The 57,671-nt window shown below is 67.5% G+C and carries 43 protein-coding genes (1 of these 43 running past the window's edge); 24 read left to right on the forward strand and 19 right to left on the reverse strand.

The genetic code is table 11. The annotated features are described in order from the left end of the window. Positions 1-146: 146 nt before the first annotated feature. Together CAG31_RS14515 and gspH are read right to left on the reverse strand one after the other, a co-directional pair. Positions 147-755: a prepilin-type N-terminal cleavage/methylation domain-containing protein gene (locus CAG31_RS14515; protein WP_085582234.1), complete on the reverse strand. Its 609-nt coding sequence runs from the start codon at positions 753-755 to the stop codon at positions 147-149. Further along, positions 752-1,204: a type II secretion system minor pseudopilin GspH gene (gene gspH, locus CAG31_RS14520; RefSeq protein ID WP_085582236.1), complete on the reverse strand. Its 453-nt coding sequence runs from the start codon at positions 1,202-1,204 to the stop codon at positions 752-754. The genes CAG31_RS14515 and gspH overlap by 4 nt, the downstream gene beginning before the upstream one ends. A 131-nt stretch (positions 1,205-1,335) precedes the next feature. Here gspH and CAG31_RS14525 point away from each other — a divergent pair, with 131 nt between their 5' ends. Further along, a complete protein-coding gene (locus tag CAG31_RS14525; protein ID WP_085582238.1) occupies positions 1,336-1,767 on the forward strand; it encodes a type II secretion system protein N in 432 nt (143 codons plus the stop codon). Between the two features lie 44 nt (positions 1,768-1,811). Here CAG31_RS14525 and gspI read toward each other — a convergent pair whose 3' ends face one another. Next, a complete protein-coding gene (gspI, locus tag CAG31_RS14530; protein ID WP_085582240.1) occupies positions 1,812-2,189 on the reverse strand; it encodes a type II secretion system minor pseudopilin GspI in 378 nt (125 codons plus the stop codon). 146 nt (positions 2,190-2,335) lie between these two features. Between gspI and gspG the strand changes: the two genes are divergently transcribed. The 9 genes from gspG (at position 2,336) to CAG31_RS14575 (ending at position 24,755) form a co-directional block, all read left to right on the forward strand. Continuing rightward, a complete protein-coding gene (gene gspG, locus CAG31_RS14535; protein ID WP_085582242.1) occupies positions 2,336-2,794 on the forward strand; it encodes a type II secretion system major pseudopilin GspG in 459 nt (152 codons plus the stop codon). Positions 2,795-2,802: 8 nt separating this feature from the next. After that, positions 2,803-3,756 carry a type II secretion system minor pseudopilin GspK gene (gene gspK / locus CAG31_RS14540; RefSeq protein ID WP_085582244.1) on the forward strand — a complete coding sequence of 318 codons (954 nt, stop codon included), beginning with the start codon at positions 2,803-2,805 and terminating at the stop codon, positions 3,754-3,756. Beyond that, the gene (gene gspL / locus CAG31_RS14545; RefSeq protein ID WP_085582246.1) at positions 3,753-4,910 is read left to right on the forward strand and encodes a type II secretion system protein GspL; all 1,158 of its coding nucleotides are present in this window, start codon (positions 3,753-3,755) and stop codon (positions 4,908-4,910) included. Before gspK ends, gspL begins: the two co-directional genes overlap by 4 nt. Then, positions 4,903-5,451: a type II secretion system protein GspM gene (gspM, locus tag CAG31_RS14550; protein WP_085582248.1), complete on the forward strand. Its 549-nt coding sequence runs from the start codon at positions 4,903-4,905 to the stop codon at positions 5,449-5,451. The genes gspL and gspM overlap by 8 nt, the downstream gene beginning before the upstream one ends. Further along, positions 5,448-7,826: a type II secretion system secretin GspD gene (gene gspD, locus CAG31_RS14555; RefSeq protein ID WP_085582250.1), complete on the forward strand. Its 2,379-nt coding sequence runs from the start codon at positions 5,448-5,450 to the stop codon at positions 7,824-7,826. The genes gspM and gspD overlap by 4 nt, the downstream gene beginning before the upstream one ends. Beyond that, the gene (gene gspE / locus CAG31_RS14560) at positions 7,823-9,229 is read left to right on the forward strand and encodes a type II secretion system ATPase GspE (RefSeq protein ID WP_085582252.1); all 1,407 of its coding nucleotides are present in this window, start codon (positions 7,823-7,825) and stop codon (positions 9,227-9,229) included. The genes gspD and gspE overlap by 4 nt, the downstream gene beginning before the upstream one ends. Beyond that, positions 9,229-10,440 carry a type II secretion system inner membrane protein GspF gene (gspF, locus tag CAG31_RS14565; protein WP_085582254.1) on the forward strand — a complete coding sequence of 404 codons (1,212 nt, stop codon included), beginning with the start codon at positions 9,229-9,231 and terminating at the stop codon, positions 10,438-10,440. The genes gspE and gspF overlap by 1 nt, the downstream gene beginning before the upstream one ends. A gap of 505 nt (positions 10,441-10,945) precedes the next feature. Continuing rightward, positions 10,946-12,049 carry a substrate-binding domain-containing protein gene (locus tag CAG31_RS14570; RefSeq protein ID WP_085582256.1) on the forward strand — a complete coding sequence of 368 codons (1,104 nt, stop codon included), beginning with the start codon at positions 10,946-10,948 and terminating at the stop codon, positions 12,047-12,049. A 205-nt stretch (positions 12,050-12,254) separates the two neighbouring features. Beyond that, entirely contained in the window at positions 12,255-24,755 is a 12,501-nt protein-coding gene (locus tag CAG31_RS14575) for a filamentous hemagglutinin family protein (protein WP_085582258.1), read from the forward strand. Between the two features lie 48 nt (positions 24,756-24,803). Here the strand turns inward: CAG31_RS14575 and CAG31_RS14580 are convergent, their stop codons facing one another. Next, the gene (locus tag CAG31_RS14580; RefSeq protein ID WP_085582260.1) at positions 24,804-25,679 is read right to left on the reverse strand and encodes a LysR substrate-binding domain-containing protein; all 876 of its coding nucleotides are present in this window, start codon (positions 25,677-25,679) and stop codon (positions 24,804-24,806) included. Between the two features lie 138 nt (positions 25,680-25,817). Between CAG31_RS14580 and CAG31_RS14585 the strand changes: the two genes are divergently transcribed. From CAG31_RS14585 to CAG31_RS14600, 4 genes are read left to right on the forward strand one after another with little or no spacing between them, the layout of a single operon-like run. Then, positions 25,818-26,870: an agmatine/peptidylarginine deiminase gene (locus CAG31_RS14585; RefSeq protein ID WP_085582262.1), complete on the forward strand. Its 1,053-nt coding sequence runs from the start codon at positions 25,818-25,820 to the stop codon at positions 26,868-26,870. A 3-nt stretch (positions 26,871-26,873) separates the two neighbouring features. Then, positions 26,874-27,782 (forward strand): N-carbamoylputrescine amidase, encoded by a 909-nt coding sequence (gene aguB / locus CAG31_RS14590; RefSeq protein ID WP_085582264.1) that lies wholly within the window; start codon positions 26,874-26,876, stop codon positions 27,780-27,782. A 1-nt stretch (position 27,783) separates the two neighbouring features. Then, entirely contained in the window at positions 27,784-28,887 is a 1,104-nt protein-coding gene (locus CAG31_RS14595) for an extracellular solute-binding protein (protein ID WP_085582266.1), read from the forward strand. A 23-nt stretch (positions 28,888-28,910) separates the two neighbouring features. Further along, positions 28,911-30,029: an agmatine/peptidylarginine deiminase gene (locus CAG31_RS14600; protein WP_085582268.1), complete on the forward strand. Its 1,119-nt coding sequence runs from the start codon at positions 28,911-28,913 to the stop codon at positions 30,027-30,029. A gap of 6 nt (positions 30,030-30,035) precedes the next feature. Here the strand turns inward: CAG31_RS14600 and CAG31_RS14605 are convergent, their stop codons facing one another. The 3 genes from CAG31_RS14605 to CAG31_RS14615 form a co-directional block, all read right to left on the reverse strand. Then, positions 30,036-30,698 (reverse strand): glutathione S-transferase family protein, encoded by a 663-nt coding sequence (locus CAG31_RS14605; RefSeq protein WP_085582270.1) that lies wholly within the window; start codon positions 30,696-30,698, stop codon positions 30,036-30,038. 45 nt (positions 30,699-30,743) lie between these two features. Next, positions 30,744-32,045, reverse strand: coding sequence for an OmpP1/FadL family transporter (locus CAG31_RS14610; protein ID WP_085582272.1), 1,302 nt, complete (start codon positions 32,043-32,045; stop codon positions 30,744-30,746). Positions 32,046-32,249: 204 nt separating this feature from the next. Further along, a complete protein-coding gene (locus tag CAG31_RS14615) occupies positions 32,250-32,744 on the reverse strand; it encodes a PaaI family thioesterase (protein WP_085582274.1) in 495 nt (164 codons plus the stop codon). A gap of 299 nt (positions 32,745-33,043) precedes the next feature. Here CAG31_RS14615 and CAG31_RS14620 point away from each other — a divergent pair, with 299 nt between their 5' ends. Further along, entirely contained in the window at positions 33,044-33,979 is a 936-nt protein-coding gene (locus tag CAG31_RS14620; RefSeq protein ID WP_085582276.1) for a phosphatase, read from the forward strand. 97 nt (positions 33,980-34,076) lie between these two features. Further along, positions 34,077-34,766, forward strand: coding sequence for an alpha/beta hydrolase (locus tag CAG31_RS14625; RefSeq protein WP_085582277.1), 690 nt, complete (start codon positions 34,077-34,079; stop codon positions 34,764-34,766). A gap of 28 nt (positions 34,767-34,794) precedes the next feature. Here the strand turns inward: CAG31_RS14625 and CAG31_RS14630 are convergent, their stop codons facing one another. The 4 genes from CAG31_RS14630 to CAG31_RS14645 form a co-directional block, all read right to left on the reverse strand. Continuing rightward, complete coding sequence (locus CAG31_RS14630) at positions 34,795-35,208, reverse strand: nuclear transport factor 2 family protein (protein ID WP_085582279.1); 414 nt, start codon at positions 35,206-35,208, stop codon at positions 34,795-34,797. Then, positions 35,198-35,569, reverse strand: coding sequence for a Rid family hydrolase (locus CAG31_RS14635; protein ID WP_085582281.1), 372 nt, complete (start codon positions 35,567-35,569; stop codon positions 35,198-35,200). Before CAG31_RS14635 ends, CAG31_RS14630 begins: the two co-directional genes overlap by 11 nt. Before the next feature lie 62 nt (positions 35,570-35,631). After that, complete coding sequence (gene gstA / locus CAG31_RS14640; RefSeq protein WP_085582283.1) at positions 35,632-36,243, reverse strand: glutathione transferase GstA; 612 nt, start codon at positions 36,241-36,243, stop codon at positions 35,632-35,634. A 154-nt stretch (positions 36,244-36,397) separates the two neighbouring features. Next, complete coding sequence (locus CAG31_RS14645; protein WP_170930036.1) at positions 36,398-37,324, reverse strand: LysR family transcriptional regulator; 927 nt, start codon at positions 37,322-37,324, stop codon at positions 36,398-36,400. 101 nt (positions 37,325-37,425) lie between these two features. Here CAG31_RS14645 and CAG31_RS14650 point away from each other — a divergent pair, with 101 nt between their 5' ends. Beyond that, positions 37,426-38,799, forward strand: coding sequence for an MFS transporter (locus CAG31_RS14650; protein ID WP_139831408.1), 1,374 nt, complete (start codon positions 37,426-37,428; stop codon positions 38,797-38,799). A 142-nt stretch (positions 38,800-38,941) separates the two neighbouring features. Here CAG31_RS14650 and CAG31_RS14655 read toward each other — a convergent pair whose 3' ends face one another. The 6 genes from CAG31_RS14655 to CAG31_RS14680 all read right to left on the reverse strand — a co-directional run bounded on the left by CAG31_RS14655 (position 38,942) and on the right by CAG31_RS14680 (position 44,727). Next, entirely contained in the window at positions 38,942-39,508 is a 567-nt protein-coding gene (locus CAG31_RS14655) for a UbiX family flavin prenyltransferase (protein ID WP_085582287.1), read from the reverse strand. Then, positions 39,501-41,003: a UbiD family decarboxylase gene (locus CAG31_RS14660; protein ID WP_218189836.1), complete on the reverse strand. Its 1,503-nt coding sequence runs from the start codon at positions 41,001-41,003 to the stop codon at positions 39,501-39,503. Before CAG31_RS14660 ends, CAG31_RS14655 begins: the two co-directional genes overlap by 8 nt. A gap of 63 nt (positions 41,004-41,066) precedes the next feature. Then, the gene (locus tag CAG31_RS14665) at positions 41,067-41,489 is read right to left on the reverse strand and encodes a DoxX family protein (protein WP_085582291.1); all 423 of its coding nucleotides are present in this window, start codon (positions 41,487-41,489) and stop codon (positions 41,067-41,069) included. 15 nt (positions 41,490-41,504) lie between these two features. Next, positions 41,505-42,539, reverse strand: a complete 1,035-nt coding sequence (locus CAG31_RS14670) for a hydroxyacid dehydrogenase (protein ID WP_085582293.1) — start codon at positions 42,537-42,539, stop codon at positions 41,505-41,507. Beyond that, on the reverse strand, positions 42,536-43,408 hold the full coding sequence (locus CAG31_RS14675; RefSeq protein ID WP_170930035.1) for a TauD/TfdA family dioxygenase: 873 nt from the start codon (positions 43,406-43,408) through the stop codon (positions 42,536-42,538). The genes CAG31_RS14670 and CAG31_RS14675 overlap by 4 nt, the downstream gene beginning before the upstream one ends. 26 nt (positions 43,409-43,434) lie before the next feature. Then, the gene (locus tag CAG31_RS14680) at positions 43,435-44,727 is read right to left on the reverse strand and encodes an aminotransferase class I/II-fold pyridoxal phosphate-dependent enzyme (RefSeq protein ID WP_218189701.1); all 1,293 of its coding nucleotides are present in this window, start codon (positions 44,725-44,727) and stop codon (positions 43,435-43,437) included. 141 nt (positions 44,728-44,868) lie between these two features. Here CAG31_RS14680 and CAG31_RS14685 point away from each other — a divergent pair, with 141 nt between their 5' ends. Next, the gene (locus CAG31_RS14685; RefSeq protein ID WP_085582299.1) at positions 44,869-45,789 is read left to right on the forward strand and encodes a transcriptional regulator GcvA; all 921 of its coding nucleotides are present in this window, start codon (positions 44,869-44,871) and stop codon (positions 45,787-45,789) included. A gap of 137 nt (positions 45,790-45,926) precedes the next feature. Next, positions 45,927-46,346 carry a cupin domain-containing protein gene (locus tag CAG31_RS14690; RefSeq protein ID WP_085582301.1) on the forward strand — a complete coding sequence of 140 codons (420 nt, stop codon included), beginning with the start codon at positions 45,927-45,929 and terminating at the stop codon, positions 46,344-46,346. 63 nt (positions 46,347-46,409) lie between these two features. Here CAG31_RS14690 and CAG31_RS14695 read toward each other — a convergent pair whose 3' ends face one another. Both CAG31_RS14695 and CAG31_RS14700 read right to left on the reverse strand, forming a co-directional pair. Continuing rightward, the gene (locus tag CAG31_RS14695; RefSeq protein WP_085582303.1) at positions 46,410-46,829 is read right to left on the reverse strand and encodes an organic hydroperoxide resistance protein; all 420 of its coding nucleotides are present in this window, start codon (positions 46,827-46,829) and stop codon (positions 46,410-46,412) included. Between the two features lie 183 nt (positions 46,830-47,012). Then, positions 47,013-47,282: a hypothetical protein gene (locus CAG31_RS14700; protein ID WP_085582306.1), complete on the reverse strand. Its 270-nt coding sequence runs from the start codon at positions 47,280-47,282 to the stop codon at positions 47,013-47,015. A gap of 428 nt (positions 47,283-47,710) precedes the next feature. Here CAG31_RS14700 and CAG31_RS14705 point away from each other — a divergent pair, with 428 nt between their 5' ends. The 5 genes from CAG31_RS14705 to CAG31_RS28855 all read left to right on the forward strand — a co-directional run. Further along, the gene (locus tag CAG31_RS14705) at positions 47,711-48,844 is read left to right on the forward strand and encodes an EAL domain-containing protein (protein ID WP_256575594.1); all 1,134 of its coding nucleotides are present in this window, start codon (positions 47,711-47,713) and stop codon (positions 48,842-48,844) included. A 150-nt stretch (positions 48,845-48,994) separates the two neighbouring features. Further along, the gene (locus tag CAG31_RS14710) at positions 48,995-49,621 is read left to right on the forward strand and encodes a response regulator transcription factor (protein WP_085582310.1); all 627 of its coding nucleotides are present in this window, start codon (positions 48,995-48,997) and stop codon (positions 49,619-49,621) included. Next, complete coding sequence (locus CAG31_RS14715) at positions 49,622-53,281, forward strand: transporter substrate-binding domain-containing protein (RefSeq protein ID WP_085582312.1); 3,660 nt, start codon at positions 49,622-49,624, stop codon at positions 53,279-53,281. Between the two features lie 134 nt (positions 53,282-53,415). After that, positions 53,416-54,618, forward strand: a complete 1,203-nt coding sequence (locus CAG31_RS14720) for an EAL domain-containing protein (RefSeq protein ID WP_085582314.1) — start codon at positions 53,416-53,418, stop codon at positions 54,616-54,618. 354 nt (positions 54,619-54,972) lie between these two features. Then, a protein-coding gene (locus tag CAG31_RS28855) for a YadA-like family protein (RefSeq protein ID WP_176244810.1) crosses the window boundary here: on the forward strand, positions 54,973-57,671 show its 5' portion. It continues 4,114 nt past the right edge of the window; 2,699 of the gene's 6,813 nt are visible here — the first part of the coding sequence; the start codon lies at positions 54,973-54,975; its stop codon lies off the right edge, out of view.

The following is a 57,671-nucleotide window of genomic DNA, read 5'->3' on the forward strand; positions in this document are numbered from 1 at the left end:
GAGGAAGGGGCGAAATCTCCCACGGTCTGTACTGCGTCAACAGTCAGAATCCAGCCTAGTCCCTCCTCCTCCCTTCAAGTACCAGCATACAAGCCAGCCAGCCTGCTGGCGATGGCGCCGGTCGAGGCACCGCAGGATCAGGGCGATCACAGCAGCGGGCCGATGACCTGGCGGTAGCGTTCGGGGCCTTGCGGGGTCTGGCGGGTCAGGCGCAGTTCCAGGCCCGGCGGATCTTCCTTGCGGTTGCCGCTCAGTGGGCGCCAGCCCTTGTCCGGATCCCAGACCCGCACCTGCGCTTCGCTGACATCCGTGAGCACCGCCACCCCAGAGGTCGGCGCCGGCAGCGGATAGCGGCTGCGGGCCGGGGCGGCGGCGCGGTACAGGGTGTCGCCCTTGAGCCACCAGCGCACCCGTTGCAGGGCGCCGGGCCGGTCGGCGGCGGTGCGGATGATGTCCAGCCGAAAGCCTTGGCTGTCGCTGCCGCGCACGGTGAGGGCGGGCGGGGCGGTGTCGGGTTCGTCGTCTTCGCCGGCACGTTTCGGTTCGCTGAGCTCGATTCCGGCACGCAGCTCAACGTCGCGCTGCAACTGGTTCAACGCCCGCAGCAGGCTGTCGTTCTGCTCACCACTGGCCTGCAAATGGCTGTCTGCGCGCGTGACACTGTCCAGCCCCTTCCAGGCAATCAGACTGACCACCGCCATCAGCAGGATCGCCACCATCACTTCGATCAGGGTGAAACCCTGTTGGCGCTTCATTGCACGCTGATCCGGCCGGCGGCATCGCGCATCACGCTCAGGCGGTTGAGCCCGTCGGACAGGGTCAATTGCAGCGGCGGGTTGATCCATTCGGCGTTGAGCACCACTTTCTGCTTCGGTTCCACCCGCACATCGAGCTTCGGGCTCTGCCAAGGGCGCGGGCGCAGTTGCGCATCCCGCTCGAAATGGTCGAACCCCTGGCCGCTGTCGCTGCGCCGGCTGAAGCGGAAGCCCTTGGCGTCGCTCAGCCAGGCGATCGGCCGGCCGTCGGCGCGGGCCTCGGCTTGGGCCACCTGGAGCAACTGCGCCACGCGCTCGGCGTCCTTGCGCAGCAGTTGCAGCGGGTCGGGGCGGATGCTCAGGCTGATCGCCGCGCTGGCGATGCCGATGATCACCAGCACCACCATCAACTCGATCAGGGTGAAGCCCTGTTGCGTGAACCGGTTCATGCCCTGCGCACTCCTTCGCGTCGACCTGTTCTGAAAAGCCATCGTGCCCGGCCAACATGTAAGGCGTGTGAAATAAAACCGTGAGAATTGCCGGGTAGTCTGACGGTCGGGATTGAAAGGAGATTGAACCCATGAACTTTACCGCACGCGTTTCCCCGCCGCAGATGGCACAGGCCCTGGCGCTGCTGGCGGCGCTGGTGGGCGTGGCGACATGGTCGTCGCTGCTGCTGACACCCGCCGAATCACACACCCCGGCCGCCGCCCCGCAACTGCTCGCCGCCCGCAGCGACAGCCCGGCGCTGCAATGGTTTGCCGACCGCACGGCGCCGGTGCAGATCAAGGTCAGCGGCGTGATGGCCGGCAGCCGCGGTGCGGTGGCGATCCTCAGCCTCAACGACGGACCGCCGCAGAGCTTCCTGCAAGGCGAGCGCATCAGTGCCGGGGTGAAACTGCTGGCGGTGGAAGGCGATGCGGTGGTGATCGAGCAGGGCGGCGAGCCGCAGCGGCTGGCCGTGGACAAACTGCCGCAAGGCCCGGACCTGCCTCGGCTGACCCGTCCCTGAAAAACAACCCTGTGGTGAGGGCGACTCGTCTTCACAAGGCAGGATCAGGGCTGCGGACGGCTCAACAGCGTCTCGACCCGCGCCAGCGGCGGCGCATCTTGGCTGCGGTCGAACACCTGCACGCCGACCTTCAGCAGTCGTCCGTTCTCGGCGCTGCCGATCATTTGCTCGCAGCGCAACGGCAGGCGCCCCTGGTCGCACTCCACGGCTTTCATCCCCATCGGCAACCGACTCTCCAACTGCAGCTCGGCCATGCGCCCCTGCGCCGCAATCATCGCAATCGAGCGGTCGCGCAGCAGGCCGCTGCTCTGCGTCATCAGCCCCGCCACGCGCACGGCGGCGGACATGGCCACGGCGATGATCGCCAGGGCCACCAGCACTTCGATCAGGGTGAATCCGGCTTCTTTGGACGGGGCGCGCATCGGGTTCTCGGGCGGTCGGGCAGCCCTTGACGCTAACCCCCGCGCTTGACCGCTTGAAGACTGAAACTCCCGAGGATTCACAACATCTCTGACATATCTTCTTGCAACACTGCGCGTCGAATCGAATCTAGCCAGGGAATGACGAGATGGATATCGCGCAGCGCAAACAGCCTCAACAACCGCCACGGATGCCTCGCCGGCAGCAGGGCTTCACCCTGATCGAGATCATGGTCGTGGTGGTGATCCTCGGGATTCTGGCGGCGATGGTGGTGCCCAAGGTGTTGGACCGGCCGGATCAGGCCCGGGCCACGGCGGCCAAGCAGGATATCGGCGGGCTGATGCAGGCCCTCAAGCTGTACCGGCTCGACCACGGCAGCTACCCGACCATGAACCAGGGCCTGAAGGTGCTGGTGGAGCGTCCCGCCGACGCCAAGAACAGCAACTGGCGCTCGTACCTGGAGCGTTTGCCCAACGACCCGTGGGGCCGCCCGTACCAGTACCTCAACCCCGGCGCCAACGGCGAGATCGACATCTTCTCCCTCGGCGCCGACGGCCAGCCGGACGGCGAGGGCGTGAACGCCGACATCGGCTCCTGGCAACTGTAGGGCCGGCCATGGAAAGCCCATCGAACCAGCGGGGCATGGCGATCATCAGCGCGCTGCTGATCGCGGCGGTGGTGGCGGTGATCGCCGCCGGCATGCTCACCCGCCAGAGCGTCTCGACCCGTGCGCTGGAAGCCGAGCAACTGCGGGTGCAGGGACGCTGGCTGCTGAACGGCGGCCTGGAACTGAGCCGCCAATTGCTCTGGGACGCCCGTCAGCGCGACCCGCTGACCCGGCTCGATCAGCCCTGGGCACAGGTGCTCAACGCCCACGGTTTCGAAGGGCGGCTGGAGGACGAGCAGGGCAAGTTCAACCTGCGCACGCTGGTGGCCAACGAACGGATCGATGACGGCCAGGTCGAGGCGTTCCAGCGCCTGTGCGCACTGATCGGCCTCAGCGACGCGCTGGCCCGGCGCATCACCTTGCGGGTCATCGATTCCTACCCACGGCTGCTGAACCCGGCCCTGGCGGACAAGGCCTTGGCGAAGAATGGTTTCGACAGCGGCCGCGGCACGTCGCCCGGCGCGGCACGCAAACCGCAGCCGCCGACCCTGCCGATGCTGCGCACGCTTGAAGACCTGCGCAGCGTCGAGGGCGTCGACGACGCCGTCCTGCGCAAGCTGATGCCTTACCTCACGGTGATCCCGGCCAACACCTGGGTCAACGGCAACACCGCCACCGCGCCGGTGCTGGTGGCGTATGTGCCCGGGCTGTCGCTGGAGCGGGCGCAGGCGCTGATCAATGAGCGCGACGCCGGCCGCTGGTTCATCAACCGCGGAGACTTCGTCAACCGCCTGCGCCTGCCGCAACTGGAGATGACCAGCGTCAAGGTCGGCATCACCAGCGACTGGTTCCGCCTGCGCGGCCAGGCCCGCCGCGAGCAGCGTCGGGTCAGCGTCGAAGCGCTGCTGCACCGAAGCCAAGACCGTCTGCCGCAGGTGATCTGGTCGAGGGTGGGCGTATGACGCCGGTGCGCGTGGGCCTGCCGCCGCTGGCGCAGTTGAGCCTGGACAGCGAGCTTGCGTGCGTGTGGCTCGACCGTCAGGGGCAGGTGGTCCGGCAGCAGGTGCAGCGTCTTGGGCAATTGCCGGCCAAGACTCCGCTGGTGTGCTTCCTGCACCCGGCGGACAGCCTCTTGGCCAGTCTCGATTTGCCGCCGTTGCCGACCGCCAAGGTGACCGCCGCCGTCCAGTGCGCGGCCCAGACCTTGATGCTCGGCGACGTCGCCGCCATGCACGTGGCCCACGGTCCGCGGGATGACGCCGGGCAGGTGGCGGTGGCGTGGCTGGCGCGGCAGGAACTGCAACAGCTCGCGCGGTTGCTGCGCCAGACCGGGCTGCACCTCAAGGGCCTGTACCCGGCGGCCTACGGTTTGCCGGTCATGGCCGGCGGGGTCGGTTGCGTGTTCGAGGGGCATCTGCTGCTGCGCGACAGCCTGCACACGGCGCGAATCCAACCGCTGCTCGATGACGGGGAGCAGGCGGAGCCCGGCGTGGCGCTGCACTGGATCGGCGACGACGCCCCGCAAGGTGCACAGTCGTTGCCGTCCGACCAACGCTGGGCCGGACCGCTGCCGGCCTGGGGGCTGCATGCCGGCCTCCAGCAGCCGGTGGACCGGCGCGGCTGGGGACGGGCGCTGGGCTTTGGCGCACTGGCGCTGGCGGTGTGGGTGACGGGCCTGAACCTGTACGCCGCCCGCGAAGCCGCGCAGGGCCAACAGCTCAAGGCGCAGATGATGCAGCGGGTGAAACAGGCCTTTCCCGAATTGCCGGTGATCCTCAATCCGCTGCAACAGGCCCGCCAGCAATTGGCGGCGCGTCAGCAGGGGGCGGCGGACGATCCGGGGCAGGCCTTCAGCCGGCTGGTGCTGCAAGCGGGCAACGGCATGCCGTTCATGGCCGGCAGCGTGCAGCGCCTGACGTTCGTCGACGGCGCCCTGCAATTGAGCCTGCTGGACGACGCCCGGGCCGGCAGCGACAAGGGTTGGCAGGACACGCTGGCCCAGGCCGGGATCAGCGTCAGCCATGACGCGGACGGCTGGACGTTGCGTCCGGCCGGCGAGGCCCTCTCCACGGCAGGCGACGACGACGGCGACAACAGCGGAGCGGAAGATGAATAAGGTGACATTGGCCAATGGCCGCGCCGCCTGGCAGCGCGTCGCCCGGCAGGTGCAGGCCCGCTGGCAGCCGCTGGCCCAGCGGGAGAAACGCATGGTGATCGGCATGGCCACCGCGGTGACGGCCCTGCTGGTGTGGGTCGCGCTGATCCAGCCGCCGTTGAAGAAGATCGCCGACTGGCAGGCCGAAACGCCGAAGCTGCGGGCCCAGGTCGAAGCCCTGGAGGTGCTGTTGCGCGAAGTCAGCGCGCCGGCCCCCGGACAAGACCTCGAATCTTCGCTGCAGCACGGGTTGCAGGCCGCCGGGCTGGCGGGTCATTTCCGCTTGCAGGCGGTGCCGTCCGGCGGCTGGCAACTGACCTTCGACGCGGCCCCGGCGGACGCCGTGCTCGACTGGCTGCTGAGCCGCCCGCAACAGTTTTCGCTGCACGTGGTCGAGGCCCGTCTGCAACGCGCAGAGGCCGCCGCGACCGATGACACCGCCGGCACTCTGTCAGGCACCGTACGCATGGATCAGGCGCTGGGCGCTAAGGAAGCTTCATGAAGGGGTCAGGTTTCAACCCGGCGCGCAAGGCGCTGCCGATGCTGTTGGTGGCGTTGGGCGCGTGCAGCAACACCGTCCCGCAGAATCAGCCGCCGTTGCTGGTGGACAGCGAACTCGGCCGGCCCTTGGCCAACACCCAGCGCAGTGGCGACGCGGTGCTGGACCGTGAGCGGATGCAGGCCCAGGTCAGGCCAGCGCCCAAGCAACTGCACAACATCACCGCACGCGCCCGCAGCGGCGGGGCGGTGCAGGGGCCTGTCGCGGCGGCCAATCCGTTGGGCGACCAACCGGTGACCCTGAACTTCGTCGAGGCCGACATCCAGGCCGTGGTGCGGGCGCTGTCCCGTTCCACCGGCCAGCAGTTCCTGGTCGATCCGCGGGTCAAGGGCAACCTCACGCTGGTCTCCGAAGGCCAGGTGCCGGCCCGCCAGGCCTACGAGATGCTGCTGGCGGCGCTGCGCATGCAGGGCTTCAGCGTGGTGGACGTCGGCGGCGTCGCCCAGGTGGTGCCGGAGGCCGACGCCAAGCTGCTCGGCGGGCCGATCTACAGCGCCGACAAACCGGCCGGCAACGGCATGCTCACCCGCACGTTCCGCCTGCAGTACGAGAACGCGGTGAACCTGATTCCGGTGCTGCGTCCGATCGTGTCGCCGAACAACCCGATCAACGCCTATCCCGGCAACAACACGGTGGTGGTCACCGACTACGCCGAGAACCTCAACCGCGTGGCGCAGCTGATCGCCGGCATCGACACCCCGAGCGCCATCGACACCGACGTGGTGCAGATCCAGAACGGCATCGCCGCCGACATCGCGCCGATGGTCGCCGACCTGCTGGACGCGCCGGGCAACGACCCCACGCAGAAGATCGCGGTGATCGGCGACCCGCGCTCCAACACCATCATCATCCGCGCCGGCAGCCCCGAGCGCACGGAGCTGGCGCGCAACCTGATCTACAAGCTCGACAACGCCCAGAGCAACCCGAGCAACCTGCACGTGGTGTACCTGCGCAACGCCCAGGCCGGCAAGCTCGCCCAGGCCCTTCGCGGCCTGCTCACGGGTGAGAGCGACAGCGGCACCGGCGACGGCGCCCGCTCGGTGCTCAGCGCCATGGGCAGCACGAGCAACGGCGGCGGGCAGAACGGCCAGAACGGCACGCAGACCTCCACCGGCAACACCACCAACGGCAGCGGTTCCGGCAACGGCGGCAGCTATGCCCAAGGCAGCAGCGCCGGCAGCGGCACCGCCGGCGGTCAGGCCAGCGAACAGAACGTCGCCTTCAGCGCCGGCGGCGTGACCATCCAGGCCGACGCCACCACCAACACCTTGCTGATCTCCGCGCCGGAGCCGCTGTACCGCAACCTGCGCGAAGTCATCGACCTGCTCGACCAGCGCCGCGCCCAAGTGGTGATCGAAAGCCTGATCGTCGAGGTCGGCGAGGACGACGCCAGCGAATTCGGCGTGCAGTGGCAGAGCGGCAACCTCGGCGGCAAGGGCGTGATCGGCGGCGCCAACCTCGGCGGGTCCGGGCTCAAGCTCAACGGCAAGACCAGCCTCGACGTGCTGCCCCAGGGGCTGAACGTGGGCTACGTCAACGGCACCGTCGACATTCCCGGCATCGGCAAGGTCCTCGACCTCAAGGTGCTGGCCCGGGCGCTGAAGAGCAAGGGCGGCACCAACGTGCTGTCCACGCCGAACCTGCTGACCCTGGACAACGAGGCAGCGAGCATCTTCGTCGGCCAGACCATCCCCTTCGTCAGCGGCAGCTACGTCACCGGCGGCGGGGGCACCAGCAACAACCCGTTCCAGACCGTGACCCGCGAAGAGGTGGGCCTGAAGCTCAATGTGCGGCCGCAGATCTCCGAGGGCGGCACGGTCAAGCTCGACATCTACCAGGAGGTCAGCAGCATCGACGAACGTGCTTCGGCGGCGGCCACCTCGGCGGGGATCGTCACCAGCAAGCGTGCCATCGACACCAGCATCCTGCTCGACGACGGTCAGATCATGGTGCTCGGCGGCCTGCTCCAGGACGGCTACAGCCAGAGCAACGAAGCGGTGCCGTGGCTGGGCAGCCTGCCGGGGATCGGCGCGCTGTTTCGCAACGAACGCCGCTCGATCAACAAGACCAACCTGATGGTGTTCCTGCGCCCGTACATCATCCGCGACAGCGCGGCGGGGCGCAGCATCACCCTCAACCGCTACGACTTCATGCGCCGTGCCCAGGGCGGCCTGCAACCGGAGCGCAGCTGGGCGATGCCGGACATGCAGGCGCCGCAGTTGCCCAACGCCGCCCAGGGCGTGCCGGCGGTGGCGCCGTCCTCCGGGCCGCGGGCGACGATCAAGGCCGTTCCGCTGGAAGCGAGTCCGCGGTCATGAGCGCATTGCCCTACGCCTGGGCCAAGGCCCAGCGCATCTTGCTGCGCGACGGCGTGCTGACGGTGTGCCCGTCGACGCCGGGCTGGTCGATCAGCGAGGTGCGCCGCCAGTTCGGCGCGGCGCGGCTGGAGCGGGTGCGCGACGACGAGCTCGACGGCCTGCTCGCCAGCGCCTACGCCGACACCGGCAGTGCGGCGGCGGTGGTCGGCGCGGCGGAGAGCGAGGTCGACCTCGACCGCCTGATGCAGGACATCCCCGAGATCACCGACCTGCTCGACACCCAGGACGGCGCGCCGGTGATCCGCATGATCAACGCCTTGCTCACCCAGGCGGCCCGGGACGAGGCCAGCGACATCCACATCGAGCCGTTCGAGACCCATTCGGTGGTGCGCTACCGGGTCGACGGCACCCTGCGCGACGTGGTCTCGCCGCGCAAGGCCCTGCACGGCGCGCTGGTGTCGCGGATCAAGATCATGGCCCAGCTCGACATCGCCGAAAAACGCCTGCCCCAGGACGGCCGCATCACGTTGCGCGTGGCCGGGCGGCCCATCGACATTCGGGTGTCCACCGTGCCCACCGGCCACGGCGAGCGGGTGGTGATGCGCCTGCTCGACAAGCAGGCCGGTCGCCTGCACCTGGAGACCCTGGGCATGGACGCCCAAGTGCTGGCCCGCCTCGACGGCCTGATCCGCCAGCCCCACGGCATCGTGCTGGTCACCGGGCCCACCGGCAGCGGCAAGACCACCAGCCTGTACGCCGCGCTGGCCCGGCTGGACGCCAGCACCAGCAACATCCTCACCGTGGAGGACCCGGTGGAGTACGACTTGCCGGGCATCAGCCAGATCCAGGTCAACGCCAAGATCGACATGACCTTCGCCCTGGCGCTGCGGGCGATCCTGCGGCAAGACCCGGACATCATCATGATCGGCGAGATTCGCGACCTGGAGACCGCGCAGATCGCCGTGCAGGCTTCGCTGACCGGCCACCTGGTGCTGGCGACCCTGCACACCAACGACGCGGTGTCGGCGGTCAACCGCCTGATCGACATGGGCGTGGAACCGTTCCTGCTGGCGTCGTCGATGCTCGGCGTGCTCGCGCAGCGGCTGGTGCGGCGCCTGTGCGGCCACTGCAAGCAGCCGGATCCGGCCGCACCGGGCACCTGGCGCCCGGTGGGCTGCGCGGCGTGCAACCACACCGGTTACAGCGGCCGCACCGGTATCCATGAACTGTTCTGCATCGATGACGACATCCGCACCTTGATCCACCAAGGGGCAGGGGAGCAGGCCTTGCGCGCCTCGGCGCAGAAGGCCGGGATGCTCAGCCTGCGCGAGGACGGCGAGCGCTGGATCCGCAGCGGCGCCACCGCGCCCGAGGAAATCCTGCGCGTGACACGGGACGCCTGATGAACCGCTACCGCTTTGAGGCCGCCGACGCCGGCGGCAAGATCGAAACCGGGCACCTGGAGGCCGACAGCCAGAGCGCCGCGTTCGGCCTGCTGCGCAGCCGGGGCCTGACCGCGCTGTCGGTGCAGAAGGAAAACACCGCCGCCGGCCAGGGCGCCGGCGGCCTGTTCAGCCCGAAGCTGTCGGACAACGACCTGGCCTGGGCCACCCGGCAACTGGCGAGCCTGCTCGGCGCCAGCCTGCCGCTGGAAGCCGCCCTGAGCGCCACGGTGGAGCAGGCCGAGAAAAAGCACATCGCCCACACCCTCGGCGCCGTGCGCGCCGACGTGCGCAGCGGCATGCGCCTGGCCGAAGCGCTGGCGGCCCGGCCCCGGGACTTTCCGGAGATCTACCGGGCGCTGATCGCGGCGGGGGAGGAGTCCGGCGACCTGGCCCAGGTCATGGAGCGCCTGGCCGACTACATCGAGGAGCGCAACAACCTGCGCGGCAAGATCCTCACCGCGTTCATCTACCCGGGCGTGGTCGGGCTGGTGTCGATCGGCATCGTGATCTTCCTGCTCAGCTACGTGGTGCCGCAGGTGGTCAGCGCGTTTTCCCAGGCCCGCCAGGACCTGCCGGGGCTGACGTTGGCAATGCTCACCGCCAGCGATTTCATCCGCGCCTGGGGCTGGCTGTGCGCGGGGCTGCTGGGCGGTGCCTTCTGGAGCTGGCGCCTGTACTTGCGCAACCCGGCGGCGCGGCTGAGCTGGCACCACCGGGTGTTGCGGCTGCCGTTGTTCGGGCGGTTCGTGCTGGGGCTGAACACGGCGCGGTTCGCCTCGACCCTGGCGATCCTCGGCGGGGCCGGGGTGCCGTTGCTGCGGGCACTGGACGCGGCGCGCCAGACCCTGTCCAACGACCGCCTGAGCCTGAGCGTCAACGAGGCCACCGCCAAGGTGCGCGAAGGCGCCAACCTGGCGGCGGCGCTGAAGGCGGAGAACGTGTTCCCGCCGGTGCTGATCCACCTGATCGCCAGCGGCGAGAAGACCGGCGCGCTGCCGCCGATGCTGGAGCGGGCGGCGCAGACCCTTTCCCGGGACATCGAACGCCGGGCCATGGGCATGACCGCGCTGCTGGAGCCGCTGATGATCGTGGTGATGGGCGGGGTGGTGCTGGTGATCGTCATGGCGGTGCTGTTGCCGATCATCGAGATCAATCAGTTGGTGCAATAAGGCTGTGCCTTTGAGGTTGCCTGAACCGGCCTCTTCGCGGGCAAGCCCGCTCCCACAGTGATTGAGGTTGTCCGCAGCATCTGTGCTCACCGCAGAAACCTGTGGGAGCAGGCTTGCCCCGGACGACGATCCGACGAAGAGGTCCGCCCGATCAGTTAAGTTCTAAAATTTTTTCACCGCCTGATTCGTCACCCGAGTCCCGCGCCGGCCATCCTCGGGTTCTCCTTTCTGTCATCTGCAACGGCCGTTCAACGGCTCTGGCCGATCTTGCGCAAAACCCCGTCCCAGACAGCCGAAACGGCCGCGCAAACACCCGAGGAAAAACCGCCGGAAAGCGTCTTCGGCTCCCGAGGTTTTTTCCTTTATCTGTCACCGGAACCTGCGAATTTCTCCCTGCGACTTAACCACGGGCCACGTCAGCGACGGTCAGCGGTGAGTCCGACCCGCGTCATGCAAGTCACCTGAAAACCTGTGTACCCAACCTACGTTGAAAAGGAGATTCTTCATGTTCAAGCGCACTCTGATCGCCGCCTCACTGACTGTCGCCGCCCTGGCTTCCGCCCAGGCCATGGCCGTAACCGGTGGTGGCGCCTCACTGCCTGCCGCTCTGTACAAAGGCTCTGCCAACAGCATCCTGCCTGCCAACTTCAGCTATGCCGTGACCGGCAGCGGCGTGGGCAAAAGCGCTTTCCTGACCAACACCGCCTCGCAGTTCGGCACCACCGGCACCGTGCACTTCGCCGGCAGCGACTCGATCCTCAGCGCCACTGAAATCAGCACCTACAACACCAACTTCGGCGCTTCGTACGGCCCGCTGATCCAACTGCCTTCCGTGGCCACCTCGGTTGCCATCCCCTACAAGAAGGCCGGCCAGACCGCCCTCAACCTGACCAGCGCCCAACTGTGCGACGCACTGTCCGGCACCGCCACCACCTGGGGCACCCTGCTGGGCACCGCCGACACCACCCCGATCCGCGTCGTTTACCGTAACGTCTCCAGCGGCACCACCGAGATCCTCAGCCGTCACCTGAACTCGATCTGCCCGACCAAGTTCGCGGTCAACTCGACCTTCACCAGCGCCCGTCTGCCAGCCGGTTCGACCCTGCCTTCGAACTGGGTGGGCGTAGCCAACACCGCTGACGTCGCCACCGCCGTCAACGCTGTGGACGGCTCCATCGGCTACGTCGGCCCGGACGGCGTGAACGCCGCCAGCAACGCCGTGGTCGCCCGCGTCAACGGCGTACAGCCGACCACCGCCAACGTCTCGCTGGCCCTGGGTTCGGCCGCACTGCCGACCACGCCTTCGAACCCTGCCCAGTGGGTGCCGGTCGTGCCTAACCCATCGAGCGGCTACCCGATCGTGGCCTACACCAACTTCGTCTTCGGCCAGTGCTACAAGGACGCTTCCGTGGCCAACGATGTGCGCAGCTTCCTGACCACCCACTACAGCAACCCAGGCAACAACGCCGCCACCGTGGCCCACAGCTTCACGCCGGTTCCGACCAACTGGAAAGCCGCTGTGACCGCCAACTTCATCACCAACACCTCCGGCAACAACCTGGACATCAACAACGCCAGCGTCTGCAACGGCGTAGGCCGTCCTCTGTAAGCGCAGCACCCGGTGCAAGAAATGGCGGCAGCCCTCGGGCTGCCGCCGTTTTTTTTTGGCCGGCCTACTCCTCGTTCATGAAGTTTGTGTGACATCCGTTCGGTCGCGGCGTCCGCCAACCGCCTAGGTGGTAACGGCAGGGGCGTGTGACCTGCGGTCTCTTGTGCCAGACAAATGCGCCAGACAAAAAAAGGATTTCGCAGTGATGCCCGCTCGCCCGTCCCGTCGCCGTAACGTTGCCCCGTCCCTCCCGCACGCCGCTGCGCAGCCGACCCTGTGGCTGCTCAAGCCGTTGGCGCACGCCGTCGCGCTGTGCCTGGTGGCGGGCAGCGCCGAAGCGGCGACCGCGTTCAGCTCCGGCTGGTTCGCGGCCAAGGGCGCCGCGCAGCAGAACGCCGCCGTACGGGGCAGCGTCGGCGGGTTGCCGGGCATGACGCCGCCGCTGGCCCAGCAGCAGCGGGCCAACCAGCAGTTGCAGCGCTCGCTGCAGACCCTCAACAACACCGTCGCCGCCATCGCCGCGCAGCAGGCCGTCCAGGCCGCCGGCCGCGCGGCGGCGCTGGGGTCGGTGCAATGGGTGCCGGACGGGCTCGGCGAAGGCGGGCTGAAGGTCGACAACAGCCTGGCCCAAGGTTGGCAGAACGCCAAAGGCCCGCAGCAGTCCCAGGCCGACGGCAAGACCACGGTGAAGATCGAGCAGACCGCCGACAAGGCGATCCTCAATTGGGAAACCTTCAACGTCGGCCGCAACACCACGGTGGAGTTCGCCCAGCAGGCGGACTGGGCGGTGCTCAACCGCATCAACGACCCGGCGGCGCGGCCGAGCCAGATCCAGGGCGCGATCAAGGGCGACGGCACGGTGATGCTGATCAACCGCAACGGCGTGGTGTTCAGCGGCTCAAGCCAGGTCAACGTGCGCAACCTGGTGGCCGCCGCCGCGACGATCAGCGACAGCCAGTTCCGCGACCGTGGCCTGTACGTCGACAGCAGCGGCAGTCAGGCGACCTTCACCGACGCCGCCGGCAAGGTGCTGGTGGAGCGGGGCGCGTCCCTGGAGACCCACGCGCCGGCCACGTCCACCGCTGCCGGCGGCTACGTGCTGCTGCTCGGCAACGAAGTGCAGAACGACGGCCGCATCGCCACCGCCAAGGGCCAGACCGTGCTCGGCGCCGGCGACCGCTTCTACATCCGCAAGGGCGCGGGCACCGAAGGCAACGTGTTCTCCACCACGTTCGGCAACGAAGTCACCCCGGGCTTCAAGGCCGGCGCCAGCGCGGGCAAGGTCAGCAACAACGGCCTGATCCAGGCGGCCACCGGCGACATCACCCTGACCGGCCACGAGGTGGTCCAGAACGGCGTGGCGGTGGCCAGCACCTCGATGGCCACCCGGGGCACGATCCACTTGCTCAACCCGGCGGCCGACGCCGCCGGCAGCGTCACCCTCGGCCAGGGCAGCGCCACGGCGATCCTGCTCGACGGCAGCGACCTCACCGCCCTGGACAGCCAGCACCAGGCCGCGCTGACCGGGGTCAACGCCAACAACCGGATCCGCAGCGACCAGTCGCGCATCGACATCCAGAGCGGCGGCAGCGTCGAGTTCCAAAGCGCTTCGGTCACCCTCGCCACCGGTGGGCAGGTCGCGGTGACGGCCCAGGGCCGCAGCGTGGTGCGCGACGGTGCGCTGATCGACGTGTCCGGGGCCGTCGGCGTGAAGGTGGCGATGGCGTCCAACAGCATCAAGATCAACGTCCAGGGCAACGAGCAGCGCGATGCCTCGGTCAACCGCGAAAAAGGCGCGCTCAACAGCAACGACGTCTGGGTCGACGTGCGTGAGCTGGTGTACGTGCCGGCCGGCACCAACGGCTACGCCACCGACCGCTGGTACACCGCCGGCGGCTTGCTGGAGGTCGGCGGCTACCTCGGCACCCGCGGCCACGGCATCGGCGAATGGATGGCCCAGGGCGGCACCGTGAGCTTCGCCGGCAACGACGTGGTCACCGAGCGGGGCTCGCTGATCAACCTGTCCGGCGGCACCCTCGACGTGCAGAGCGGCGAGATCCGCCAGAGCTGGCTGCGCGGCGCGGACGGGCGCCTGTACGAGGTCTCGCGGGCGCCGGGAGACCTGCTCTACACCGGGCTGTACAAGGGCTACGAAGACCGCAGCGAGCGCTGGGGCCAGACCAGCGTCTACTACAACCCGCTGATCGCACCGACCCAGCGTTTCGAGTCGGGCTACACCGTCGGCCGCGACGCCGGACAACTGGTGATCGGCACCCGCAGCGCGGTGCTGGGCGGCCAATTGCTGGGCGAAACCTTCCAGGGCGAGCGCCAGACCCAGGCCCCGCGCGCGGCGCTGGACGGCTACGAGCAGAGCCAGACCGCACTGGCCCGGCGCGCGCAGCTGATCGTCGGCAGCTACGACCCGGCCTACGTGGCGGCGGCCGGCGGCCTGCTGTACGGCCTCAATCCATTGATGGACCGGGTGACGGTCGGCAAGGCCGACGGCACCGATGCCCCGACGGATCTCGTCGGCAGCATGCCGGCCGCACGCAGCGGTTCGCTGACGCTGGACGCCGACACCCTCAACGGCTGGCGGCTGGGTGCGCTGAAGGTCGCGGCCAAGGAGCGGATCGACGTCAACCGTGCGCTGAGCGTCGACGCCGGCGGCGACATCACCCTGTACGGGCCGCAGGTGCACGTCGGCGCCGACCTCACCGCCCGGGGCGGCAGCCTGCACTTGGGCAACGTGCTCAACCAGCTCAACACCGACAAGCGTGCGGACACCCGGATCAATGCCCCGGCCGGCCAGCCGACCGTGGTGGACATCGCCCAGAATGTGCGCCTGGACACCCGTGGGCTGTGGAGCAACCTGCGCAGCGACCCCGACGACTCCGCCAGCCTGGCGTACCTCAACGGCGGTTCGGTGTCGATCCGCAGCAGCGGCGACATCCGGGTCGCCGCCGGCAGCCTGCTGGACGTGTCGTCTGGCGGCGCGGTGCTGGCCAACGGCAAGACCCGGGGCGGCAAGGGCGGCGACGTGACGCTGGAGTCCAGCGCCATTTCCGCCCCCGGCGATTCCCGGCTGATTTTCGACGGCGACGTGCGCGGCTACGGCGTCACCGGCGGCGGCAGCCTGACGGTGCAGGCCGGCAGGATCACGGTCGGTCAGAGCGCTGAAACGCCGGCAGCCGACACCCTGCACCTGACCCCGGCGCTGTTCGGCAAAGGTTTCTCCGCCTACAGCCTGATCGGCCTGAACGGGTTGACCGTGGCCGACGGCACGACCCTCGACGTGACGATGCCGGTGTACCGGTTCGCCGATGCGGCGGCCGACCGCCCCAGCGGCGTCGACCCGGACACGGCGATGCAGGTGTGGACGCCGACCCTGTTCCAGGAAAGCCCGACCCAGGGCCGCCTGACCCAGCGCGCCGGGGCCAGCCTGTCGTTGCAGGCCGGGGCCAGCCTGCGCAACCTGATCGATCCGGCCAACAGCCCGTTGCTGCTGGGGCAGGGGTCACGGATCAGCGTCGACCCGGGCCAGCGCATCAGCCTGCGCGGGCCGGGGCAGATCACCGTCGACGGCGAGCTCAACGCCTGGGGCGGCACCCTCGATATTCGTCAGCAGCAGTTTGCGGCCATCGACCCTGCGACCTCCGACCAGACCGCCGACCCGAAAGCGCACCAGCGTTCGATCCTCATCGGCGAACACGCTGTGCTCGACGTGGCGGGCCGGGCCGATACGGCGGTGGACGCCCTCGGCCGGGTGTACGGGCAAGTCGGGCGCGGCGGCAGCATCATCGTCGGCGGCGAGATCGACGCGAAGAAGGCCACGGCCACCTCCGCCGACGCCTTTGTGATCGTGCGCGAGGGCGCGCGGCTGGAGGCGTCCGGTACCGAAGCGACGCTGGACATCGCCGGGCAGGGGCCGACCCGGGTCGCCAGCGACGGCGGGCGCATCGCGTTCAGTTCTTACAACGGCCTGTCCCTGGAGGGGCGCCTGCACGCGGCGGCCGGCGGCGTCGGGGCGGCGGGCGGTCAGTTGGAGGTGGTGCTGGACTCGCCGCTGTACCAGGACAGCGCCGGCAACGAAGTGCGCAAGCCCCGGGAAATGGTCATCGGCCAGACCGCACAGCCGACGGACGCTTCGGCGCCGTTGAGCTACGGCCAGGCGCGGCTGAGCGCCGACCGTCTGATGGCGGGCGGCTTCGACAGCCTGAGCCTGATGAGCAACGGCTTTCTGTCCTTCGACGGCGATGTCGACCTGCGCATGGGCCAGCGCCTGAGCCTGTATGCCGGTGTGCTGTCGCTGAGCGAGCAAGGCAAGGACACCGCGCAGGTCAGCCTGGCGGCGCCGTACCTGCGCCTGTCCGGCATCGGCCAGTACTTCACCAACGTCGGCGTCATCCGGCCGCTGATCCAGAACACCGCGTCCTCGCAATTGCCGGTGTCGCTGTCGGCGGCGCAGCTGCGGGCCAGCGCGGACCTGCTGGACGTGGCCAACAGCCTGTCGTTCGGTGCCAGCGGTTCGATCCTGCAGCACGGCGCCCCGGCGGTGTCCTCCGAGCGCCGGGGCTTCGACCGGGTCTCGCTGGAGAGCCGCGGCGACCTGCGTTTCCTCGCGCCGACCGACAGCAAGGCCAAGACCCAACTGTGGACGCCGGGGGACCTGGATCTCCGTGCGGCGCAGATCTACCCGGCCAGTGGCGTCACCGCCGACGTGCGTGTCGGCTTCACGCGTGCCGGCGCAGACGCAGGCCCCGGCCGCACGCTGAGCATTGGCGCAGCAGGCGCCGCGCCCCAGGCCTTGCCTTACTCGGTGTTCGGCCAACTGAACCTGTTCGCCGGGTACATCGAGCAGGGCGGTGTCTTGCGGGCGCCGTTGGGGATGATCACCCTGGGCGACGACCTGCTGACCCAGACCCGCGAAGTGCGCCTGTTGCCCGGCAGCGTGACGTCGGTCAGCGGCGCCGGGCTGGTGATGCCGTACGGCGGCACCACCGACGGGATCGACTACCGCTACAACGGCAAACCGGTGGTGCTCAACGGCATCAGCGGCGACACGGCCGGGGTGACGCTGCGCTCGCAGTACGTCGATGTGCAGAACGGCGCGCAGATCGACCTGTCCGGCGGCGGCGACCTGCGCGGCGCCGGTTTCGTGTCCGGGCGCGGCGGCTCCACCGATGCGCGGTTCAACCCGCTGGTGCGCAACGCCGCCGACGGCACGTTCAGCCTGCCGGGGCTGGCGGCCAACCCGGTGTACGCGATCGTGCCGGGCAACCAGAGCACCTACGCGCCGATGCTCGCGGAGGCGGGCGCGTCGGATCCGCGGATCGGCCAGCAGATCACGATCGGCGCCGGCGTGCCGGGCCTGGCGGCGGGCACGTACACCTTGCTGCCCTCGACCTTCGCCCTGTTGCCCGGCGCGTTCCGGGTCGAGGTCAACGGCCAGGCCACGACGGCGGCCGGCGGTGCGCTGGCGATGCGCAACGGGTCGTGGACGGCGTCGGGCCTGCTGTCGGTGGCCAACACCGGGCTGCGCGACAGCGTGGCCAGCCAGGTGATCCTGACCTCGGCGGACGTGGTGCGCCGCTATTCGCAGTACAACGAAACCGGGCTCGCCGCGTTCATCCGCAGCGACGCCGCCCGGCGCGGCGTGCCACGGGCGCTGACCCCGGCGGACGCCAAGTCGCTCAACCTGTTCCTCACCAACGGCGGGCGCCACGACATCGCCCTGGACTTCAACGGCCAGGTGCTGTCCGGCGCGGCGGCGGGCGGCATGGCCGGTTCGGCGGTGGTGCGCGGCAGCAGCCTGGCGGACATCGAGATCCTCGGCGCCGGGCACTCGCGCAGCGAGGGCTTCACCGGGGTCTCGCTGTACGCCGACACCCTCAACCGGCTCGGCGCCGGTCGCCTGGCCATCGGCGCGACGCCCACGGTGGACTACGTCACGGCGGGCAACATCGTCGATTTCAAGGGCAACACCCGCAGCGTCACCCTGCGCGAAGGCGCGATGCTGTCGGCGCCGGAAGTCATGCTGTGGAGCAACGCGGGCAGCGGCGCCATCACCGTGGAAGCGGGGGCCGGCATCAACACCCTCAGCCGGGGCGGCGTGCCCTACGACTCCGCCAGCGGTTACGTCTACCAGCCGGGGGCCGCGAGCCTGCTGGTGGTGTCCAACGGCTGGAACAACGTGCTGGCGCCGGCAGCGGGCAACGGCATCACGTCCTCCGGCAGCATCCGCATCGGCACCTGCGCCACGGCGGCTTGTGCCGAACCGGCGCTGCTGTATTCCCAGGGCAGCATCACCGCCGCCACCGACAAGCAGTTCGAGCTGGGCGATTCGGTGCGCTTCGGCACCCGCCAACTGTCGCTGGCGGTGGGCGCGGTGAACGCCGGCAGCGCCGAGGCGCTCGCGCAGGCCGGCGCCAAGGTGCCCACCGGCCTGACCCTCAACCAGCAGGTGCTCGACCGCCTGCTGCGCGGCGACACGCAATTCGGCGCGCCGGCCCTGGAAACCCTGAACCTGACCACCCGCGACGCGTTCAACTTCTACGGCAGCGTCACCCTCGACACGCTCGACCCCGTGACCGGCCAGAGCAAACTCAAGAACTTCATGCTGTCCACCCCGGCGGTCTACGGCCTGGGCGAGGCGGGCGATGTCGCGACCCTGCGCACCGCCAACCTGATCTGGAACGGCGCGACCCAGGCCCCCGGCGCGGTGGTCGCCGGCGGCGCGGGCACCGGCCGCGGCACCCTGGACATCCAGGCGCAGCGCATCGAGTTCGGCTACGGCGCCTATGCCCAGCCCAATGGCCTGGCGCAGAACGACCGCTTGGCACTGGGGTTCGCCAACGTCAACCTGAGCGCCAGCGAGCGCATCACCGCCAACCACAAGGGCAGCCTGTCGGTGTACCAGGCCCAGGGCGCCTACGACCCGGTCAAGGGCTACGCCTACAGCGGCGGCAACCTGAACCTGAGCACGCCGCTGCTGACCGGCGAGGCGGCGTCGGTCAACCGGCTCAAGGCCGGCGAACGCCTCACCCTCAGCGGCGGCGGTGGCTCGGCGCGCGCCGATGCGCTGGGCGCGGAGCTGACCCTGGACGCCCGCGACGTGGTGCTCGACAGCCGCATCGCCCTGGCCAGCGGCAAGCTGACGGTCAAGGCCGAACGGGATCTGACCCTGGCGGCCGGCGCATTGCTGGACGTGGCCGGGCGCACGCTGCCGTTCAACGACGTGAACAAATACAGCTGGGGCGGCGACGTGGTGCTGCACAGCGCCAACGGTTCGATCCGCCAGGCGACCGGCTCGCGCATCGACCTGTCGGCGCATAACAACCAGGCCGGCACCCTCAGCGCGGTGGCCCTGGGGGCGGACGCGGGGATGGTCGATCTGCAGGGGCAGATCCTCGGCGCCGCCAGCGGGCGCTACGATGCCGGCGGCACGTGGGTGCCGTACAAGGCGGGCGGGGTGGACATCCGCGCCCAGCGCCTGGGCGGTGACCTCAACGAGCAGTTCGCCGCGCTCAACGGGCGCCTGAACGCCGGGCAGGTGTTCGGCAGCCGCAGCTTCCAGCTCAAGCAGGGCAACCTTTTGATCGGCGACGGGCTCAAGGCCGGCGAGGTGAGCGTGTCGGTGGACAACGGCAGCCTGACAGTCGCCGGGCTGATCGACGCCAGCGGCGAGCGGGTCGGCAGCATCCGCCTGGCCGCCAAGCAGGGCCTGACCCTGGCCGGCAACGGGGTGCTCGATGCTCATGGCCGAGTGCTGCGGGTCGACAGCTACGGGCAGATCATCGACGCGCCGAACCGGGCGACGGTCGAACTCAACGCCGGCGAGGGGCAACTGACCCTGGCTTCGGGGGCGCGGATCGATCTGCGCCACGGCACCGACGCCGTGGCCGGCACCTTGCCGGGCCAGCATGACGGCCGGTTGCGCGGCACCCTGGAGCTGTACGCGCCGCGCCTGGGCGCCGACGACATCGCCATCGACGCCAGCGGGGCGCTGGACATCCAGGGCGCGCGCTCCATCGGGCTCAACGCCGTGCGGCGCTACACCGATGCCGCCGACGGCAGCGATCCGGCGGCCAGCGGCCGTCCTTACCAGGTGATCGATCAGGCCTACCTGAACCGGATCCACGTCGACAGCAGCGCGTTCATCGATGCCGCGCTGGCCAACGGCGACCTGCTGCAACGCAAGCTCGCGGGCCTGCGCAGCAGCGCCTACAGCGACGCGTTGCACCTGCGCCCAGGCGTCGAGATCGCCAGCAAGACCGCCGACGGCGATCTGGTGGTGCAGGGCGACATCGACCTGTCGGGCTACCGCTACGCCAGCCTCAATCCGCACACGCAGAAGACCTCGGTGTACGGCTCCGGCGAGGCGGGCAGCCTGGCGATCCGCGCCGGCGGCAACCTCGATGTGTACGGCAGCCTCAACGACGGCTTTGCGCCGCCGCCGGAAACCGTGGACGACGCCGGCTGGAAACTGCTGCCGGGCATCCAGCCGTTCGGCGGCGACCTGATCGTGCCCGGCAGCGGCGTGACCCTGGCCGAAGGCACGCTGTTCCCGGCGGGCGCCACCCTCAACTACGACGTGCCGCTGCAGGCCGCGACCCTGGCCGCCGGCACGCTGCTGCCGACCCAGGGCACCCTGGCGGCGCCTTACACCTTCGCCGCCGGCACGGTGCTGGCCGGCGCCGTGCACGACGGCTCGGGCAATCTGCTGTACGCCGCCGGCACCTTGCTGGGCGACAGCGTGACCGTGCCGGCCGGCACCCGTCTGGGCGCCGGCATCCGCCTCAACGGCAACACGGCGCTGCTGGGCCTGACCTGGCCCAAGGGCGTGCCGCTGCCGGGCAGCGTCGAAGGCGATGCGCAGACCGTGAAGGGCGTGCGCCTGAGCGGCTCGCTGGCATTGCTGCGCGGCTCGCTGATCCCGTCCATGACCGACGTGGCGCTGGCCGAAGGCACCACGTTCATCGAACTGCGGCCGTTGAGCGGCAGCGCCCAGGGCCGCAACTGGGCGGTGGCCAGCCTGCTACCGTCGGGCAGCGCGTCGTGGTCGATGCGGGTGGTGGCCGGCGCCGACCTGGACGCCGCCGACACCCGCGCGGTCAAGCCGGTGGCCAGCGACGGCCACCTGCGCCTGGCCGACACCCATTACGGGATGAAAATCACCGAGAAGCCGCCGACGCTGGTGTGGGGCGACGGCAACCTGGGCGGCTTCACGCCGGGGGATCCGGTGCCGGACGACCTCAAGGACTGGTGCGACTGGGCACCCAACTCCTGCGTGCCGGCGCCGCGCTGGCGCTGGGCGCCGGGCAACTGGATGGGCATGCCGGACAACTCGCCGATGACCGACGACGACGTCCTGGCCTGGTGCGGTTCGTTCCCGGAACTGTGCGTGGAAAACAAGCCGGGCGTCACCGTGAAGACCCGCACCCAGATGTTCAGCGTGCTGCGCACCGGCACCGGCGATCTGGACGTGCTGGCGGCCGGCGACCTGAGCATGGCGTCGCCGTTCGGCGTGTACACCGCCGGCACCCAGTCGGCCGACGTCGATCCGCGCTTCAACCAGCCGCGCGGGCGCCTGTCGGACAACGGCTCGGTGCTGGGCAGCGCCGACGCCGACAACGAGAAGTGGGTCGACGGCGGCCGCGACAGCCTGTACCAGGCCTGGTATCCGCAGCTGGGCGGCAACCTCACGATCAATGCCGGCGGTTCGGTGTCCGGTGATGTGCTCGGCCGTCGCGGCTATTCGCAGAACATGGACACCCGCGAGCAGGTGCCGAGCGTAGCCGTCGGCAACTGGCTGTGGCGCCAGGGCACCGGCAACGCGGACGTGCCGACCGCGTGGTGGATCAACTTCGGCAGCTACGCGACCCAGCCGCTGCCGGACCAGAGCGTCGACACCGGCGCCTATCTGGTCGGCTTCACCGGTTTCGGCACCCTGGGCGGCGGCAACATCAGCCTGCGCGCCGGCGCCGACGGCGGCCAGCTCAAGGCGTTGGGCGGCAGCGGCAACACCAACCTGTACCCGCGCGGGCAAGGGCTGGTGGTGGCGGTGGGCAGCACCGGGCGGGTGGGCAGCGACGGCCGCCTGCAACTGACCGGCGGCGGCGACATGGACATCCGCATCGGCGGCGCGCTCAACCCGTCGCTCGCCGCACGGGCAGGGCAGAGCGGCACCGCCGCCCCGCAGCATGACCTGCAGGGCGCGCTGATCAACCTGCGCGGCGCCGCGCAACTGAGCGGCGGCGCGGTGGGCGGGATCAACCTGCAGTACGGTTCCGCGCCGTTCCAGCAGGATCCGCGCGAGACCCGTCCGTTCGATCTGTTCACCTCGACCCTGGGCAGCGCGTCCGGCGGCCTGGTACTGGTCCCCGGCGACTCCGGCATGCGCATCAACACCCGCGGCGACCTGGTGCTCGGCGGCGCGGCCGATCCGGGCCGGGTGCGCCTGCAGAACTCCACGCCGTTCACCACGGCGGACGGCACCGTGCACGCCGGCGGCGGCCTGAGCGGGTTCTCGCTGTGGACAGACCACACCGCCATCGACCTGTTCTCGGCCGGCGGCAACCTGACGCCGAGCACGCAAATGGCGGAGATCGTCGCCAGCTCGTCGCTGCCGGTGGAGGGCAGCAACAGCTCGCCGACCGACGGGCGCTTCGTGTATCCGTCGGTTCTGCGGGCGGTGGCCGGGCAGGGCTCGATCTACGCAGGTCCCTCGGCGGCCTACGGTGCGGTGGGCGGGGTGTATCCGCTCAAGGGCTATTCGCTGCTGCTGGCGCCTTCGAACGCCGGCCAGTTGGAGCTGTTGGCGGGGGATTCGATCTACGCCGGCGGCTATGCGATCAACCGCTCCGGCGCCAGCCTGTCGTCCGTCGCCACGCCGTTCGCCCCGGCGTTCAACGGCTTCGGCGACAACGTCAGCGCCACGCCGGTGATGACCAACCGGGGCAGCGACGGCGTGGCCGCGAACAAGAACGTGCGTTACCCGCTGTTCGCATTCGGCGCCGACACCTATGCGGCTACCGGCGCGGTGCAGGCCCCGGCGCGCTTCTATGCGCTGACCGGGGATCTTGTGGGCGTGCGCAGCGGCGAGACCCTGAGCTTCGACCTGTCCAGGCGCACCTGGTATGAGGCGGCGGGGCCGGTGTGGATGCTGGCGGGCCGCGACATCGTGGCGTCCGGCACCAACCTCGGCCAGCCGACCGCCGTGCCGAGCGATGGCCTGGGACGCGGCACCGAAAGCATCACGTCCACCGGCAACCTGTTCATCCACGGCGATGCGCGGGACGTGTCGCGGGTCTCGGCCGGGCGCGACATTCTCTACAGCAGCTTCGACATCGCCGGCCCAGGCACCCTGGAGGTCAACGCCGGGCGCAACATCCTGATGGAAGACCGCGCCGCGATCACCAGCCTCGGGCCGGTGGCGGCCGGCGACAACCGTCCGGGCGCCAGCGTGGTGGTGCAGGCCGGGGCCGGGGCGCAGGGGCCGGACTACGCGCGGTTCGTCGCCCGCTACCTGGACCGGCAGAACCTGGCCGACCCGAACGTGCCGCTCAGCGCGCAGCCGGGCAAGGTGGCCAAGACGTACCTGGGCGAACTGAACAGCTGGCTCAGCCTGCGTTACGGCTTCAGCGGCGGCGAAGCGCAGGCCCAGGCCTTCTTCGCGGCGTTGCCGGCGGTCGAGCAGTCGATCTTCGCCCGCCAGGTGTACTTCGCCGAACTGCGGGCGGGGGGACGTGAGTACAACGACGCCGACGGCCCGCGCAAGGGCAGTTACCTGCGCGGCCGCAACGCCATCGCGGCGTTGTTCCCGAGCACCGACGTGGCCGGCAACCCGATCCGCTACGACGGCGACATCACCTTGTTCGGCGGCGCCGGGGTCAAGACCCTGTTCGGCGGCGGCATCCAGATGCTCACGCCGGGCGGCGGCCAGGTGTTCGGCATCGAAGGCGCGGCGCCGCCGTCCACCGCCGGCATCGTCACCCAGGGCCAGGGCGACATCCAGCTCTACGCCAAAGGCAGCATCCTGCTCGGCCAGAGCCGGATCATGACCACCTTCGGCGGCTCCATCGTCGGCTGGTCGGCCGAAGGCGACATCAACGCCGGCCGGGGCTCGAAGACCACCGTGGTCTACACGCCGCCCAAGCGGGTCTACGACACGTGGGGCAACGTCAGCCTGTCGCCGTCGGTGCCGAGCACAGGCGCAGGGATCGCGACCCTCAACCCCATCGCCGAGGTGGCGCCGGGGGACATCGACCTGATCGCGCCGCTGGGCACCATCGATGCCGGCGAGGCGGGGATCCGGGTGTCGGGCAACGTCAACATCGCCGCCCTGACCGTGGTCAACGCCGCCAACATCGCGGTGCAGGGCAAGGCCAGCGGCGTGCCGGTGGTGGCGTCGGTCAACACCGGGGCGATCACCTCGGCCAGTTCGGCGGCCTCGTCGGCGACCCAAGCGGCCGAAGACGTGGCGCGCCAGCAGCAGGCCGCGGCGCGGCAGAACCAGGCGTCGGTGTTCACCGTGCAGGTGCTGGGCTTCGGCTCCGAGCAATTGGCGCCGACCCGGGAAGGCGCCAGCCGCGCGCCGGCGCCGGGCTACAACCCGGACAGCCCGGTGCAGGTGCTGGGCGCCGGAGTGCTCGACGACCACGCCCGGCAGCAATTGACCGAAGAAGAGCAGCGCCAGCTGACGCTCTAGGACTCTCGTGGCAACACGCTTCGGGCGGCCGTTTGGCCGCCCTTTTTTTTACGCCGGCGCAGGCTCGGGTTCGGCCAGTTGCGCCAGCAGCCATTCGGTGAAGCTGCGGGCCAGGGGATAGCTTTCGCTGTCGCGGTGGGTGAGCAGGGCCCAGTTCGGTCCGCGGATGGTGTCCTCCACCAAGGGCTGCAACAGCCCGTTGGCCTGGGCCTGGCGGCTGAGCAGACGGCTGACCAGGGCGATGCCGAGGCCGCCGCACGCGGCGTCCAGCAGCAGGCCGGGATCGGAAAAGTTCAGCCCCTGGGCCTGCTGGCCGACGTCGATGCCGGACTCCACCGCCCAGTGGCTCCAGTCCATCTCCCGCTCGCCGTGCAGGGTGGTGCGCTGCGCCGGCGGCACGTCCAAAAGGCTCGGGTGGCAGGCCGGGAACAGGCGGTCGGCGTGCAGCACCCGGAAGCTGCACTCGGCCTGGGCGCTGATGTCGTCGCGCACCGCCAGGTCGATGGTCTGGGTGGTCATGTCCGGCACTTCGTCGGTGCTGAAGATCCACAGGTCCACCTGCGGATGGCGCCGGCGGAAATCCCCCAGGCGCGGCAGCAGCCAGTGCCGGGCGAAGGCCGGCGTGGTGTTGAGCACCAGTTGGTTGGGCTTCTGGTACTGCCCCAGACGGCGGATGCCCATCGCCAGTTGCTGGAGCATCGCCTGGGTGGTGCTGAGCAGGTCGTGGCCGGCGTCGGTCAGGCTGACGCTGCGCCCGGCGCGGAAGAACAGTGGCTGCTCCAGGTACGCCTCCAGGCTGCGGATCTGCTGGCTGATGGCCGACTGGGTGAGGCTCAGCTCGTCGGCCGCCTTGTGGAAACTGCCCAGCCGGGCGGCCGCTTCGAAGCCACGCAGAGCGCTGAGCGGTGGCCAGTGTTTGAGCATGATCGATAAGTTCCTCTAATCAGTTGTCCGCTAAATCCATCGTTTGTTTGCCCTTGAAGGCGCCATTAGCATTCACGCCATCACCGCCAAGGCTGTTTTTCACTGAACACAATGGCTTAACACAAAGGGCTTTTTACCATGCAACTGAACAAACACAACAACAGCGGTTGGACGATGCCGGCGGAGTGGGTGCCCCACGCGGCGACGTGGATGGTCTGGCCGCACAACCAGGCGCTGTGGGAGTCGGGCTGGCGCGTGACGCTGGCCCAGGTGCAGGAGGATTTCGCTGGGGTGGCCAACGCCATCGCCCGCTTCGAGCCGGTGAAGATGGTGGTCGATCCTTCCGCAGTCGCCAGCGCCCAGGCCCTGTGCGGGCCGAACATCGAACTGATCCCGCTGGCGGTCAACGACAGCTGGTGCCGCGACTCCGGCCCGAGCTTCGTCTGCCACCCGCAGCACGGGTTGGCCGGGGTGAGCTGGCGGTTCAACGCCTGGGGCGGCAAGTCGGCCCACGACCTGGACGAAAGCCTGGCCCGGCGCGTGCTCAACCATCTGGGCGGCGAGTGCTTCGGCACGCCGCTGAGCAACGAGGGCGGCGCGATCCATGTGGACGGCGAGGGCACGTTGATCACCACCGAATCGGTGCTGCTCAACCCCAACCGCAACCCCGGCGTGAGCAAGGCCGAGATGGAAGAGATCTTCGCCCGTCTGCTGGGCGTGACCAAAACCATCTGGCTGCCGGGGGATCCGGACTACGTGACCGGCGACATGACCGACGGCCACGTGGATGGCGTGTGCGCCTTCGCCCGGCCTGGCGTTCTGCTGGTGGACGCGACCCATGACCACAGCTCGGTCTACGCCGAAGTGGCGCGGGAGAACCGCCGTGCGCTGGAGCTGGCCACCGACGCGAAGGGCCGCAAGTTCGAGCTGATCGAACTGTTCGAAGCCAGCGAAGCCGTGGATCCCGAGGCCGAAGTGTTCTGCGCTTCGTACACCAACTTCTACCTCGCCAACGGCGCGGTGATCATGCCGGCCTACGGCATCGCGGCCGACGATGTGGCGGCGCAGACCCTGGCCCGGGCGTTCCCCGGCCGCGAAGTGGTGCCGGTGCGCATCAACCGTCTGGCCCACGGCGGCGGCGGGGTGCACTGCATCACCCAGCAGCAGCCGGCCTGGCCGTTGGAGGGTTGAGCCATGACGACGCTGACGATCGCCGCCACGCAAATGCCGTGCAGCTGGGACCTCGCCGCCAACCTTGACCGCGCCGAACGCCTGGTGCGCGAGGCGGCGGCCCAGGGGGCGCAGGTCATCCTGCTGCAGGAGCTGTTCGCCACGCCGTACTTCTGCATCGAACAGCGCCATGAGCACATGGCGCTGGCCGAGGAGTACCGCGACAGCCGCGTCCTTGCGCGGTTCGCCGCCCTGGCCCGGGAGCTGGGCGTGGTGCTGCCGCTGAGCTGGTACGAGAAGGCCGGCAACGCGTACTTCAATTCCCTGAGCGTGGCCGATGCCGACGGGCGCTTGCTGGGCGTGTACCGCAAGACCCACATCCCCAACGCCATCGGCTATCAGGAGAAGGAATACTTCAGCCCCGGCGACACCGGTTTCCGGGTCTGGGACACCGCGTTCGGCCGCCTCGGCGTGGGCATCTGCTGGGACCAGTGGTTCCCGGAGACCGCCCGCAGCCTGGCTCTGATGGGGGCCGAGGTGCTGCTGTTCCCGACCGCCATCGGCTCGGAGCCCGGCTGCGCGGACCTGGATTCGCGCGACCACTGGCAGATGACCATGCGCGGCCACGCCGCCGCCAACCTGCTGCCGGTGGTGGCCTCCAACCGGGTGGGCCGGGAAACCGCGACCACCGATGCGGACCTGCAAATGAGCTTTTACGGCTCGTCGTTCATCAGCGACCACAAGGGCAAGCTGCTGGCCGAGGCCGACCGCGACAGCACCGGCGTGCTGGTGCAGACGCTGGATCTTGCGGCCATGCGCGAAGAGCGCTTGAGCTGGGGGATCTACCGCGACCGCCGTCCGGAGATGTACGGCGCGTTGCTCAGCCAGGACGGCCGTCACCTTCACGCACGCTGGAATCCTCAAGGAGTCTGATATGCCTGCACTCACCCAATGGTTGCCCGCCGCGCTGTGCCTGACGTTGGCCTGCGCGCTGCCGGCGGCCCACGCCGAAGACAAGACCCTGCGCCTGTACAACTGGGCCGACTATTTCGCCGAAGACACCCTGAGCCGGTTCACCGCCGAGACCGGGATCAAGGTGATCTACGATGTGATGGACGGCAGCGAAACCCTGGAGGCCAAGATGCTGGCCGGCGGCAGCGGCTACGACCTGATCTTCCCCGGCGACACCGTGGCCGAGCGCCTGATGCGCGCCGGCAGCCTGCTGCCGCTGGATCCGTCGAAAATCACCGCGATGGGGGACGTCGAGCCCGGCCTGCAGAAACTGCGCAGCCGCTACGAGCATTCGAACAAGGCTACGGTGCCCTACACCTGGGGCACCATCGGCCTGACCTACAACGAGCAGCAGATCCGGCAGCGCATGCCCGATGCGCCGGTCAACAGCCTGGACATGCTGTTCAAGCCGGAGCTGGCCGGCAAGTTCGCCGACTGCGGGATCTCGATGATCGACTCGCCCGACGAGGTGCTGGCGGTGGTGCTCAACTACCTGGGCCGCGATCCGCGCAGCGCCAAACGCGAAGACCTGGCGGCGGCCAGCGATCTGTTGCTCAAGCTGCGGCCGCACATCCGCAAGTTCCAGTCGCAGCCGGTGACCGACCTGGTCAACGGCAACCTGTGCCTGTCGCTGGGCTACAGCGGCGACATGACCCAGGCCCAGCGCACCGCCGACACCGCCGGCAAGGCCAACACCTTCCAGTACCGCGTGCCCCGCGAAGGCACCACGGTGTGGATGGACACCATGGCCATCCCGGTGGACGCCAAGCACCCGGAGTACGCCTACGCGTTCATCAATTTCGTGATGCGTCCGGAGAACATGGCCGCCATCAGCAATTTCACCGGCTACCCGACTTCCAACGCCAAGGCTCGGCCCAGTGTGGACGCGGCGATGCGCAACAACCCGGACATCTACCTCGACGACGCGACCTACGCCCGTCTGATCCCGGGCAAGGACATCCCCCAGGCCGACATGCGCGCCCGCATGCGTACCTGGACCAAATTCAAGACCGCCACCGCTCCGTAACTCCATTCATCAGGAACAGCCCCATGCCGACTCGTCGCGAGTTCATCAAACAGGTTTCCGTCGTCGCCGGTGCCGGCGTCGCCTTGGCCGGTCTCGGCCTGCCGTCCTCCGTTGTGCTGGCCGCCGCCGACGGCCGCTGGTTCATGCCCGACGAAGGCGAGCGGCACGAACGGGCCTTCATCGCCTTCGGCGCCCAGGACGCGATCTGGGAAGACTTCACCGAGGACGTGCAAGAGGCCCTCGGCCGCATCGCCCGCACCATCGCCCGCTACGAACCGCTGACGGTCTATTGCCGCCCGGGCGAACGCAGCCTGGCCGAGGAGTTCTGCGGCACCTCCAACGTCACCTACGTGACGGCGGCCCTGGACGACATCTGGATGCGCGACATCAGCGCCAACTTCGTCGTCGACGACAAGAACGGACTGGGCGCCGTGGACTTCAACTTCAGCGGCTGGGGCAACAAGCAGCAGCACGCCAAGGACGCGAAGATCGCCCGGCGGGTCGCCGACGAGGCCCAGGCGACCTACATCCGCAGCGAACTGGTGGGCGAGGGCGGCGGTATCGAGGTGGACGGCCACGGCACCGCGATCATGACGGAGAGCTGCTGGGTCAACGCCAACCGCAACCCCGGCTGGAGCCGCGCCGAGGTCGAGGCGGAACTGAAGGCGCGCCTGGGGCTGCGCAAGATCATCTGGCTGCCGGGCATCAAGGGCAAGGACATCACCGATGCCCACGTCGATTTCTATGCGCGCTTCGTCAAGCCCGGCGTGGTGATCGCCAACCTCGACACCGACCCGCAGTCGTACGACCACAAGGTTACCCTGGCGCACCTGGAGATCCTCAAGAAGGCCACCGATGCCGACGGCCGGCCGCTGCAGATCCACACCATGTCGCCGCCGCTCAACCCGCGCAGCAGCAAGTTCAATAAGGGCAACCCGGACTTCGCCGCCGGTTACATCAACTATTTCGTGATCAACGGCGCGGTCATCGCCCCGGAATTCGGCGACAAGGCGGCCGACAAGCAGGCCCTGGACCTGCTCAGGCAGCTGTATCCGGAGCGCGAGGTGGTGCAGCTCAACATCGACGCCATCGCCGCCGGGGGCGGCGGCATCCACTGCGTGACCAGTCACCAGCCGGCCTGACCCGTGTCAGCGAAAGCGCGGGGGTATCGCCTCGGCGAACGGATAGAAGTCGAACCATGGTTTGGCTTCTTCCAGCACCTGGCGCACGGAGGGGCGCTGCACCAGCCGCTCGAAGTAGTCGCCGAGCCGGCGGTGCTGCGCAGGGAACGCCACCAGCGTGCTGGCATAGAACAGCGCCGGCGCGGCGGCGCAATCGGCCAGGCTGAAGTCCGGGCCGGCGACCCAGGCGCCGGGCGCCAGTTGCCGTTCGAGCATGCCGTATGCCGTGTTCAGCAGGCTGCGCTGGGCGCTCAGGTCGCCGTTGCGGTTCTGTATACGGTCGCCGACGATCTGCTGCACGGGCGTCTGCACGTACTGATCAAAGAAGCGGTCCCACAGGCGCACCTCAAGGGCCGCCTCCCAGCCGTCGGGAATCAGGCGCGGCCCTGTGCGGTGAACGTGATCCAGGTACTCGATGATCACGCTCGACTCCGGCACGTCGCGCTGGCGGTCGTGGTCGCGGATCACCGGGAACTTGGTCAGCGGCCACAGCGCCTGCAGTTCGGCCCGATCCGCCGGGTCGGACAGGTCGATGATGCGCCTTTCGAACGCGGTGCCGTGCTCGTAGAGCGCGATCAGCACCTTGTGGCAGTACGACGACAACGGATGGTAGTAGAGGGTCAGGGGCATGGTCGGACTCCTTGGGGCAACGCGCCGGTCTTGCCGTACGGCGGCTCAGAACCGCCAGGTCGCGCCGCCGCCGATGATGTGCAGGGCACTGTCCTTGAAGGTGCCGGACAGGGTCGTGCCGGAACGCCGCTTGGTCTGTTCGTCGTCCATGTCGCCGAGCCAGACCAGGGTGTAGGCCAGGTGCACGTCCAGGCCTTCGTCGACCTGATAGTTCACCCCGGTCGCCAGCCGCCAGGTGTCGCCCATCGGGTTGTCGACGGTGCGGTCCTTGTCGTCCACGGCCGAGCTGTCGTAGCCCAGGCCCATGTTCCAGCGCCATTGGCGGGTGGCCTGGTACTGCGCGCCGACGGAGGCGTGCCAGGTGTCCTTGTAGTGCCTGTCCACGGTGCGGTCGACGCCGCCGGCGTCGCTGTCGACCTCCACGCCGATGTTGCCGAAGTCGCTCCAGTCCTGCCAGCCAAGGCTGCCCAGCAGTTTCCATTGCGGGGTCAGGTCATGGGCCACGCTCAGCAGCACGGTCTGCGGCACGTTCATGTCCAGTTCCAGGTCGTCGACATCCAGACGGCGCAGGGCGGCGTTGATGATCGGGTTGCTGACGTTGCGCACATGGGGCTTGTCCTTGAACTCCAGCCGCACCTTGCTGGTGTAGGCCAGGCCGATCCGGGTGCGCTCGTCGAGCGTGTAGAGCAGGCCCAGGTTGACCCCCGTGCCGACGTCGGTGTCCTTGTATTCCAGTTGGCCGTCGGGCCGGTCCGCCAGGCCGAGCAGGTTGTTGTCGATGGCCATTTCGGTGCGGTAGTAGCCGTACACGATGCGCGGGCCGATGCCCACCGAGAGCCGGTCGGTGAAACGGTGGGCGACGGTGGGCTGGAACGACACGCCGATCACCGCCGCTTCCTGGGTGAAATAGCGCCCGGCCCAGTCATCGTCGTAGTCCAGGGCCAGGCCGAAGTTGCCGTACATGCCGAAGCCGATGGCCGAGCGGTCGTCGAGCTGGTGGCTGACGAAGAAGCTCGCGCCCGGCAGCCATTGCAGCGCATTGCCGCCTTCGTTGCCGTCGAAGCCGTTGCGGCTGTCGCGGGAGAAGGACAGGTCGCCGAGTATCACTTGGGCGTTGGCGCTGATCTGGGTGCCGGCAAGCTCAGTGATCCCGGCGGGGTTGCTCATCAGCACGCTCGGGTCGCTGGCCAGCGCGGCGGCCCCGGCGTTGGCCAGACCGTTGCCTTCCTGGCCGGCTTCGTAGATCAGGATGCCGCCGGCGACGGCGTCCGTGGCCAGGAGGCCGAACAGCCAGGGCAGGGCACAGAGGCAGGACGCCGGAGCACCGCACACTCGGGTTCCATGCATGCATCGTTCCTCGTGGCGCCGGTGCGCCATCGGTGGCGTTCAAACGGTCAGGTAAAGGTAGACCCTGCGGCCGGGTTGTCGAGCCGCGCCGTCGGCGGCGTGCCCGTCTGACAACCCCGGTGCCTGGACTACGCTGCGATCTGTATGGGTTTCCTCACCCGGTGAACGAAGGAATCGGCGCATGCGCAGGCCGGCGCGGCGGGCTCAGCGGCCGTGGGCAGCGTCGGCGAGCTGACCGGTGTCCACCCGCACGAACACCGAATCGCCGACGGCGGTCAGGGTGTCGCCGGCGTAGACCTCGCAGATGACGCGGGTCTTGCGCCCGACGTCGCCTTCCACCCGGGCCTTGAGCGTCAGGGGCACGCCCATCGGCGTCGGCTTGATGAACTTGAGGCCCAGGTTGCCGGTGACGCAATCGATGCGCGGCAGGCTGCCGGGGTCGCGCCGCTCGTTGCGGTAATGGTAGGCCATGGCCGTCCAGTTGGAGTGGCAGTCCACCAGCATCGCGAGCAGCCCGCCGTACACCAGTTCCGGCCAGCCGCAGTACTTGGCCTCGGGCAGGTGCTCGGCCATGACGTGCACGCCGTCTTCGTGCCAGAAACTCTTGACGTGCAGCCCGTGGGGGTTGCGGCCGCCGCAGCCGTAGCAGACGCCTTCCGGTGCCGCGGTGTCTTGCAGGGAAATGCCGGGGGTGGACATGCCTCGATCTTCCTTAACGTGAGTGTCGAACCGGGCGATTCTAACCCTGATCCGCGCACAAGGACGATCCGCCGTCGCACAGGCTGCGACGGCAGGCAAAAAAAAGCCGCCAGGTCGGCAGCGAAGTGAAGAGCACGCGAGGTAGTGGGTTCAGTATGGCGGCCTGAAAATGACAGCGTCATGACAGACGTTGCCCGACCGGCAGCCTGCCCGCGTCATCAGGCTGTCATCGATCCCGGGGCACACTGCGCGCAAACCGGTTTGCGCATCCCGCGCCGGGTGCCCTGAAGGATCCCTCCATGAAAGAAGACGCCTCCCTGTTCGCCGCCATCGACCTGGGTTCGAATGCGTTTCGCATGATGATCGGGCAGTCGCTCCGGCACAGCCGGGGATTCGTCATTCAGGAGGTCAAGACCCTGCGCGAGCCGGTGCGCCTGGCCGAGGGGTTCGACGGCGGCGCGCTGGACGAGATGGCCCTGGACCGCGGTTGGCAGGCCTTGGCCCGGTTCGGCAAGAAACTGCGCGGCTTCGAGGCCGGCCGGGTGCGGGCGGTGGCCACCAGCGCCGTGCGCGAGGCGGACAACGCGCCGCTGTTCCTGGCCAGCGCCGAGCGCCACCTGGGGTTCCCGATCGATGTCATCTCCGGGCACGAAGAGGCCCGGCTGGTGTATGCCGGCGTCGCGCACGCCATCCCTTGCGCCGAGGACATGCGCCTGGTGGTGGACATCGGCGGCGGCTCCACCGAACTGATCCTGGGGCAGGGCACCCGGCCCTTGCTCACCGAAAGCATCGCGGTCGGCAGCGGCACCCTGGGCGCCCGTTACTTCAGCGGGGGCGAGCTGTCTGCGGCGGCGCTGCTGGAGGCCGAGCGGGTGGCGATCCTGCAGTTCGAGAAGGTCGCCCGGCGCTACCGGGCCCAGGGTTGGCAGCAGACCATCGGCTCGTCGGGCACCGCGCGCATGCTGGCCAAGGTGCTCAAGGCCAACCGGCTCAACGACGACGGTTTGGGCGGCATCACCTACGGCGGTTTGCTGCGGCTGTCGCTGCGCCTGCTGGAGGTCAAGAACGTGCGCCAACTGAAGCTGGCCGGGCTGCAGCCCCATCGGCACGGCATCCTGCCCGGCGGGCTGGCGGTGATGTTGGCCGCCTTCAAGGTGTTCGGCATCGCGCGGATGATGCCGTCGGAACCCGGCCTGCGCCTGGGCGTGCTGCACGGCCTGATGTCCCGCCACTGACCGCGCAGGCGGCAATGGCCGGATCGGCGCAACGGCTCCATACTCCATCGGCTGTTGATCTTTCCGACATCACGCGGGTGAAGAGAGGAGCACGACCATGGGCAACAAACCGACGATCATTCTGGTGCACGGGTTCTGGGGCGGCGCTGCGCACTGGGGCAAGGTCATCATCGAGCTCGCACGCAAGGGCTACACGGACCTTCACGCGGTGGAGATGCCGCTGACCTCGCTGGCCGACGACGCCGAGCGCACCCGCAAGATGATCGCGCAGCAGAGCGGGCCGGTGCTGCTGGTCGGCCACTCCTACGGCGGCGCGGTGATCACCGAGGCGGGCAACCCGCCGAATGTCGTCGGCCTGGTCTACATCGCCGCGTTCGCGCCGGATGCCGGCGAGAGCCCCGGCGGCCTGACCCAGCAGCACCTGCCCGCCGCCGCGCCGAACCTGGCGCCGGACAGCGACGGCTACCTGTGGCTCAAGGCCGACATGTTCCACGAGAGCTTCTGCCAGGATCTGAGCGCCGAGGAAGGGCTGGTCATGGCCGTCACCCAGAAGGCGCCGGTGGCCAGCACCTTCGGCGATGCGATCAGCGTGCCGGCGTGGCGCAGCAAGCCGTCCTGGTATCAGATTTCCAGCCAGGACCGCATGATCCATCCGGACAATCAGGCGTTCATGTCGTCCCGGCTCGGGGCCAGGAAGGTCATCACGCTGGACGCCAGCCATGCTTCGCTGGCGTCGCGGGCCGCCGAGGTGGCCGCCCTGATCGACGAGGCGGCCAGCGCGGGCTGAGTGCCGGCGGCAAAAGGCCCTCGGGCGGTCAGCCGGCCTCGGGGTCTTCGGCGACGGCCGGCGGCGCGAGGGGCGTCGCCTGGTAGACCAGCAGTTGCCACTGCTCGCCGGTCTTTTGCCATGCCGTGAGCGTGCGGTTGTGCAGGTGCTTCCTGACGCCGCACGAGGTGACCGTGGCGTCCAGTTCGCCGAACGCGATGGCAAGTTCGCCGACCCGGGTCACCTTGTCGATCTGGTGGGTGAGGGCGTGATAGACGAATTGCTTGGCGCGGCATTTCCCCAGATAGCTCTTGAGGTCGTCGACGGCGCCGCTGGCGTGGATGTACGTCAGGTCGGGGTGGAACAGGTGGCTGAAAATGTCCAGATGGCCGCCGAGCATGGCGGCGCTGCGCTGGGCGTCGCAGGTGCGGATCACCAGGTCGATCTGATCGTTATGCGCCATCGCCTGATCTCCGTGCCGCCGTCACGATGATTTCAATGAGCAGTTTGCCGCCCAGGTCCACGCCGTAGCAGGCCCGCTGTGGCCAGTGCTGCGGATCCTCGCCGAGCCAGCGGGCCCAGAGTCCGTCGACGAGGGGCTTGTCGCGCATGTCCGCCAGCAGCACCTGGGCCGACAGCATCCGCGAAGGGTGCGATCCGAGTTGTTCGAGGTTGGCGCTCAGGGCCGCCAGTGCCTGTTCGGTCTGGCCGGCAATGTCCAGGGCGGTGTCCGGCGAGGTCGCCACGGTCCAGACGAGGTCGGCGTATGCGCTGGAACGGCTACGCCCTGCGTGGCCGCTTGGGACGCGTTCAATATTGTGCATGGGAGCTTCATCCAGGTTGAAGGGGGCGGAAGCCGGCGTCGGCCGGCCTCCGTGGTGCGCGGTCAGACCGGTTGGGTGGCCTCTTCGGCGGCGATGGCGGCCTGCACGCTCGGGCGCGCCTCGATCCGGTTCATGAACGACGCCAGTTCCGTCCAGTTCTTGATGTCGATGTTGAAGAACGGCAGCCACTTGAGCACGGTGAACAGGTAGGCGTCGGCCAGGCCGAAGGCGCCCAGCAGGTAGTCCTTGTTCACCAGTCCGCGGTTGAGGTAGTCCAGGCGCTTGAACAGCTTCTGGCGGAAGATTTCCTTGACCGGTTCCGGCAGGTCGCCGTTGAACAGCGGGGCGCTGCCGCCGTGGATTTCCGAGGTGATGAAGTTCAGCAGTTCCTGCAGGCGGGTGCGCGCCCAGGTGCCGTTGGCCGGCGCCAGCGTGTTGCCGGGCACCAGGTCCGCCAGGTACTGGACGATCGCCGGGCCTTCGGTCAGCACTTCGCCGTTGTCCAGCACCAGGGCCGCGACGTAGCCCTTGGGGTTGATGTCACGGAAATCGCGGCCGTCGGCGGTGTCCTTGGTCTTGTTGTTGACCCGGATCAGCTCGAACGGCAGGCCCAGTTCGCGCAGCACGATGTGAGGCGACAGGGAGCAAGTCATCGGGGCAAAGTACAGTTTCATGGTCTCTCCTCATAGGCGGGCAACGGTTGCCCGGGCGTGTGGCCGTTCCGGCTCCGGAACGGCTGTGAACCTTGTTCCAGACATAGTGGTGGCATGTCATCGTTCGGTAAAATTACGATCCTATGCACCCATCATTAGGTGCCCTTATGGTCGTTCAGGCGACTTTCGCTTCCGTACTGCGAACCGTCATCGGGATGTTGCTGGCCAGGGTCGACTTGCGGATCTCGTTGAGGAACGCCTGGGCCGAAGGGGTGCGTTCGCCGGACGGCGAGCAGACCAGGCCGAACTCGCGGTAGATCGGCTTGCTCAGTTCGAAGACCCGCATGCCGCGGCGGTCCACCGGCAGGGTCGAGGCCGGCACGATGGAGATGCCCATGCCTTCGCTGATCAGCGCGAACGCCGTGGTCCAGTCGCGCACGCTGATCTTGATGTCCTTGAGCTTCAGGCCCTCGCGCTCGACCAGCGACTGGCCGTTGAGGTGGCAGCCGCCGGTCGCGAGGATGAAGGGTTCGTCCACCAGGTCCTTGAGCGCCACGGTGCTGGCCGAGGACCGGCGGGCCAGGTCGTGGGTCGCCGGCACGGCCGCCACCCAGGAGTCGCGCCCCAGCAGCACCGCGCCGCGCGAAGGGCAGGGGTTCATCACCACGCCCAGGTCGACGCTGCTGTTGGCCAGCCACTGCTCGACCTCTTCGTCCGTGCCTTCCAGCGACACGATCTCGATGCCCGGGTGCAGCCGGCTGAAGCTCTGCAGCAACGGCGGCAGCAGGTTGGCGAACACGGAAGGGAAACTGGCCAGCTTGATCCGCCCCAGATGGCAACCGCGCGAAGCGTCCACCAGGTTCTGGATCGACTCGAACTCGGCCAGCATGCGCCGGGCGCGGTCGATGATTTGCTGACCGATGGCGGTGGCGCTGGTCTGTCGGCGGTCACGCACGAACACTTTGACCCCCAGGGCCTCTTCCATTTGGGTCAGGGCCTGGCTGGCCCCGGACTGGGTGATGCCGTACCGCTCGGCGGCGCGGGAAACGTTCTCGGCGTCGGCCACGGCGACCAGCAGGCGCCAATGCATCAGGTTCATCATTTCAGTAGCTCCTCTTATGTTCGGGTAATCGATTTCTAATTTTACGAAGGGTCTGCGCAGCCTCAGGATCGGTTCCCGAATACACAGTGAGGTGTCGCAAAGTGCACAAAACCCGGTCAATGGAAGTGACGGTCGGCCCCGCCTCGGCAGTCCCGGTGCTGGTGAGCGTGGCCTTGAGTTCGTTCATGGTTGCGTTGGATGTCACCGCGCTCAACGTGGCGCTGCCGAGCATCGGCCGTGACCTGGCGGCGGGCATGGACCGCCTGCAATGGATCGCCGGGGCCTACACCCTGGTGTTCGCCAGCCTGCTGCTGTCCGCCGGTGCGCTGAGCGACCGGCTGGGGGCCTGGCGCGTGTTCATGTCGGCGTTGCTGGTGTTCACCTTGTCGTCGGTGGCCTGCGGCCTGGCGCAAGGGGTGGCGGCGCTGATCGCCGCCCGGGCCGTGCAGGGCATCGGCGCGGCGTTGATGCTGCCCAGCTCCATGGCCTTGCTGGTCGAGGCCTACCCGGATACGGGACGGCGCGCCAAGGCAGTGGCGTTGTGGGGCGGGATCTCGGCCACCGCGCTGGTCGCCGGGCCCTTGTTGGGCGGCGCGCTGGTGGAGCTGTTCGACTGGCGTTCGATCTTCTTTCTGAACGTGCCGTTCTGCCTGATTGCCCTGGCGGGCTGCGCGATGCGCCCCAGCCGCCTGAGCGTGCAGCCGCGTTCGCTCGACTGGCCGGGGCAACTGCTGTCGGCGCTGGCGCTGGTGTCGCTGGTGTTCGCCCTGATCGAAGGGCCGGTGCTGGGCTGGGGCACCCGTTGGGTGGCCGGTGCGCTGCTGGCGGCGCTGGTGTCGGCCGTCGCCTTCATCCTGTCGCAGCAGCGCCGGCCGGAACCGATGTTGCCGCTCAACCTGTTCGCGTCCCGGACATTCTCCGCCGCCATCGGCGCCGGCTTCCTGCAGACCCTGGCCTACTACGGCAGCCTGTTCGCGCTGCCGTTCGCGTTGCAGGCCCAGGGCCGCACGCCGGTGGAGGTCGGTGTGGCGATGATCCCGATGACCGTCGCGACCGGCGTGATGGCCAGCCTGTCCGGGCGCCTGTCCAATGCCTTCGGCGCGCGCAGCGTCGGGGCGGCGGGGATGCTCTGCGGATCGCTCGGGGCGGCGTCTCTGGCGCTGTACGGAATGGACCGGATCGGCCTGGCGCTCGGCGGGCTGTTGATCGGCCTCGGCGGCGCGACCTTGCCGGTGATCGTCGGCGCGTGCCTGGCCAGTGTGCCCAGCGGCAAGGTCGGGGTCGGCTCCGGGGTGCTCAACGCCGCGCGCCAGTGCGGCGGAGTGACCGGCATCGCCCTGCTCGGGGCCACCCTGGACGGGCCGGGCCGGGCGGGTGCGGCGTTGTCGATCATCGCCCTGGCGTTTCTGGCGGCGGGGCTGTTGACGGTGTTGCGCTTGTACACCGTGGAAGTCGACACGGTGAGTGAATGCTGACCGGCGAGCCGAGGCGCGCCGGAGGGTATTGCAATGAAACAACGTCGCGCCGCCTGCCCCGAAGGTTTCAGGCAGGCGACGGCAACGTTGCGGTTAACGGGTCAGATTGTGAAAGAGCGTTCGGCACAGGCGACGCCGGGGATCAACCCCAGCGCCGCACCGTGCCGCTGTCCAGGCCAAGCAGATCGAGCATCCGGCCCACCGTGTGGTCCACCATCTCATCGATGGACTGCGGACGGGCATAGAAGGCCGGCACCGGCGGCATCAGCACGCCGCCCATTTCGCAGACCTGGGCCATGCTGCGCAGGTGGCCCAGGTGCAGCGGCGTTTCGCGCACCATCAGAATCAACGGGCGGCGTTCCTTGAGGGGCACGTCGGCGGCGCGGCTTAGCAGGCTGCCGGTGATGCCGCTGGCGATCTCCGACAGGCTCTTGACCGAGCAGGGCGTCACCACCATCCCCAGGGTCTTGAACGAGCCGCTGGAAATCGACGCGCCGATGTCCGCCGGGTCGTGCACGAAGCTGGCCAGGGCCTTGACGTCCGCCACTTTCAGGTCGGTCTCGTGGGCCAGGGTGACCTGGGCCGAACGGGTCATGATCAGGTGGGTCTCGATTTCGAGCTCGCGCAGCAGCGTCAGCGTGCGTACACCATAGACCACGCCGCTGGCGCCGCTGATGCCCACCACGATGCGCCGTTGCCCGTTACTCATGGGCGTCCACCGTCGTATCGAAGGCCGTGATCGCCGGAACCTCGCCCGGCAGGCCGAGCTCACTCCAGCGTTCGCGCACGCGCTCGTAGACCGACGGGCGCAGCAGCGTGCGGGTCGGGAAGTTGCGGATGTCGCGGTAGTCCTTGCAGGCGTTGATCAACGCCTTGGAGCCGAAGAAACGCTTGGACGGCGGGTTCTGCGCCGGATCCAGCGGCGAGCCGCGGGTGTTGCGCAGGATGTCGATGTCGTCGCTGGGCGTGGCCCGGGTGGCCATGGCCCACAGCACCTGGTTCATGTCGGTGGGGTCGACGTCTTCGTCCACGGCCACGATCCATTTGGTGATGTAGGCGCCGCCCGGCACCTGACCGGCCAGCGCCAGCGCCTGGGCGGCGTGCCCGGCGTATTTCTGCTCCAGGCTGATGACGATCATGCCGAAGGCCCCGGCGGCGGCCGGCGGGCAGTACACGCCCTTGATCCCCTGGATGCCCAGCTTGTCCAGGTCGTTCCAGATCTTGGCCGAGCGGATCGTGGAGAAGAACGCGCTTTGCTCGTTCGAGGGGAAGTCGGCCATCAGTGCGTTGGTCAGGATCGGCCGGGTGCGGTAATGCAGGGCGGTCACCTCGATCAGCGGGCAGTCGATGTCCTTGTAGCCGTAGTAGCCGGTGAACTCGCCGAAAGGGCCTTCCTCACGGGTGGAGCCGGGGCGGATGACGCCTTCGATGACGATCTCCGCCGCGGCGGGAATCAGCAGGTCCGAGTGTCTGGCCTTCACCACTTCGATGGGCTTGCCCTTGATGCCGCCGGCGAAGTCGTACTCGGACATGCCCGGCGGCAGCGACTGCGAACCGACCACCATCATCAGCGGGTCGATGCCCCAGGCGGCGGCGACGGGCAGCGCCTGGCCCTTGGCCCAGGCCTGGTGGATGTGGCGCAACGCGTCCTTGCCCGGCGCCAGCGACAGGCCGACTTCACGCGGGCCCTGGATCATCATCCGGTAGGTGCCGACGTTCAGGTAGCCCGACTCCAGGTCGCGGGTGAACACCGCGTCGGCGGTGCCGGCGTAGGCGCCGCCGTCCCTGGGCCAATGCTTGGGGATGGGCAGGCGGGTCAGGTCGATGTCGTTGCCGGTGAGGGTGTTCTGGTAGATCGGCGCCTGTTCCTCCGACACCTCCAGCGGGGCGATGCTGTGCCGCAGCTTGTCCTTGGTGCGCCGGATCAGTTCCATGGTCGGCGTGTGCGGCGGCTCTTCCAGGGTGATGGCAGTGCGCGCGACGCTGGGGCCGAAGATGTTCCACAGGTGACGCAGGCCCAGGGGCGAGTCGGGCTGGTCGAACAGCACGGCGGGGGAGGCGGGTTGGCGGGCGACCAGGTAGGTGATGGCGCTCATTTCTTCGAGGGGGTCGACGGCTTGCGAGACGGTCTGCAGTTCGTCGATCCGCTCGGCGCGGGCCAGCCAGTCTCGAAGGTCGGCAACCGGTTCAATCAATTCTTTCATCATCAATGTCCGCAGGAACGGAAAAAAAACGGCGGGCGGATCGCTCCGCCCGCCGCACCGGGATCAACGCTTGTCGATCGAGTACTTTCCAGGCCCCAGCAGGCAAAGGAAAAGGAAGCCGCCGGCGATGCTCACGTTCTTGAAGAAGTGCACGAAGAGCGTGTGGTGCGCCGTAGGGTCGGTGGCGTTCCAGAAGGCATGGCCGATGATCCCGGTGCCGATGGTGTAGACCACGAAGATCGCGGCGATCGGCCGGGTCCAGAAGCCGAACAGCAGCGCCAGGCCGCCGAAGAATTCGACGATGGTGGCCACGATGGCGGTGGTCTCCGGGATCGGCGCGTCCACCGACTTGAGGTAAGTCACGAAGCTGCCGTGGTCGGTGACGTAGGTGAAACCGAAATAGCCGTAGAGGATCAGGATCATGATCCGGGCGATCAGGATCATGGCGTCGCGTTGGTCATCGAACAGCTGATAGCGTAAGTACATTCCATTGCTCACAAGTCAGATTGGGTAAGGGATGGTTTCGGCGGGGGCGCGCACGCCCTGCGGCGTGCTCCGGTCGATCACCTGCGGGTTCACCGCGTTCGCGGCGTTCGGCGCATCGTCGAACACGTCCAGCACATTGCCGGCCGCCAGTTTCGCCATGCGGCTGACCGCCTCGCGGGAGACCCCGGCCAGGTGCGGCGAACAGATCACGTTGGCAAGGCCCGGCAGGCCGCTGAGGTGGGCCGGCGGTTCGGGCAGGAACACGTCCAGGGCCGCCCCGGCGATGCGCTTCTCGGCCAGCAGGCCGTACAGCGCCTGTTCGTCGACGATGCCGCCGCGGGCGGTGTTGATCAGGTACGCGTGCGGCTTCATCAGGGCCAGGCGCTGCGCCGACAGCAGACCGACCGTTTCGTCGGTCTTCGGGCAGTGCAGGCTGACGTAGTCGGCGCTGGCCAGTCCCGCCTCCAGCACCGGCACGGGCTCGGCCCCCACCGGCAGGGACTGCGGCGCCAGGTACGGGTCATAGACCTTGACCCGCATGCCCAGCGCCAGGCACAGCGCGGCGACCCGCGCACCGATCCGGCCGCAACCGATCAGCAACACCTCACGGCCTTCCAGCTCGGTGGGCAGGTAGTCGTAGCGCTGGTGCCAGTCGCCGCTGCGCACCAGGCCGGTGAGCGCCTCGGTGCGCTTGGCCAGCGCCAGCATGAACCCCAGCGTGTGTTCGGCCACGGCGCGGTGGTTGGCGTTGGCGCAGACCATCACCGGCACGCCGGCGGCGGTCATGGCCGGCACGTCCACCGCGTCGAACCCGACGCCGATCCGCGAGACCACCTGCAGCCCCCGCGCCCGCTCCAGTTCGGCGGCGCCGAACTTGGTCAGGCCCAGGATCACGCCATGCACGGCATCGAAGCTTTCGAGCAGGGCCTGGAAGCGGCCCTGCTCGATGATGTTGTGGAATTCCACCACTTCGATGTCGTCGCGCTCGCGCAGCATGCGCTTGCCTTCGTCCCCCAGGATGTGGGCGACCAGTACGCGCTTCTTGCTCATGCGACGTGCTCCTTTCCGGCGTCACGGGCGAAGAACTCGCCGTCGTTGACGCCGATGCGGTACATCACCCGCTCGGCCTCCCGCGGCAGCTCCGTGGCGCAGTGCCACACCGAGCGGTTGTCCCAGATCAGCAGGTCGTTGGGTTCCCACCGGTAATGGAAGATCCGTTCCGGCGTCAGGGCAAACGCGGTCAGCTCGTCGAGCAGCGCGCGGCTTTGCTCCTGCGCATAGCCGCTGATGCGCGTGGTGTAGCCGGGGTTGACGTACAGGCTTTCGCGGCCGGTGCGCGGGTGCACCGCGACCGTCGGGTGGGTGCTGGCCGGGAAGTGTTGCTCCAGGCGGCTGAAGATCTCCTGGATCGACTCGCCGACATCGTCTTCCTTGACCTTGTAGGTCCAGCGCACGTCATGCACGGCCTGACGGTTGCGCACCCGTTCGTACAGCTCACGCGGCAGGTCGTCGTAGACCGATTGCATGTCGACGAACAGGGTGTCGCCGCCGGTCTCGGGCAGTTGCCGGGCGTGCAGCATGGTCAACGGCAACGGCTCGGCCAGGTAGCTGGAGTCGCTGTGCCACATGTTGCCCAGCTTGCGCGCGCCGACGGCGCCCGCGCCGTTGCGGTTGTTGATCACCAGGATGTTCGGGTAGGCCGGGTCGTGGTAACTCTTGAGCTTGAACTGTTCGAGCTCACCGAAACACGCCGCGAACTGCTGGTAGCCCTCACGGGTCAGCGTCTGGTTCTTCACCGCGACCACTTTGCGTTCATAGACCAGTTCCTGAAGGGCGCGAATCTCGCCCAGGGAGGCCGTGTTGATATCGAAGTCCGTCACTGCCGTGACGAAACTGTCTGCCAGATCCGTTCGCTTCACGTTGGTTTCTCCTGCGGCGACGTCGGTCAAACGGCCAGGGCGGCCGGTTGCCGGCCGGCGGCTGCGGTGTCCGTGTTCGATTCGCTGCTCTTGAGCATCAGGCTCAGGTCGAGGATGTCGGACGGGTTGTGCGCCGAGGTGACCGACATGCGCAGCGCCGCCTGACCGCGCGGAACGGTCGGGAAGAACACCACGGAGGTGTAGTGGCCCTGTTGCAGCAGGTACTCGCCCTTGGCGATGGCTTCCTGTTCGTTGCCGATGCGCACGATCCGGATCGGCAGTTCGCTGCCGCTGGTTTCGGTCGGGATCAGGTGGTCGAACAGCTTCATGTTGTTGCGCAGCGCATGCTGCAGCTTGTGCAGTTCCGGCGTGGCGTGGATCTCGGCCGATGCCAGCGCGGCGCCCACCGCCGCCATGTTCGGCGCGCAGGAGAAGCCGTAGGTCGGCGCGTAGCGGCGGATCGAGTTTTCGATGTCACGTGTGCCCAGCATCAGCAGGCCGCCCGCCGCGCCGTAGCCTTTGCCCAGGGAGGCGGCGACGATGGTGTTGCCGTCCAGGCCGTCCAACTGCGAACGCACGAAACCTTCACCGTGGTGGCCGACCACCGAGATCCCGTGGGCGTCGTCCAGGTAGACGAACAGGCCGTACTTGTCCTGCAGGGCGCGCAGTTCGCGCACCGGCGCCGCGCCGCCCATCGAGTAGGCGCCGTCACCGACGTAGGCCACCTTGCGGCCGCTCTGGCACAGGCGCTCCAGGTGTTCGAGGTCGTTGTGTTCGATGACGATCACGTCGGTTTCCTCGCGCAGCACCGGAATGTGGTACTGCAGGGTCACGTGGGCGAAGCGGTCGAAGGCGATCAGCGGTTTCTCGCCGCCGGTGAACAGGCCGGCGGCCAGCAGGGGCAGGGCGCCCATGTTGGCGGCGGCCACGGTCGGGAAGACCACCACGCCGTTGACGTCGAACAGCTTGGCCAGGGTGTGCTCCAGGCGCGCCAGCGGCTCGGCGGAGAGACGGGTGCGGGCCACGGAGAAGTGCACCGAAGGCACTTCGTCCATCGACGCCTTGGCGGCGGCGAGCACTTTGGGGTGGGCGTCCAGGTTGAGGTAGCCGCAGCGGGTGTAGTCGATCACTTCCTTGCCGCTGGTGGCGATTTCGATGCGGCGATTGTCAAGCACGCGGCAGGAAACCCCCATCAGGCCTTTTTCGTACGCGGCGTCGAAATGTGGGCGGCTGATTTCGGCCATTCGGGAGGCATTGCGCGCTTTCAGTTGTGGAGCTTTTTCGTCCGGGCTGTTGTTGATTTCAACTGTCTTGTTCACGGCGATCTCATCCTATGAGTGGGCGTTTTCAGGCCGTTGTGGCCTGAAAGCGACGCTAGGATCCTCGACCGCCGAAACATTTTGCAAAGGACTTCTTGGGTGCTACCTTATGACAAAATCTCATGAGCATTAACAAAGCTAATGGTCGCCAGAATTCCCTCCCTTAATGGATTGAGAGCGTTCGAGTCTGCCGCTCGCCATATGAGTTTCACCAAGGCCGCCGAGGAACTGAACGTCACTCAGACGGCCATCAGCCATCAGATCCGCCGGCTGGAGGACGAACTGGGCATCCGCCTGTTCCTGCGCCTCAAGGACGGCCTGGCACTGACCACCGAAGGCCACGCCTATCTGCCAGGCATCCGCTCGGCCTTCCATGAACTGCGCTATTCCACCGAAATGCTGCGTGAGTCCTGCAACAACAGCGCGTTGACCATCAGCACGCTGGTCTCGCTGGCGTCCAAATGGTTGTTGCCGCGCCTGGCGTCCTTCCAGGATGCGTTCCCCAATATCGATGTGCGCGTCACCGCTTCCACCGAACTGGTGGACTTTCGCAAGGGCGGCATCGACGCGGCGATCCGCTACGGGTTCGGTGACTGGAAAGGCCTGCGGGCCGACTGGCTCATGTCGGACGAGATCTTTCCGGTGTGCAGCCCCAAGCTGCTGACCGGGCCCAAGGCCCTGAAAAGCCCCGTCGACCTGGCCAACCACACCTTGCTGCAAGTCAGCGGCATGACCAGCAACGACTGGAACATGTGGCTGAGCGCGGCAGGGCAGCCGAAGAAGCTGGCCGAGGGTACGCGGCTCACCTTCGACCTGGCCATGATGGCGGTGCAGGCCGCCATCGACGGGCTGGGCGTGTGCATCGGCCGCTCCACCTACGTGGACGACGACCTGAAGGCCGGCAAGCTGGTGGCGCCGTTCAACCTCAAGCTCAAGTCCGACCTGGGCTTCTACCTGGTGACGCCGCTGGAGATCGCCGACTCGAAAAAGGTCGTGGCGTTCCGCACCTGGCTGATCGACCTGGTGCAGAGCGGCGAACAGCCCGTCGTGGCGCCGCTCTGAGACGGACTTTGTATGCGCCTGTATCCAGGGCGCCGATCGATACATTGGCTTGACGAACAGCCATTGCCCGACACATCGGCAATACATGGCCGGTTCAAGGTAGGAGGGGTCAACCACTGCTTTGAAGAGGACACACCATGCGACGTCATCTGAATACGCTTTCTGCTGTTGCACTGGCCTGCGTGGCCGGTCTGGCGCAAGCCGCGCAACCGGCACCCGCCCCGCAGAACTGGCAGCAAGGTCTGAGCCGCACGGACCTGGTGCGCCAGGACTTGGGCACCGCCGACCGCGAAGTCATCCAGGCCCGGGTGGATTTCGCGCCGGGCATCACCTCGCCCCGGCACGCGCACCCCGGCGTCGAAGTGGCCTACGTGATCAGCGGCACGTTCGAGTACCGACTCGAAGGCCGGGATCCGGTCACGCTCAAGGCCGGCGATTCGCTGTTCATCCCTGCCGGGGTGGCGCACATCGCCAAGAACATCGGCACCGACAAGGGCTCGGAACTGGCGACCTATATCGTCAAGAAGGGCGAGCCGCTGCTGATCCTCAAAGAGTGAGCCCCGGCGCCTGAAACACGAAAAGGCCTGCCATGGCGGCAGGCCTTTTCATGGTCGCTCGGGTCAGACCAGATTGATCGTGACCGCGATGTTGCCCCGGGTCGCCTTGGAGTACGGGCAGGTCTGGTGGGCGGTGTCCACCACGGCGCGGGCCACCGCCGGATCCAGCCCCGGCAGGCTCACGTTCAGGCGAGCCTGCAGGAAGAAGGCGTTTTCCTCCTTGCAAAGGTCGATTTCGGTGTCGACCGCCACATCGGCCGGCAGACGAACCTTCAGCGCTGCCGCAGCCTTGCCCATTGCCCCGATGAAGCAGGCCGACCAGCCGGCCGCCAGCAACTGCTCGGGGTTGGTGCCGGCGCCGCCGGAACCCGGAGGCGAGAGCTTGATGTCGAGGTTGCCGTCGCTGCTGCGCGCGGCGCCGTCACGGCCGCCGGTGGTGCGGGTCTTGCCGGTGTACAGCACGGTGTCGTTGGAATGGGTCATGGGATGTTCGCCTCTGTGTGAGTCGAAGCCGGTCGGCTTCGATGGGGCACACTCTGGCAGCGGCATGTATTGGGGATGTGTCGCGCAGGGAGGGGTTGTGTATCGTTGTGTAGATCGCGTGAGGGCGGCCGGCCACAGCAGACGCGGCCGGCCCCCTACAGCCTCCGGATGCGAGGGTTCAGACTAGATCCGGTGGATCTGGGTGATGTGCGGCTTGCCGTTGATCGGCGCGTAGATCTCCACGATCGCTTGCCAGCTGCCTGGCGAGCCAGGCAGCGTGGCTTTCGACAGATAACGGTAGTTGGTGCCGTTGACGACTTGGGTCGAGACTTCTTCAGGTGCGTAGTTCACGCCGACGAAGCCGGCCAGGGCTTCTTTGAAGACTTCCTGGTCCTTCGGCGTCAGTTTGTGGTACGGAGTCCATCCACCAACGAGATGTGCTTGAGCTGTCATGAATTAAATCTCCATATTTAAGTTCCTACTCGTCTGGCTTTTCGGAGTTCGCCCCGTCTATTCAATGGTTTCCGGCATCCATGTCCTGAAGGTTTTCCGTGCGCCCCTGCATGTGGTGGAACGGGGCATCCGGGAAAACACGGATATGACCCTACGGTCAGTGTGGGGGAGTGTAGGTCAGGGGCGGGAAGGATCAAGGCAAAGGCACAGAAACAGTGAGAACGCGCCGACCTGTCGCCTCGCCCATGACAGGCACGGCTTGCGGATCGGCTTTAGGAAATTTCCTACAAATCGCCGAGATAAATCCTTCGCTGCCGGTTAAACGCACTTGCGAGAATTTTCACCTCAAGTCATTGCGAGTAGTTGACGAGATGTGTGTACCCAGCGTTTTGGTTTTGGAGGGTCAATCGTTTCAGCGTGGCACGTTGGTGAAGGCTCTCCAGTATCTGGGCGTCAACGACATTCTGCAGGCGAGCGACAGCGAACAGGCGATGGTGCAGATCAGCCGGGTGGGGGGCGTCGACATCGTGCTGTGCGACCTGAGCCATTCGGCCATCAACGGTCTGGAGTTCTTGACCCGGGTCGGCGAAGGCGGATTGGCGCGGGCGGTGGCGCTGTGCAGCGACCTGCGGCCGGAGCTGCGCCGTGCGGTCGAGCAGATGACCTGCCTGTCGGGGATGCAGATGCTGGGCGTCCTGAGCAAGCCCACGCAACTGTACGCGTTGCAGGAAATCCTCAATCGCTACACCCGTCGGTGGCTGGCCGCCGAAGCCGAGCCGGTGCCGCCCGCCAGGCTGCCGAGCGAAGAGGACGTGCGCCGGGGTCTGGCCCAGGGTGAGTTCAAGGCCTGGTTCCAGCCCAAGTTCGATCTGAAGACCGCCGAGCTGGCCGGGGCGGAGGCCCTGGTGCGCTGGCAGCATCCCGACAAGGGGCTGCTGTTGCCCAAGGACTTCCTGGCCGCCGTGCTGGCCTACGACCTGATCGATGAAATGCTCCGCCAACTGCTGGAGCAAGGCATGGCGCTGTTGCATGCCTTGCACGACGCCGGCCTGCGCCTGGAACTGGCGTTCAATCTCCATGCCTCGCAATTGGCGCGCAACGACCTGATCGATCACATCGATCGGCTGCTGGGCGTCCATGGTTTCCCGGGGGCGACGTTATTGTTCGAAGTGGCCGAAAACGGCTTGCTGGATGTTCCGCGGACCACCCGGGAAAACCTGATCCGCCTGCGCATGATGGGCTGCGGCCTGTCGATCGATGATTTCGGCATGGGCTTTTCGTCGTTGACGCTGCTCTGCCAACTGCCGTTCAACCAGCTCAAGCTCGACGGCCAGCTTGTGCGCTCCATCGACGATCCGCGCACCCATGCGATGGTCAGCAGCACCGTGGCCTTGGCGCGTGCGCTGAACATGAGCCTGGTGATCGAAGGCGTCGGCAGCCGCGCCATCCGCGACGGCCTGGTGGCGATGGGGTGTTCGTTCGGCCAGGGTTTCCACCTGGCGCGCCCTATGGAGGCCGGGCGGCTGCTGCGGTGGCTGCAAGCGCCGGAGTCACCCGCCTGAGCGTGGCAGCCCCGCTTCATGAATTGTCCGATTCAACTGCCTGATGACTGAATCAAGCAGGCAGCATTAGCCAGTGATTTGTTCCATACTTTTGTGATGCATGGCCCATTCGTCACTGGTATTTCCTGTGCGTACCGCAGTGAGGTTCAAATGCATAAAGCGTTGGTTGTAGACGATCATCCGTTCATCCGGGCGACAGTGAAGGTGCTGCTTGAACGCGAGCAGTTCGAAGTCGTCGCCGAGGCCGACAACGGCGCCGATGCCGTGCAGATGGCGCGCAGGCACCAGCCGGAGCTGATCCTGCTGGACATCGCCATGCCCAGCCTCGACGGCCTGGAAGTCATCAACCGGATCAGTGCGCTGAAACTGTCGAGCAAGATCCTGGTGCTGACCTCTCAGTCGGCGGCGTTCTACGCCATGCGCTGCATGAAGGCGGGCGCGGCGGGCTACATCTCGAAAACCGATGAACTGAGCGAACTGAGCAAGGCCATCAAGGCATTGATGGCCGGCTATACCTTTTTTCCCAACCTTGCCGGAAACTCCGTACGCCGCAGCGACATCGACTCCACTGAGCTTGAGATGATCCGCGGCCTGTCGGACCGGGAGCTGGTCATTCTGCAGCAGCTCGCCCGGGGCCTGAGCAACAAGGAGATCGGTGACGCCATGCTGTTGAGCAACAAGACGGTCAGCACCTACAAGACCCGCCTCATCGAAAAGCTCAATGTGAAGTCTGTGGTGTACCTGGCCGACTTCGCCAAGCGCAACAACCTCATCTAGATGAAGACTCTTCTGCGTTGCTGCGCACTGGCTGTCTGTCTGCTCGGCCAGTGGGGGAGCGTTTCGCCGGCGCAGGCGGCGGTGCAGGCCCTGAACCTGTTCGGCCGCTCGACCGGCGAACTGCCGGCGGTCGTGCTGGAGGAGGCGGACTGGCGCTGGCTGCGCAACAAGGGCTCGCTGCGCCTGGGGGCTGCGCTGCCGGACAATGCGCCCTTCGGCATGATCACCGGGGGCCAGGACTACGAGGGCATCACGGCCGACTATGCCGCGCTGCTGGCCGGCATGCTGCACATCAGGATCGATGTGTTTCGTTACGATTCCCGGAACGAAGCGATGCAGGCGCTCAGGGACGGCGAGGTGGACCTGGTGGGCGCCGTCAACAGTTTCGACGGCACCGACCCTGAGCTTGCGCTCACCACGGCCTACGTGCAGGCCCCGTCGGTGCTGGTGACGCGCAGCGGCGCCAGCAAGGCGCTGGCGCCGGACCTGGCCGGCGAACGGCTCGCCATCGTCGATCACCTCCAGCCGACGGATGCGGTCGTCGCGAACTACCCCAAATCGGTGCTTCAGTTCCATACGTCGGCCCAGAACGCCATCGGCGCCGTGGCGTTCAATCAGGCGGACGCTTACCTGGGCGATGCCGTCAGCACCCATTATCTGGTGGGCAAGTACTTCCTCAACGATGTCTACCTGACGACGTTGTCGGGTGTGCTCAGCACGCATTTCTCCTTCGCCCTGAACCAGCGCAACAGTCAGCTGCTGCACATTCTCAACGCCGCGCTGGAGGTGATCCCGATCAGCGACCGGATGGCGATCCTGCGTCGGTGGGGGGCGGGGGACCTCAATGTCGCGGGCCTGGATCCGCTCCCGTTCACCGCCGCCGAACAGCGCTGGATGCAAAACCATCCGCGCCTGACCGTGGCCGTCAACGACGGCCTTCCGCCGGTCTCCTTCTTTGACGGGCAGGGCGAGTTCCGGGGCATCGGCGCCGAGGTGCTGGCCAAGGTCAGCCAGCGCACAGGGCTGAAGTTCGATGTGGTGCGCAGCAGTTCGATGGAAAAACTGATCGAGCAGATTCGGGCCGGCAAGGCGGATCTGATCGCGGCCTTCACCCCCAGCACGGCCCGAGAAGGCGAGCTGCGCTTCACCCGGCCGTACCTGACCAGCCCGTTCGTGCTGATCACTCGGGACCTGCCGGACAGGGCGCAATCGCTGCAAGGCATGGTCGGCAAACGGCTGGCGATGCGCCGCGGCAATGCGCTGCAAGACTACCTCCGCGAGTCCTTTCCGGGCATCCAGCTCATCGAGACCACGACGTCGGCCGAGGCCTTGGCGCTGGTGGACAAGGGCGACGCGGACGGTGCGCTCAATTCGCTGATCAACGGACGCTACATGATCCTGCGCCAGTACCGCGACCGCCTGCGGGTGGCCGCAGTCGTCGGCCCGCTGTCGGCGCCGACCGGGTTCGCCACCGACCGCGGGGCTTTGGAGCTGTACTCGATCCTGGACAAGGCCCTGCAAAGCATTCCCCCGGAAGAGCTGGACGAACTGATGAGCCGCTGGCGCCACGACGTGGTGATCGATAACGACAGCTGGCTGCACCACCGTTCGGCGGTCATTCAGGGGTTTGTCATCTTTGCGCTGTTGCTGATGCTGGCGGCGGTCTGGATCATTCATCTGCGCAAACTGGTGTCCACCCGGGAAAAGGCCGAGCGGGCGCTCAACGACCAGATGGAATTCATGCGCGCCTTGATCGACGGCACGCCCCACGCGATCTACGTGCGCGACCGCGAGGGCCGGCTGATCAGCTGCAACTCGGCCTACCTCGACGCCTTGGGCTTGCCGCGCGAAGCCGTGATGGGCAAGCGGCTGACCGACAGCTCGGTGGTCGGGCATTCCGACGCCCAGACCTTCCAGGCCGAATACATCAAGGTCATGGAGAGCGGCACGCGTTGGATCCAGGACCGCACCTACATCCACAGCGACGGCGTGGTGCACACGGTGTATCACTGGATGCTGCCGTACCACACCAGCGAAGGCGTGGTGATGGGCATCATCGCCGGCTGGATCGACATCAGCGACCGTCAGCGCCTGATGGACCAGCTGCAGAGCGCCAAGAAAAGCGCGGATGACGCCAACCGGGCGAAAACCACCTTCCTGGCGACCATGAGCCACGAGATCCGCACGCCGATGAATGCCGTGATCGGCATGCTCGAACTGGCGATGAAGAAGGCTGACCAAGGCGTCATGGACCGCTTCGCCATCGAGGTCGCCTCGGGGGCGGCGAGGGGCTTGCTGGACCTGATCGGCGACATCCTCGACATCGCGCGGATCGAGTCCGGCCGGCTGTCCCTGACCCCGCAACGGGCCAGCCTGCGCGAGCTGGTCGAGTCGGTGGTGCGCATGTTCGAAGGCGTGGCCCGGCAGAAGGGCTTGAGGCTGCTGCTGGACTTCGACCTCAAGGCCAGTCGCGACGTGCTGATCGACCCCCTGCGCTTCAAGCAGATCCTGTCCAACCTGCTGAGCAACGCCATCAAGTTCACCGACGAAGGCGAAGTGCGCCTGAGCGTTCAGGCGGTGCTGGGCGCGTGCGGCGAACGCCTGAGGATCCACGTTCAGGTGAAGGACTCCGGCATCGGCATTTCGCCCGAAGACCAGGCGCTGCTTTTCAACCCGTTCGGCCAGGCCCGCAACAATCATCAGTCGGCGCGGGGCGGTTCGGGCCTGGGCCTGGTCATCAGCCGCACCCTGTGCGAAATGATGGACGGGGAGCTGCACCTGACCAGTGCCCCCGGCAAGGGCACGCAGATCGACATCTGCCTCGATCTTTTGATCCTGCAACCGGTGCCGGCCACCGAGCTGCCGGCGGCCGAGCTCACGGACCAGGCAAGCGTGCTGAACATCCTGGTGATCGACGACTACCCGGCCAACCGCTTGCTGCTTTCCCAGCAGCTGTCCTACCTGGGCCACAGCGTCAGCGACGCCGAGGACGGCGCCCATGGCCTGCGCGCCTGGCGCAACGGCCGTTTCGATGTGGTGATCACCGACTGCAACATGCCGGTGATGAACGGCTATGAATTGACGCGGGCCATCCGCGACGAAGAGCGATCCACGGGGGCCGGGCCCTGCTTGATCCTCGGACTGACCGCCAATGCCCAGCCGGAGGAAAAAGACCGCTGCCTGGCGGAGGGGATGGACGACTGCCTCTTCAAACCGATCAGCCTGGGTGACCTGAGCACCCGGCTGGCGTCGGTGCAGTCTGCGGCGCAGTCACCCGCGCAGGGTGCCGTGAGCCCTGCGGCGGAAGGCGACATCAACCTGAACAGCCTGCAGCAGTTGACCCGGGGCGATCAGGGCGCCGTCAGGAAACTGTTGGGGGATCTGGCCAGCAGCAACGAAGAGGACATGTTGCGGCTCATCAAGCTGTTCGGCGAACACGACCTGTCGGGGCTTTCCGACCTAGCCCACCGGGTCAAGGGCGGGGCGCGGATCATCAAGGCGGGCGGCCTGATTCAGTGCTGCGAGCAACTGGAGGCCATCTGCATGGGGGCCGATGCGGCCGCCCTGACCGAGGCGGTGGATGCGTTGCAGCAGGCGATGGAGCGCCTGGCGCACACGCTGGAGCACCGGATCGGCGATCCGGGCACGGTGGAGTCTTGAGTCCTCTTTCGTGAGCAGTTTGGATGCCCTATCGGTTTTCGGAAATTTCCTACATTCAAAAGGACGTTTCCTAGAGATACCGGTGGATCAACGCCGGACAATGGGCTCATTCCTTCCAGAGTGAGCCTGCTTCCATGCCCATGCTCCCACTTCGCGTCTTGGTTATCGGCGACAACGCTTCCCGCACGTTGAGGGTGGCCAACAGGCTGCGCCAGGGCGGATGCCGGGAGGTTCTGGTGGTCGCGGATGACCGTCAGGCGTTCGCCGACCTCGAACAGTTCGGCCCGGTGGACGTGACTCTGTGCGTGCTGAGCCAGGGACGGCCGAATGTTCCGGGCCTGTTGCAGACCCTGGGACGTTCCGGGCAGGGAGGGGCGATCATCATCAGCGATGGCCTGGCGGCCGAGGCGGGCAGTGTGGCGGGGCAACTGATTTCGCTGCTGGGCATGGCGCTGCAGGAGGATGCCGGCAAGCTGTCGCAACCGCAGGCCTTGCAGCTGCTGCTGGCCAGGCACCTGAGCGACCTCGACAACGAAGCGGAGGCGCTGCCGGTCGTGCCGGCCTCCGAGGAAGAGGTTCGCCAGGCGCTCGCCGACCATCAGTTGCACACCTACTTTCAGCCCAAGTTCAATTTGCAGACCGGTGACGTGTGCAGCATCGAAGCGCTGGCCCGCTGGCACCATCCTTTCAAGGGGGTCTTGCCGCCGTCCGTGTTCATGCCGGTCATCGAGCGTTGCGGGCTGCTGGACGAATTGCTGTTCCTGCAACTGGAACAGGGGCTGAGGCTGCAGCGCCAGGCCCTCGATCAGGGAGTCGCCCTGAATGTCGCGTTCAACCTGCACGCCGGGCAACTGGTCAACCCGGTGCTGACCGGCCGGATTCAGGCCCTGTTGGCGGCGCACGGCCTGCCCGGTTCCGGGCTGACCTTCGAACTGACCGAAACAGGCCTGCTCGAAGCCCCGGCGATCAGCCTGGAAAGCCTGGTGCGCCTGCGGATGATGGGCTGCAGTCTGTCCATCGACGACTTCGGCGCGGGGTTCTCTTCGCTGCAGCGGCTGTGTCAGTTGCCGTTCAACGAAATCAAACTGGACGGCGAGTTCGTGCGCGGGCTCAGGCATGAGCCGCGTCGCCGGGCCGTGATCAGCAGCACCCTGGCCCTGGGAGAGGCGTTGGGCATGTCAGTGGTGGTCGAAGGGATCGAAACCGAAGAACAGCGCAGCGTGCTGCTGGAATTGGGGTGTACCCAAGGGCAGGGTTATTTATGTGCGCGGCCGATGTCGGCCGCCAGTCTGTTGAACTGGCTGGATCTTCAGCGGGGCATTGAAGCCAGTGGTTGAACTGTATGCGTAAGTTCATTCGCAAGTGCATAACGCCAAAGACATTTATTCATGTTCTTTGGCGTTTTTTTATGGGCGTTTAAATGAGTTTGTTGATGTTTGTTACTTGGGAAATTTCCTACAAACAGCAGGAAATTTCCTAACTGAATCCGCGGGGCGAGTCGAGACAATACATTCACTTGATTCCATTGTGATGCCTGTTCGCTATGTCAAACGAAGTTTGAATTCCCGTCGGCCAATGACGAGATTCGATGTTTGTCGGCAAAGCTCCGTATCCGCAATCGAGTTGAAGGCGGAAGTCATCACGCCATGGATGACGCGGGTTTCGGAGGCTGGCTTGAGGCCAGTTCAGTGATGAACAGAATATTTTCGGTGGTCTGGAATACCTCGTTGCGCTGCTGGGTAGTGGCGTCGGAACTGGCTGACAAGAAGACACGAAGCGGTCCGGCACCTCAGCGAGCGACAATGGCCGCTGTGGTGGTCGCATTGTCGTCGGGCACCCTCAGCCCTGGCGTAATGGCCGCCGCCAACCTGGGTGGCGGTTCCAGCGCAGCCGACAACTCCATTGCGATCAGCGGGGGATCGATCACCACCGCCAGTAACATCAGTATCGCGATAGGCGATGCCGCCAAGGCAACGGGAAGCAACTCCATCGCGCTTGGACGACAAATCAACGTCACGGGCAACAACGCCACCGGTATCGGTTGGGGCGTTGGCGTGTCTGCCACGGACGCGACGGCCTTGGGTGTGAATGCATCGATAACATCGGCGGGCACAGCCGGCCTGGCGCTGGGTTCCGCTGCCTCGGTGACTTCCGCCAACGGCGTGGCGTTGGGCTCCAACTCGTCCGCCACGGGCTCGACACTGACGAATGCGGCTTACGGTGTCGGCGGCACGGCGACGGGCGGTGAGGTGAACATCAACAACGGATCCAACGGCCGCCGCATCACCGGCCTGGCCGCCGGCTCCAGCGGAACGGATGCCGTCAACGTCAACCAACTGAACAAGGTCGGCCAGGATACGGCGACGGCCCTGGGCGGCGGCGCCGCACTCAACGCGACCACCGGTGTATGGACGGCGCCGAGCTACTCGACCAACAGCATCAGCGCCACGGGCGCCAATACCGGCCCATTGGTCAGCACCAACGTCGGCGCAGCGTTGACCAACCTCAACACCAGCGTGACCAACACCGCCGCCGTGGCGGTGAAGTACGACGATGTCGCGACCAAGACCCAGGTGACCTTCAACCCGGCGGGTGCGGCGGTCAAGTTGACCAACATCGCTATCGGTGCACTGAACGCCACCAGCACCGATGCGGTGAACGGTTCGCAGTTGTTTGCCAACAGCCAGAACACAGCGTCGGCCCTGGGCGGTGGTGCGGCGGTCAACGCGGCAACTGGTGCCTGGACGGCGCCAAGCTATTCCACCAACAGCATCAGTGCCACGGGTGCCAACACCGGCCCATTGGTCAGCACCAACGTCGGCGCAGCCCTGACCAACCTCAACACCAGCGTGACCAACACCGCCGCCGTGGCCGTGAAGTACGACGATCCCGTGACCAAGACTCAGGTGACCTTCAACCCGGCGGGCACCTCTGTGAGGTTGACCAACGTCGCGGCCGGCGCCTTGAACGGCACCAGCACCGACGCCGTGAACGGCTCGCAGTTGTTCGCCAACAGCCAGAACACGGCGTCTGCCTTGGGCGGCGGGGCGGCGGTCAACGCGACCACCGGCGCGTGGACGGCGCCGAGCTATTCGACCAACAGCGTCAGCGTGACGGGCGCCAACACCGGCCCGCTGGTCAGCAGTGACGTCGGCGCGGCCCTTAGCAACCTCAACACCAGCGTGACCAACACGGCCGCTGTGGCCGTGAAGTACGACGATGCCGCGACCAAGACCCAGGTGACCTTCAACCCGGCCGGTACGGCGGTGAAGCTGACCAATGTCGCGGCCGGCGCCCTGAACGCCACCAGCACCGACGCGGTCAACGGTTCGCAACTGTTCGCGACCAACCAAACCGTCGACAACATGGTCAACAACGGCGCAGGCATCAAATACTTCCACGGCAACTCGACCCTGGCCGACAGCAGCGCGACCGGCCAGGACAGCGTCGCCATCGGCCCGCTCGCGAGCGCGACGATCGCCAACGGTGTGGCCCTGGGTTCCAACTCGTCCGCCACAGGCGTCACGCTGGCTAATGCCGCTTACGGCGTCGGTGGCACGGCAACCGGCGGGGAAGTGAACATCGCCAACGGCGCCGACGGCCGTCGCCTCACCGGCCTCGCCGCCGGCTCCAGCGCAACCGATGCCGTCAACGTCAGCCAACTGAACAAGGCAGGGCAGGACACCGCGACCGCGCTGGGCGGCGGTGCAACGCTGGATGCAAGCACCGGTGCGTGGACGGCACCGAGCTACTCCACCAACAGCATCAGCGCCACGGGAGCCAACACCGGCCCGTTGCTCAGCACCAACGTCGGCGCAGCGTTGACCAACCTCAACACCAGCGTGACCAACACGGCCGCCGTAGCGGTTAAGTACGACGATGCCGCGACCAAGACCCAGGTGACCTTCAACCCGGCCGGCACGGCGGTGAAGCTGACCAACGTCGCGGCCGGCGTGTTGAACGCCACCAGCACCGATGCGGTGAACGGTTCGCAGTTGTTTGCCAACAGTCAGAACACGGCGTCGGCCTTGGGCGGCGGCGCAGCGGTCAACGCGACCACCGGCGCGTGGACGGCGCCGAGTTACTCGACCAACAGCATCGGCGTGACGGGCGCCAACACCGGCCCGCTGGTCAGCAGCGACGTCGGCGCGGCCCTTAGCAACCTCAACACCAGCGTGACCAACACGGCCGCTGTGGCCGTGAAGTACGACGATGCCGCGACCAAGACCCAGGTGACCTTCAACCCGGCCGGTACGGCGGTGAAGCTGACCAATGTCGCGGCCGGCGCCCTGAACGCCACCAGCACAGACGCCGTGAACGGCTCGCAGCTGTTCGCGACCAACCAAACCGTCGACAGCCTCGTCAACAACGGCGCGGGCATCAAGTATTT

This window comes from Pseudomonas sp. R25(2017), from assembly GCF_002112565.1.
Lineage (GTDB): Bacteria > Pseudomonadota > Gammaproteobacteria > Pseudomonadales > Pseudomonadaceae > Aquipseudomonas > Aquipseudomonas ekonensis.

Bases quoted from the DNA above. Each gene is read 5' to 3' on its own strand.
- CAG31_RS14660 (WP_218189836.1), bottom strand. From the start codon at position 41,003: ATGAAAGAATTGATTGAACCGGTTGCCGACCTTCGAGACTGGCTGGCC.
- CAG31_RS14700 (WP_085582306.1), bottom strand. From the start codon at position 47,282: ATGACAGCTCAAGCACATCTCGTTGGTGGATGGACTCCGTACCACAAA.
- CAG31_RS14580 (WP_085582260.1), bottom strand. From the start codon at position 25,679: ATGCTCAAACACTGGCCACCGCTCAGCGCTCTGCGTGGCTTCGAAGCG.
- CAG31_RS14525 (WP_085582238.1), top strand. From the start codon at position 1,336: ATGAACTTTACCGCACGCGTTTCCCCGCCGCAGATGGCACAGGCCCTG.
- gspL (WP_085582246.1), top strand. From the start codon at position 3,753: ATGACGCCGGTGCGCGTGGGCCTGCCGCCGCTGGCGCAGTTGAGCCTG.
- gspH (WP_085582236.1), bottom strand. From the start codon at position 1,204: ATGAACCGGTTCACGCAACAGGGCTTCACCCTGATCGAGTTGATGGTG.
- gspK (WP_085582244.1), top strand. From the start codon at position 2,803: ATGGAAAGCCCATCGAACCAGCGGGGCATGGCGATCATCAGCGCGCTG.
- CAG31_RS14665 (WP_085582291.1), bottom strand. From the start codon at position 41,489: ATGTACTTACGCTATCAGCTGTTCGATGACCAACGCGACGCCATGATC.
- CAG31_RS14625 (WP_085582277.1), top strand. From the start codon at position 34,077: ATGGGCAACAAACCGACGATCATTCTGGTGCACGGGTTCTGGGGCGGC.
- CAG31_RS14670 (WP_085582293.1), bottom strand. From the start codon at position 42,539: ATGAGCAAGAAGCGCGTACTGGTCGCCCACATCCTGGGGGACGAAGGC.
- CAG31_RS14610 (WP_085582272.1), bottom strand. From the start codon at position 32,045: ATGCATGGAACCCGAGTGTGCGGTGCTCCGGCGTCCTGCCTCTGTGCC.
- CAG31_RS14655 (WP_085582287.1), bottom strand. From the start codon at position 39,508: ATGAGTAACGGGCAACGGCGCATCGTGGTGGGCATCAGCGGCGCCAGC.
- CAG31_RS14605 (WP_085582270.1), bottom strand. From the start codon at position 30,698: ATGCCCCTGACCCTCTACTACCATCCGTTGTCGTCGTACTGCCACAAG.
- CAG31_RS14575 (WP_085582258.1), top strand. From the start codon at position 12,255: ATGCCCGCTCGCCCGTCCCGTCGCCGTAACGTTGCCCCGTCCCTCCCG.
- CAG31_RS14595 (WP_085582266.1), top strand. From the start codon at position 27,784: ATGCCTGCACTCACCCAATGGTTGCCCGCCGCGCTGTGCCTGACGTTG.
- CAG31_RS14685 (WP_085582299.1), top strand. From the start codon at position 44,869: ATGGTCGCCAGAATTCCCTCCCTTAATGGATTGAGAGCGTTCGAGTCT.
- CAG31_RS14515 (WP_085582234.1), bottom strand. From the start codon at position 755: ATGAAGCGCCAACAGGGTTTCACCCTGATCGAAGTGATGGTGGCGATC.
- CAG31_RS14645 (WP_170930036.1), bottom strand. From the start codon at position 37,324: ATGATGAACCTGATGCATTGGCGCCTGCTGGTCGCCGTGGCCGACGCC.
- CAG31_RS14695 (WP_085582303.1), bottom strand. From the start codon at position 46,829: ATGACCCATTCCAACGACACCGTGCTGTACACCGGCAAGACCCGCACC.
- gstA (WP_085582283.1), bottom strand. From the start codon at position 36,243: ATGAAACTGTACTTTGCCCCGATGACTTGCTCCCTGTCGCCTCACATC.
- CAG31_RS14635 (WP_085582281.1), bottom strand. From the start codon at position 35,569: ATGCACAATATTGAACGCGTCCCAAGCGGCCACGCAGGGCGTAGCCGT.
- CAG31_RS14620 (WP_085582276.1), top strand. From the start codon at position 33,044: ATGAAAGAAGACGCCTCCCTGTTCGCCGCCATCGACCTGGGTTCGAAT.
- CAG31_RS14630 (WP_085582279.1), bottom strand. From the start codon at position 35,208: ATGGCGCATAACGATCAGATCGACCTGGTGATCCGCACCTGCGACGCC.
- CAG31_RS14690 (WP_085582301.1), top strand. From the start codon at position 45,927: ATGCGACGTCATCTGAATACGCTTTCTGCTGTTGCACTGGCCTGCGTG.
- CAG31_RS14615 (WP_085582274.1), bottom strand. From the start codon at position 32,744: ATGTCCACCCCCGGCATTTCCCTGCAAGACACCGCGGCACCGGAAGGC.
- gspD (WP_085582250.1), top strand. From the start codon at position 5,448: ATGAAGGGGTCAGGTTTCAACCCGGCGCGCAAGGCGCTGCCGATGCTG.
- CAG31_RS14570 (WP_085582256.1), top strand. From the start codon at position 10,946: ATGTTCAAGCGCACTCTGATCGCCGCCTCACTGACTGTCGCCGCCCTG.
- gspM (WP_085582248.1), top strand. From the start codon at position 4,903: ATGAATAAGGTGACATTGGCCAATGGCCGCGCCGCCTGGCAGCGCGTC.
- CAG31_RS14720 (WP_085582314.1), top strand. From the start codon at position 53,416: ATGCCCATGCTCCCACTTCGCGTCTTGGTTATCGGCGACAACGCTTCC.
- gspI (WP_085582240.1), bottom strand. From the start codon at position 2,189: ATGCGCGCCCCGTCCAAAGAAGCCGGATTCACCCTGATCGAAGTGCTG.
- CAG31_RS14710 (WP_085582310.1), top strand. From the start codon at position 48,995: ATGCATAAAGCGTTGGTTGTAGACGATCATCCGTTCATCCGGGCGACA.
- CAG31_RS14585 (WP_085582262.1), top strand. From the start codon at position 25,818: ATGCAACTGAACAAACACAACAACAGCGGTTGGACGATGCCGGCGGAG.
- gspF (WP_085582254.1), top strand. From the start codon at position 9,229: ATGAACCGCTACCGCTTTGAGGCCGCCGACGCCGGCGGCAAGATCGAA.
- aguB (WP_085582264.1), top strand. From the start codon at position 26,874: ATGACGACGCTGACGATCGCCGCCACGCAAATGCCGTGCAGCTGGGAC.
- CAG31_RS14715 (WP_085582312.1), top strand. From the start codon at position 49,622: ATGAAGACTCTTCTGCGTTGCTGCGCACTGGCTGTCTGTCTGCTCGGC.
- gspG (WP_085582242.1), top strand. From the start codon at position 2,336: ATGGATATCGCGCAGCGCAAACAGCCTCAACAACCGCCACGGATGCCT.
- CAG31_RS14600 (WP_085582268.1), top strand. From the start codon at position 28,911: ATGCCGACTCGTCGCGAGTTCATCAAACAGGTTTCCGTCGTCGCCGGT.
- gspE (WP_085582252.1), top strand. From the start codon at position 7,823: ATGAGCGCATTGCCCTACGCCTGGGCCAAGGCCCAGCGCATCTTGCTG.